Origin of the sequence: Pseudaquabacterium terrae, from assembly GCF_013266755.1 — a bacterium.
Classification (GTDB): Bacteria; Pseudomonadota; Gammaproteobacteria; order Burkholderiales; family Burkholderiaceae_C; genus Pseudaquabacterium; species Pseudaquabacterium terrae.
The window spans coordinates 561,155-618,557 of the sequence record NZ_JABRWJ010000001.1 but is presented as its reverse complement, the minus strand read 5'-3'; the positions used below and the strand labels follow the sequence as shown (position 1 = coordinate 618,557).

At 69.8% G+C, this 57,403-nt stretch carries 48 protein-coding genes (2 of these 48 cut by a window edge); 14 read left to right on the top strand and 34 right to left on the bottom strand.

The window, feature by feature from the left end; translation table 11 throughout:
• Positions 1–248, top strand: partial view of a translation initiation factor IF-1 gene (infA, locus tag HLB44_RS02800; protein WP_173120374.1) — the 3' portion only. The gene continues 19 nt to the left of window position 1, outside the view; only the last 248 of its 267 coding nucleotides appear in the window; its start codon lies off the left edge, out of view; it ends in the stop codon at positions 246–248.
• A gap of 86 nt (positions 249–334) precedes the next feature.
• Complete coding sequence (locus HLB44_RS02795) at positions 335–706, top strand: RNA-binding protein (protein ID WP_173120372.1); 372 nt, start codon at positions 335–337, stop codon at positions 704–706.
• Positions 707–1,265: 559 nt separating this feature from the next.
• Here the strand turns inward: HLB44_RS02795 and HLB44_RS02790 are convergent.
• The gene (locus HLB44_RS02790) at positions 1,266–1,634 is read right to left on the bottom strand and encodes a hypothetical protein (protein ID WP_173120370.1); all 369 of its coding nucleotides are present in this window, start codon (positions 1,632–1,634) and stop codon (positions 1,266–1,268) included.
• Between the two features lie 729 nt (positions 1,635–2,363).
• On the opposite strand from HLB44_RS02790, the gene HLB44_RS02785 reads away from it, so the two are divergent.
• Positions 2,364–3,593: an RtcB family protein gene (locus tag HLB44_RS02785; RefSeq protein ID WP_173120368.1), complete on the top strand. Its 1,230-nt coding sequence runs from the start codon at positions 2,364–2,366 to the stop codon at positions 3,591–3,593.
• Between the two features lie 130 nt (positions 3,594–3,723).
• Complete coding sequence (gene araD, locus HLB44_RS02780) at positions 3,724–5,445, top strand: L-arabinonate dehydratase (RefSeq protein ID WP_173120366.1); 1,722 nt, start codon at positions 3,724–3,726, stop codon at positions 5,443–5,445.
• Between the two features lie 4 nt (positions 5,446–5,449).
• Here the strand turns inward: araD and HLB44_RS02775 are convergent, their stop codons facing one another.
• The 5 genes from HLB44_RS02775 to HLB44_RS02755 form a co-directional block, all read right to left on the bottom strand.
• Positions 5,450–5,893 carry a DUF2846 domain-containing protein gene (locus tag HLB44_RS02775; RefSeq protein ID WP_173120364.1) on the bottom strand — a complete coding sequence of 148 codons (444 nt, stop codon included), beginning with the start codon at positions 5,891–5,893 and terminating at the stop codon, positions 5,450–5,452.
• A complete protein-coding gene (locus HLB44_RS02770) occupies positions 5,890–6,333 on the bottom strand; it encodes a hypothetical protein (protein ID WP_246312013.1) in 444 nt (147 codons plus the stop codon). Before HLB44_RS02770 ends, HLB44_RS02775 begins: the two co-directional genes overlap by 4 nt.
• A 64-nt stretch (positions 6,334–6,397) precedes the next feature.
• A complete protein-coding gene (locus tag HLB44_RS02765; protein WP_173120362.1) occupies positions 6,398–7,555 on the bottom strand; it encodes an aminotransferase class V-fold PLP-dependent enzyme in 1,158 nt (385 codons plus the stop codon).
• Between the two features lie 53 nt (positions 7,556–7,608).
• Positions 7,609–8,175 (bottom strand): PEP-CTERM sorting domain-containing protein, encoded by a 567-nt coding sequence (locus tag HLB44_RS02760; RefSeq protein WP_173120360.1) that lies wholly within the window; start codon positions 8,173–8,175, stop codon positions 7,609–7,611.
• Between the two features lie 25 nt (positions 8,176–8,200).
• Positions 8,201–9,742 (bottom strand): PhoX family protein, encoded by a 1,542-nt coding sequence (locus HLB44_RS02755; RefSeq protein ID WP_173120358.1) that lies wholly within the window; start codon positions 9,740–9,742, stop codon positions 8,201–8,203.
• A gap of 157 nt (positions 9,743–9,899) precedes the next feature.
• Between HLB44_RS02755 and HLB44_RS02750 the strand changes: the two genes are divergently transcribed.
• Positions 9,900–10,496, top strand: a complete 597-nt coding sequence (locus HLB44_RS02750) for an ATP-dependent Clp protease proteolytic subunit (protein WP_173120356.1) — start codon at positions 9,900–9,902, stop codon at positions 10,494–10,496.
• Positions 10,497–10,527: 31 nt separating this feature from the next.
• Here the strand turns inward: HLB44_RS02750 and HLB44_RS02745 are convergent, their stop codons facing one another.
• Positions 10,528–11,376 carry a hypothetical protein gene (locus HLB44_RS02745; RefSeq protein WP_173120354.1) on the bottom strand — a complete coding sequence of 283 codons (849 nt, stop codon included), beginning with the start codon at positions 11,374–11,376 and terminating at the stop codon, positions 10,528–10,530.
• Positions 11,377–11,509: 133 nt separating this feature from the next.
• Positions 11,510–12,394, bottom strand: a complete 885-nt coding sequence (locus HLB44_RS02740) for a peptidylprolyl isomerase (protein ID WP_173120352.1) — start codon at positions 12,392–12,394, stop codon at positions 11,510–11,512.
• A 236-nt stretch (positions 12,395–12,630) separates the two neighbouring features.
• Between HLB44_RS02740 and HLB44_RS02735 the strand changes: the two genes are divergently transcribed.
• Positions 12,631–14,796, top strand: a complete 2,166-nt coding sequence (locus tag HLB44_RS02735; RefSeq protein ID WP_217283506.1) for an alpha-amylase family glycosyl hydrolase — start codon at positions 12,631–12,633, stop codon at positions 14,794–14,796.
• Positions 14,797–14,858: 62 nt separating this feature from the next.
• Here the strand turns inward: HLB44_RS02735 and HLB44_RS02730 are convergent, their stop codons facing one another.
• The 5 genes from HLB44_RS02730 to HLB44_RS02710 form a co-directional block, all read right to left on the bottom strand.
• A complete protein-coding gene (locus HLB44_RS02730; RefSeq protein WP_173120350.1) occupies positions 14,859–18,077 on the bottom strand; it encodes an efflux RND transporter permease subunit in 3,219 nt (1,072 codons plus the stop codon).
• A gap of 1 nt (position 18,078) precedes the next feature.
• Positions 18,079–19,308, bottom strand: coding sequence for an efflux RND transporter periplasmic adaptor subunit (locus HLB44_RS02725; RefSeq protein WP_173120348.1), 1,230 nt, complete (start codon positions 19,306–19,308; stop codon positions 18,079–18,081).
• A 209-nt stretch (positions 19,309–19,517) separates the two neighbouring features.
• Positions 19,518–19,919: a GFA family protein gene (locus HLB44_RS02720; protein ID WP_173120346.1), complete on the bottom strand. Its 402-nt coding sequence runs from the start codon at positions 19,917–19,919 to the stop codon at positions 19,518–19,520.
• A gap of 32 nt (positions 19,920–19,951) precedes the next feature.
• A complete protein-coding gene (locus tag HLB44_RS02715) occupies positions 19,952–20,938 on the bottom strand; it encodes a helix-turn-helix transcriptional regulator (protein WP_173120344.1) in 987 nt (328 codons plus the stop codon).
• Positions 20,939–20,950: 12 nt separating this feature from the next.
• On the bottom strand, positions 20,951–21,382 hold the full coding sequence (locus HLB44_RS02710; RefSeq protein ID WP_173120341.1) for a hypothetical protein: 432 nt from the start codon (positions 21,380–21,382) through the stop codon (positions 20,951–20,953).
• A 106-nt stretch (positions 21,383–21,488) separates the two neighbouring features.
• Here HLB44_RS02710 and HLB44_RS02705 point away from each other — a divergent pair, with 106 nt between their 5' ends.
• Together HLB44_RS02705 and gshA are read left to right on the top strand one after the other, a co-directional pair.
• Entirely contained in the window at positions 21,489–21,701 is a 213-nt protein-coding gene (locus tag HLB44_RS02705) for an oxidoreductase-like domain-containing protein (protein ID WP_173120339.1), read from the top strand.
• Positions 21,702–21,836: 135 nt separating this feature from the next.
• Entirely contained in the window at positions 21,837–23,366 is a 1,530-nt protein-coding gene (gene gshA / locus HLB44_RS02700) for a glutamate--cysteine ligase (RefSeq protein ID WP_173120337.1), read from the top strand.
• A gap of 796 nt (positions 23,367–24,162) precedes the next feature.
• Here the strand turns inward: gshA and HLB44_RS02695 are convergent.
• From HLB44_RS02695 to HLB44_RS02680, 4 genes are read right to left on the bottom strand one after another with little or no spacing between them, the layout of a single operon-like run.
• Complete coding sequence (locus HLB44_RS02695; RefSeq protein ID WP_173120335.1) at positions 24,163–25,641, bottom strand: aldehyde dehydrogenase family protein; 1,479 nt, start codon at positions 25,639–25,641, stop codon at positions 24,163–24,165.
• A gap of 12 nt (positions 25,642–25,653) precedes the next feature.
• On the bottom strand, positions 25,654–26,958 hold the full coding sequence (locus HLB44_RS02690) for an enoyl-CoA hydratase-related protein (RefSeq protein WP_173120333.1): 1,305 nt from the start codon (positions 26,956–26,958) through the stop codon (positions 25,654–25,656).
• A 12-nt stretch (positions 26,959–26,970) separates the two neighbouring features.
• Positions 26,971–27,804, bottom strand: coding sequence for an SDR family NAD(P)-dependent oxidoreductase (locus tag HLB44_RS02685; protein ID WP_173120331.1), 834 nt, complete (start codon positions 27,802–27,804; stop codon positions 26,971–26,973).
• Positions 27,805–27,826: 22 nt separating this feature from the next.
• Complete coding sequence (locus HLB44_RS02680) at positions 27,827–28,714, bottom strand: MaoC/PaaZ C-terminal domain-containing protein (RefSeq protein ID WP_173120329.1); 888 nt, start codon at positions 28,712–28,714, stop codon at positions 27,827–27,829.
• 91 nt (positions 28,715–28,805) lie between these two features.
• Between HLB44_RS02680 and HLB44_RS02675 the strand changes: the two genes are divergently transcribed.
• The 4 genes from HLB44_RS02675 to HLB44_RS02660 all read left to right on the top strand — a co-directional run bounded on the left by HLB44_RS02675 (position 28,806) and on the right by HLB44_RS02660 (position 31,578).
• Complete coding sequence (locus HLB44_RS02675) at positions 28,806–29,990, top strand: thiolase C-terminal domain-containing protein (RefSeq protein ID WP_173120327.1); 1,185 nt, start codon at positions 28,806–28,808, stop codon at positions 29,988–29,990.
• 81 nt (positions 29,991–30,071) lie between these two features.
• Positions 30,072–30,836: a FadR/GntR family transcriptional regulator gene (locus HLB44_RS02670; RefSeq protein ID WP_217283505.1), complete on the top strand. Its 765-nt coding sequence runs from the start codon at positions 30,072–30,074 to the stop codon at positions 30,834–30,836.
• 56 nt (positions 30,837–30,892) lie between these two features.
• Positions 30,893–31,225, top strand: coding sequence for a toxin-antitoxin system TumE family protein (locus HLB44_RS02665; protein WP_246312012.1), 333 nt, complete (start codon positions 30,893–30,895; stop codon positions 31,223–31,225).
• Positions 31,222–31,578 carry an HVO_A0114 family putative DNA-binding protein gene (locus HLB44_RS02660; RefSeq protein WP_173120324.1) on the top strand — a complete coding sequence of 119 codons (357 nt, stop codon included), beginning with the start codon at positions 31,222–31,224 and terminating at the stop codon, positions 31,576–31,578. The genes HLB44_RS02665 and HLB44_RS02660 overlap by 4 nt, the downstream gene beginning before the upstream one ends.
• Before the next feature lie 18 nt (positions 31,579–31,596).
• Here the strand turns inward: HLB44_RS02660 and HLB44_RS02655 are convergent, their stop codons facing one another.
• From HLB44_RS02655 to HLB44_RS02580, 16 genes are all read right to left on the bottom strand, one after another.
• Positions 31,597–32,589, bottom strand: a complete 993-nt coding sequence (locus HLB44_RS02655; RefSeq protein ID WP_173120322.1) for a flavin reductase family protein — start codon at positions 32,587–32,589, stop codon at positions 31,597–31,599.
• Positions 32,586–33,827 (bottom strand): acyl-CoA dehydrogenase family protein, encoded by a 1,242-nt coding sequence (locus HLB44_RS02650; protein WP_173120320.1) that lies wholly within the window; start codon positions 33,825–33,827, stop codon positions 32,586–32,588. Before HLB44_RS02650 ends, HLB44_RS02655 begins: the two co-directional genes overlap by 4 nt.
• Entirely contained in the window at positions 33,824–34,966 is a 1,143-nt protein-coding gene (locus tag HLB44_RS02645; RefSeq protein WP_173120318.1) for an acyl-CoA dehydrogenase family protein, read from the bottom strand. The genes HLB44_RS02650 and HLB44_RS02645 overlap by 4 nt, the downstream gene beginning before the upstream one ends.
• An 18-nt stretch (positions 34,967–34,984) precedes the next feature.
• Positions 34,985–35,971 (bottom strand): phytanoyl-CoA dioxygenase family protein, encoded by a 987-nt coding sequence (locus HLB44_RS02640; protein WP_173120316.1) that lies wholly within the window; start codon positions 35,969–35,971, stop codon positions 34,985–34,987.
• 32 nt (positions 35,972–36,003) lie between these two features.
• The gene (locus HLB44_RS02635; RefSeq protein ID WP_173120314.1) at positions 36,004–37,092 is read right to left on the bottom strand and encodes an amidohydrolase family protein; all 1,089 of its coding nucleotides are present in this window, start codon (positions 37,090–37,092) and stop codon (positions 36,004–36,006) included.
• Between the two features lie 112 nt (positions 37,093–37,204).
• Positions 37,205–38,332: an acyl-CoA dehydrogenase family protein gene (locus tag HLB44_RS02630; protein WP_173120312.1), complete on the bottom strand. Its 1,128-nt coding sequence runs from the start codon at positions 38,330–38,332 to the stop codon at positions 37,205–37,207.
• Positions 38,333–39,042: 710 nt separating this feature from the next.
• The gene (locus HLB44_RS02625) at positions 39,043–40,377 is read right to left on the bottom strand and encodes an NAD(P)/FAD-dependent oxidoreductase (RefSeq protein WP_173120310.1); all 1,335 of its coding nucleotides are present in this window, start codon (positions 40,375–40,377) and stop codon (positions 39,043–39,045) included.
• 34 nt (positions 40,378–40,411) lie between these two features.
• Positions 40,412–41,755 carry a dicarboxylate/amino acid:cation symporter gene (locus HLB44_RS02620; RefSeq protein ID WP_173120308.1) on the bottom strand — a complete coding sequence of 448 codons (1,344 nt, stop codon included), beginning with the start codon at positions 41,753–41,755 and terminating at the stop codon, positions 40,412–40,414.
• A gap of 38 nt (positions 41,756–41,793) precedes the next feature.
• Positions 41,794–42,732 (bottom strand): lipoyl synthase, encoded by a 939-nt coding sequence (lipA, locus tag HLB44_RS02615; protein WP_173120306.1) that lies wholly within the window; start codon positions 42,730–42,732, stop codon positions 41,794–41,796.
• 7 nt (positions 42,733–42,739) lie between these two features.
• Entirely contained in the window at positions 42,740–45,037 is a 2,298-nt protein-coding gene (locus HLB44_RS02610) for an NADP-dependent malic enzyme (protein WP_173120304.1), read from the bottom strand.
• 36 nt (positions 45,038–45,073) lie between these two features.
• Positions 45,074–45,886 carry an alpha/beta fold hydrolase gene (locus tag HLB44_RS02605; protein WP_173120302.1) on the bottom strand — a complete coding sequence of 271 codons (813 nt, stop codon included), beginning with the start codon at positions 45,884–45,886 and terminating at the stop codon, positions 45,074–45,076.
• An 11-nt stretch (positions 45,887–45,897) separates the two neighbouring features.
• A complete protein-coding gene (gene lpdA / locus HLB44_RS02600; RefSeq protein ID WP_173120300.1) occupies positions 45,898–47,658 on the bottom strand; it encodes a dihydrolipoyl dehydrogenase in 1,761 nt (586 codons plus the stop codon).
• Positions 47,659–47,676: 18 nt separating this feature from the next.
• On the bottom strand, positions 47,677–49,269 hold the full coding sequence (gene aceF / locus HLB44_RS02595; protein ID WP_173120298.1) for a dihydrolipoyllysine-residue acetyltransferase: 1,593 nt from the start codon (positions 49,267–49,269) through the stop codon (positions 47,677–47,679).
• Between the two features lie 7 nt (positions 49,270–49,276).
• Entirely contained in the window at positions 49,277–51,940 is a 2,664-nt protein-coding gene (gene aceE / locus HLB44_RS02590; RefSeq protein WP_173120296.1) for a pyruvate dehydrogenase (acetyl-transferring), homodimeric type, read from the bottom strand.
• A gap of 247 nt (positions 51,941–52,187) precedes the next feature.
• Entirely contained in the window at positions 52,188–52,424 is a 237-nt protein-coding gene (locus HLB44_RS02585) for a hypothetical protein (RefSeq protein WP_173120294.1), read from the bottom strand.
• Between the two features lie 118 nt (positions 52,425–52,542).
• Entirely contained in the window at positions 52,543–53,334 is a 792-nt protein-coding gene (locus HLB44_RS02580; protein ID WP_246312011.1) for a YdcF family protein, read from the bottom strand.
• Between the two features lie 90 nt (positions 53,335–53,424).
• Between HLB44_RS02580 and HLB44_RS02575 the strand changes: the two genes are divergently transcribed.
• Positions 53,425–54,684, top strand: a complete 1,260-nt coding sequence (locus HLB44_RS02575; RefSeq protein WP_173120290.1) for an MFS transporter — start codon at positions 53,425–53,427, stop codon at positions 54,682–54,684.
• A 39-nt stretch (positions 54,685–54,723) separates the two neighbouring features.
• Here the strand turns inward: HLB44_RS02575 and HLB44_RS02570 are convergent, their stop codons facing one another.
• Positions 54,724–55,659 carry an NYN domain-containing protein gene (locus HLB44_RS02570; RefSeq protein WP_343051207.1) on the bottom strand — a complete coding sequence of 312 codons (936 nt, stop codon included), beginning with the start codon at positions 55,657–55,659 and terminating at the stop codon, positions 54,724–54,726.
• An 18-nt stretch (positions 55,660–55,677) separates the two neighbouring features.
• Between HLB44_RS02570 and HLB44_RS02565 the strand changes: the two genes are divergently transcribed.
• Positions 55,678–57,403, top strand: the 5' portion of a protein-coding gene (locus HLB44_RS02565; RefSeq protein WP_173120288.1) for a serine/threonine-protein kinase. It continues 74 nt past the right edge of the window; 1,726 of the gene's 1,800 nt are visible here — the first part of the coding sequence; it begins with the start codon at positions 55,678–55,680; the stop codon falls past the right edge of the window.

The following is a 57,403-nucleotide window of genomic DNA, read 5'->3' as shown; positions in this document are numbered from 1 at the left end:
TCGAAATGCGCGGCAAGGTCGAGGAAGTGCTACCCGACTCGCGTTACCGTGTCACGCTGGATAACGGGCATAGCCTCGTCGCCTACACCTCCGGCAAGATGCGCAAGCACCACATTCGGATCCTGGCCGGCGACAACGTGTCGTTGGAGCTGTCGCCCTACGATCTGACCAAGGGCCGCATCACGTTCCGGCATATCGAAACGCGGCCCAGTTCCGCGCCTCGTCCGGCACAGCGCAGCTTCCGCTGAGCCGGGCCGGTCAGCGATACTGTTTCACCCCCGCGTCGTCGACAACCTCTTCGCATCGACGATGCTTCTCTGAAAGGCACCCCACCGTGGGCAACAAACTCTACGTCGGCAACCTCGCGTACTCGGTTCGCGACGACAACCTTCAACAACAGTTCGCCGCGTTCGGCACCGTCGCTTCGGCGAAGGTCATGATGGACCGCGATACCGGCCGCTCGAAAGGCTTCGGCTTCGTCGAGATGGGCTCCGATGCGGAAGCCCAGGCCGCGATCCGCGGCATGAACGGCAAGTCGGTCGACGGCCGCGCCCTCGTTGTCAACGAGGCGCGTCCCAAGGAAGACCGGCCGGGCGGCGGTGGCGGCTTCGGCGGTGGCGGCGGTGGTGGCCGTCGTGGCGGCGGCGGCGGTGGCGGCTACGGCGGCGGCGGTGGTGGTGGCTACGGCGGCGGTCGCGGCTACTGATCCTCGCTGACCGGCGGGCTGCGTCCGCCGGCAACAAGAAAAAAGGGGCGCCCGCAGGCGCCCCAACCGGACAGCTTCAGGCGACGCGCAAACGCCGCGCCCTGAGGCGCCGGACCTCGCATGCGGTGCGCCCGTCGCACCTTGCGTCCGGACTGGCGGCTATCGCGGCTTGACCAGTCCGTTGAGCACGCTGTCGAGCCCACCGAAGACCGAGATCTTGTCGATGCGCTCGGCGATGCGTTCCAGCGACTCCAGCGCCTTGTCCCGGATCCTTGCGGAATCCGGGCCCTCGAGATGAATCGAGTGGAGCGGGTGCGCGTCTATGCGCTTCCCTTGCCCGGAATCGAACAGTCCTCGTCAGCACCAAGCCAACGCACGAACGCACGGCGGCCCTGCAAGGGCAGCGAGCAGAGCGACGGAATGGCCTTGAGCTGTCACGCTGAATGCTTCGAATGGATGCTGTGTGAATGCGCATCTGCAGCCGGGGGCTGCAGCGAGGTGGCGGACTGTAAGACTCTTCCTCGGCGTCAAGCGCGGAATCGCACGTCGGCGCGCCGACTCAATGGCTGGCGATTTCCTTCAGCAGCAACTTCATGCGCTTGCGCCCATCGGCATTCGTCGCCCGCCAGGCTTTCGACGCGAGCGCCAGGAATTGCAGCTCGGCGGCCGTCGGGCCGGAGACCTCGCGCGCTTCGTCGAGCCAACCGGCGGCGTAACCGCACGCCGCCTCGATCTGCCGCGCCAGCTTGTCGCCGATCGACCGGCTGCTCTTGATCTGGCTCCACATGCTGGGGCTGATCTGCAACTTGCGGGCGAAGGCTTGCTCCAGGCCCTTGGGCGGCACGCCGGCGCGCATCTGTTCTTCGGCGTAGTGCTGAAAGAGATTCAGGACGTTCTGTCGGCGATGGGCGGGATTCGGGTCCGGCACGGGGCGTGGGGCGCGTACTGCAATAGGGGGACGAAAGATTCTCGCATCCGCTTGACGACCAGGTGAAGACTATTTACAGTGCGCCACTTCGCTGCGGCCAAGACTGCAGCACCGAACAGCCACTGAACCTCCAAGGAGTCTCGAACGTGTTGAACCCAGGCCTCGCCACCATCTGCTTGCTGCCCGCATCGGGCGCAGGCATGGGCGCGCGTGCCGAAGGTTCCGGCGATCGCTTGCCTCCGGGCGAAGGAAGCGCATAGGCGCGCTGCCTTCCACTCGATTCACGTCGAGGCCCGGAATCCGAAAGGATCCGGGCCTCGTCGCTTTCTGGTCTGCAATCTGATCCGTAATCTCATGGCGGGTGTGCTTCGGCACAACGGCCGAATTTCACCCCAGCAGCGTCGGGGTGGCCCGGATGTGCGCCGCGGGGACGCCCGCGTCGTGCAGCGAGACAGCGCTGAGCGGACCTTCCGCCCTCGCGCTGGAGCACAACCGCGATGAGATTTCACCGAAGCCTCTGTCGAGCTCACGCTTGACAACGCCCCCAGGCGGCGTCGCCGCCGCCCCCCGAGGGGGATGAGCAAAGGGGCAAGGCCACATTTTGCTCAGGCGGAAATCGGCCGCAACGATAGGGCGGCTCCGGAACCCGTCACCGGAACCTTCACTCACCGCGCAGCCGCTCGAAGTGCAGTAGAAGCAACTCGATCCGCGCGGCATCGAGGAACGAAGATGACCACCCCCACCAAGACCCACTACAACGAAGAACTGATCCCCGGCGGCGTGCCGGTGAAGATGTGGACGCAGGGCGTGCCGGTCGAGGACGAGGCGAAGCGCCAGCTGGCCAATGCCGCGCGCCTGCCGATCGTCTTCAAGCACATCGCCGCGATGCCGGACGTGCACCTGGGCATTGGCGCGACCGTCGGCTCGGTGATCCCGACGCTGAAGGCGATCATCCCGGCGGCGGTCGGCGTCGACATCGGCTGCGGGATGATGGCCTGCAAGACCACGCTGACGGCCGAGGACCTGCCCGACAACCTGGGCCCGCTGCGCACGGCGATCGAGCGCGCGGTGCCGCATGGCCGCGCGCCCGGCGCGCGCGACCCCGGCGCGTGGAACAAGGTGCCCGGCGCGGTGGATACCGCGTGGTCGCAGCTCGAGCCCGACTTCGCCGAGCTGTGCCGCGACTATCCCAAGCTGGCCAAGACCAACAACCGCAACCACCTCGGCACGCTCGGCACCGGCAACCACTTCATCGAGGTCTGCCTCGACGAGCAGGGCTTCGTGTGGTTCATGCTGCACTCGGGTTCACGCGGCGTCGGCAACGCGATCGGCACGATGTTCATCGAGCTGGCGAAGCAGGACGCGATCCGCAACAACGTGAACCTGCCGGACCGCGACCTGGCCTACTTCGAGGAAGGTGCCATGTACTTTGGCGACTATGTGCGCGCGGTCGGCTGGGCGCAGAAGTTCGCGCGCCTCAATCGCGAGGTGATGATGCGCCGCGTGATCGAGGCCGCGAAGACCGTGATCCACAAGACCTTCCAAAGCCACATCGAGGCGGTGAATTGCCACCACAACTACGTGCAGCAGGAGCGCCACTTCGGCGAGGACGTCTACGTCACGCGCAAGGGCGCGGTGAGCGCGAAGCGCGGCGAGCTCGGCATCATCCCGGGCAGCATGGGCGCGCGCAGCTACATCGTGCGCGGCAAGGGCAACCCCGAGTCGTTCGAGAGCTGCAGCCACGGCGCCGGCCGCGCGATGAGCCGCGGCGAGGCCAAGCGCCGCTTCACGCTGGCCGATCACCGCGCGGCGACCGAAGGTGTCGAGTGCCGCAAGGACAAGGACGTGATCGACGAGATCCCGATGGCCTACAAGGACATCGATGCGGTGATGGAGGCGCAGCGCGACCTGGTCGAGGTGGTGCACACGCTGAAGCAGGTGGTGTGCGTGAAGGGCTGAACACGGGAGGCTCAGGGAGAACAGTGGCGTAGATCCCGCTGGCGAGCTGACGCGGTCGAAGCCGGCCCCGCCGGCGCCTCGATCCGGCCTAAGCTCGGCGGCTCGCTCGTTGCCACTGCCGGAGCCCGCCATGCCGCTGAAGCCCGAGGACCTGCGCAGCCACCGCTGGTTCGGTCGCGAGGCCATGCGCACCTACAACCATCGCTCGCGCATGGCGCAGCTGGGCTACGAGCGCAGCGACTACGCCGGCAAGCCGGTGATCGCGATCCTCAACACCTGGAGCGACATCAATCCCTGCCACTCTCACTTCAAACAGCGGGTCGAGGAGATCAAGCGCGGCGTGATCCGCGCCGGCGGTTTTCCGCTCGAGCTGCCGGCGATGTCCATCGCCGAGCCCTTCGTCAAGCCGAGTCCGCTGCTGTACCGCAATCTGCTGGCGATGGAAGCCGAGGAGCTGCTGCGCTGCCATCCGATCGACGGCGCCGTGCTGATGGGCGGCTGCGACAAGACGACGCCGGGTCTGATCATGGGCGCGACCTCGATGGGCCTGCCTTTCGCCTTCATGCCGGCCGGCCCGATGCTGCGCGGCAGCTTCGAAGGCCAGACGCTGGGCTCGGGCTCGGACATGTTCAAGCACTGGGCCGAAGTGCGCGCCGGCACCTTGTCGACCGAGCAGTGGGAGGGCGTGCTGTCGGGCATCGCACGCTCGCCGGGCCACTGCATGACGATGGGCACCGCATCGACGATGACCAGCGCCGCCGAGGCGCTGGGGCTGACCTTGCCCGGTGCTGCCAGCATCCCGGCGCCCGACTCGCGCCACGCGCTGATGGCGGTGGCGACGGGCCGCCGCATCGTCGAGATGGTCTGGGACGACCTGCGGCCGGCGCGCATCCTCGGCGCCGAGGCCTTCGACAACGCGGTGACCACGGTGCTCGCGCTCGGCGGCTCGACGAACGCGCTGGTGCACCTGATCGCGATGGCGCGCCGCGCCGGCGTCATGCTCGACCTCGACCGCTTCGACATGCTGGCCCGCCGCACGCCGCTGATTGCCAACCTGCGCCCGGCCGGCAAGTACCTGATGGAGGACTTCTTCTACGCCGGCGGCCTGCCCGCGCTGCTGCAGCGGCTGCGCGGCCTGCTGCACACCGGCGCGCCGACGATCAACGGCCGCACGCTCGGCGACAACATCGCCGAGGCGCGGGTGTTCGACGACGACGTGATCCTGCCGCTGGACCGGCCGCTGGTCGCCGAGGGCAGCCTGGCGGTGCTGCGCGGCAACCTGGCACCCAATGGCGCGGTGATCAAGCCGGCGGCGGCCGAGCCGCGCTTCATGCGGCACCGCGGCCGCGCGGTCGTCTTCAAGGACTACGCCGACCTGCAAGCCCGCATCGATGCGCCGGACCTCGAGGTCGATGCCGACAGCGTGCTGGTGCTGCAGAACGCCGGCCCGCTCGGTGGCCCCGGCATGCCGGAGTGGGGTCAGCTGCCGATCCCGAAGAAGCTGCTCGCGCAAGGCGTGCGCGACATGCTGCGCATCAGCGATTGCCGCATGAGCGGCACCAGCTTCGGCGCCTGCGTGCTGCACGTCGCGCCCGAAGCCTTCGTCGGCGGGCCGCTCGCTTTGGTGCACAGCGGCGACTGGATCGAGATCGACGTCGCCGCGCGGCGCCTGCACCTGGACGTCGGTGACGAGGAGCTCGCGCGCCGGCGCGAGTACTGGCGCCCGCCCGAGCCGCGCTACGTGCGCGGCTTCGGCGCCCTTTACGCGCAGCAGGTGACGCAGGCCGACGAGGGCTGCGACTTCACGCTGCTGGCGCGCGCCGGCGAGGTGCCGGAGCCGGACATCTACTAGTGGCTCACTTCTTCGTCAGGGTGGTCAGGCTCAGGCCTTCGATCTCCGCCTTGGCCTTGGCCGGCTCTTCGATCTCGATGACGATGCGGCCGACCAGGACGCCGAAGCTCGGCGAGGTGCGCAGGTACTTGGTCTCGCCGGCGTCGAGCTGGAAGCTGGCGGTCTTCTCGGTTTCGGTCGACGCCGAGGCCACGTGCTTGCCGGCCGGGCGGTCGACGTAGAAGAAGCCACCGGGCTGCGAGCTGCCGACGACCTGGTCATTGAGCTTGATCTCGGGCTGGATCGCGGCGCCGAACATCGAGCTCGAGCGGAAGAAGTAGATGCGGCCTTCGCCGGCCTTCAGCGTCGGGATCGACTTGGCGACCTCCGCGTACTTCGGTCCGCTCGCACAACCGGCGAACAGGGCGGCGGCGGCCAGCGTGGCGGCGAGGGCAAGGCGTCTTTTCATCGGGATCCTCCTGAGGACAGTGGGATGGGAGCGCCGAGGGGCGAGTAGGCCGACTCCCCCGGCAGGTAGAAGCCGACCAGCGAGCGGTCGGCGATGACGAGGTAGGCCTCGTGCACCTGGCGCCCTTCGATGCTGAAAACGGCATCGATCGGACGGAAGACGCGACCCTGCGCGACATCGCCGACATGGCGCCAGCGGCTGCCGCTCGCGAGCGTGCGGGTGTAGCCGGTGGGCAGGCGGATCTCGACGGCGCGGTCGAGGGTCAGCTCGGGGGCCGATGCGCCTGGGGCGGGCCGGAAGCTCACCGGCGTGGTGTCGATGGACGTCGCGCACGCGCTCAACAACGCGAGCGCAAACGTGATCAGCGCCGCGCACGCGGCGTTCGAATTCGGCATTGGAAGCTCCCTCGGTGGACTCTTGTCGGTCAGCGCGAGCAGCATATCCGCCGTCGGCCGCGCGACGGCCGGGCCGTCGGCGGTCTTACAACATCGGTTCGTGGGGGGCTCAGGCGGCGGCGCGCTGCGCCGCGGCCGGGCCGAGGATAGCAGTCAGCGCCGCGTCGAGGCGGGCGACGGTGCGGTCCGGATGCTGCAGCTTCTCGATGCCGAACAGGCCGAGGCGGAAGGTCTTGAAGTCGGCCGGCTCGTCGCATTGCAGCGGCACGCCGGCGGCGCTTTGCAGGCCCTGGGCCGCGAAGGCCTTGCCGGTGTGCAGCCCGTCGTCCTCGGTGTAGCTGACGACGACGCCCGGCGCTTCGAAGCCCTCGGCGGCCACGCTGGGCAGCCCGCGCGCGGCGAGCAGCGCCCGCACGCGCCGGCCGAGCGCCCATTGTTCGGCGCGCAGCTTCTCGAAGCCGCAGGCGCGCGTCTGCAGCATCGCGTCGCGCGTGCGCAGCAGCGCGTCGGTGGGCATCGTCGCGTGGTAGGCGAAGGCGCCGCCTTCGTAGGCCTCGATGATCTGCAGCCACTTCTTCAGGTCGGCTGCGAAGCTGGTGCTGGTGGTGTCGTCGATCGCCGTGCGCGCGCGTTCGCTCAGCATCACGAAGGCGCAGCAGGGCGAGCCGCTCCAGCCCTTCTGCGGCGCGCTGACCAGCACGTCGACGCCGGTGGCCCGCATGTCGACCCACAGGGCGCCGGAGGCGATGCAGTCGAGCACGAACAGGCCGCCGACCTCGTGCACCGCATCGGCCACTGCGCGCAGGTAGGCGTCGGGCAGCACGATGCCCGACGCTGTCTCGACGTGCGGCGCGAAGACGACGCCCGGTCGCTGCGCGCGGACCGCCGCGATCACTTCGTCGAGCGGCGCCGGCGCGAAGGGCTGCTGGCGGCCCGGCGCCACCGGCCGAGCCTTCAGCACCTGCTGCTCGCCGGCGATGCGGCCCATCTCGAGGATCTGCGTCCAGCGGAAGCTGAACCAGCCGTTGCGCAGCACCAGCACCGGCTGGTCCGTCGCGAACTGGCGCGCGACCGCCTCCATGCCGAAGGTGCCGCTGCCCGGCACGATGATCGCCGAGCGCGCGTGGTAGGCCTCCTTCAGCACGCCGCCGATGTCGCGCAGGGCCTGCTGGAACTTGCGCGACATGTGGTTCAGCGCGCGGTCGGTGTAGACCACCGAATATTCGAGCAGGCCGTCGGGATCGACGTCGGGCAGCAGGCCGGGCATGGCGGGGTCTCCGGGGAGGGGCAGTGGGCCGTCGAGCCTACCACCCACCCGCTTCAGCGGTGCCGGCGGCGCGCGGTCCAGCCGAGTGCCAGCAGTGCCGCCAGCAGCAGCGCGCGGCTGTCGGGTTCCGGAATGCCGATCGTGATGCTCAGCACGTCGCCGGCGTTCAGCGCGCCGGTGTCGATGCGCCAGTCGGTCGCGCCGGCGCTGCCCAGCGGGTCGCCGATGAAGACGTCGAGGAACTCGGGGCTGTCGAACTGCAGGTAGGCGGTCGAGCCATTCAGCTCGACCAGCGTGCTGCCGCCGAAAGTGCGCGTCACCGTGCCGATCGCATCGAAGTCCGCGATGCCGAGCGAGATGAACAGGCGCGACAGGCCGCTGCCGATGAAGTTGCGCACGATCGCGTCGAAGTCGATCGTCGCGCCGACGTCGGCGGCGGAGAGCGCGAAGTCGAGCCGCACCGGGCCGCCGTTGGCCAGGTCGAGGTCGAACGAGACCAGGCCATCGGCGCTGTAGTCGGTGACCGTGTTGGGGCCGGGCGTTGCACCGACGAGCACGGCGGCGCTGGCCGGCAGGTGGGCGGCCAGCACGAGTGCGGCCGTGGCAAGAAGCTGTTTCATGGTGGGGTGTGCCAGAGGGGGTTGATCAGAGGGTGCCGCGGGCCCACGGGCCGGTGATGGCCAGCGTGAGGCCGGGGCCCTGCAGGTTGGCGAACAGCACGCGGCCGTCGGGGCTGAAGCAGGCGCCGCACCATTCGCTGTTCTTGTGGTTGCCGGCCGACGCGGCGGATTTGCCGACCGCCGCCAGCTGCGCCGACGTGAAGTTGAAGTTGTTGCGCGCGAAGATGGTCGAACCGCCGTTCGGCAGCACCACCATCAGCCGCTGCTGCGTGACCGGCGCGCCGGTGTTCGGGCCGCCGCTGCCGCCGTCTTCGCAGAACAGCACGCCGCCGCGCGGGCTGATGCAGACGTTGTCCGGCGAGTTGCCGACCGTGATGTCGTTGCTGACGAAGATCGCCTTCAGGATGTTCGACTGCAGGTCCAGCGCCCAGATGCGGCCGGCGCGCGCGGGGTTCGTCGTCACCTGCTTGTCGGTGAAGAAGACGACGCCATTGGCGACCCAGCAGCCTTCGTTGGCGCCGAAGATCGCGGCGCCGCCGGCGTAGGCCTGCAGGTACGGGCCGCTCGCGGAGACGTTGCCGAGCGCGCTGGCGAGGGTGCCCGCGTCGAGGTCCGGGTTGGCGATGTCGACCCACTCGATCTCGAACTCCTGGCACAGCGTCGGCATGCGCAGGTCGGCGTTCATCACGCCCTTGACCTTCAGGCCCTGCAGCTGGCCGCCGGCGTGCAGCGAGTGCAGGCCGCCTTGCAGGTTGTCCGGACGGAAGCGGTACAGCGTGTTGGCGTTGCCCTGGTCCTCGGTCAGATACCAGTCGCCGGTGGCCGGGTCGATCGCGCAGGCTTCGTGCGCCATGCGGCCCATGCCGATGATCGGGTTCGGATTGGCGGCGTTCAGGCTGGTGTCGGCGGGCACCTCGAAGATGTAGCCGTGGCGCTTGCCGGTGTCGCTGACGGTGTTCGAGCGCACTTCTTCATTGGTCAGCCACGAGCCCCAGGTGGAGACGCCGCCGGCGCAATTGCGGTAGGTGCCGCCGAAGGACGCGAAGCTCTGCGTCCACTGGCCGTCGCGGAACACCAGGTTGGTCGTGCCGCCGTGCTGGTAGCCGGTGATGCCCGAGGCGGTGCGGCCGGTGTCGTACTTGGCGACCGACGCGCGGCCGGCGCCGAGGATGTCCGCCGCATTGCTGCCATTGGAGCGCTCGTGGTTGCGCACCAGCACGATCTCGTTGCTGCGGCCGACCTTGCGTGCCAGCGCGACGCCCATGCCGTCGTGGTTCGGCGGCGTCGGCAGCCCGTCGGTCATCAGGTCACCGCGCCAGCCGGTGGACTTGTAGCTGAAACCGGGCGGCAGCTCGATCAGCGGCAGGCCGGTCGTCAGGTCGTTGACGGGCGCCGGCGCGCCGTAGGGGCTGTCGAGCAGCACCGAGGCCGTGGCGCCCGCGCAGGCGGCTTCGGCCACGCGGCTGGCCATCGCGGCGATCGGGCCGCCGAATGCGGCGGCGATGGCGGCCGAGCCACCTTTCAGGAGTTGCCGTCGTGGCGGCGAGTGCAGTGCATCGGTAGTCATCGGGTCCCTCTTCTCGGCTGTGGTGGATGCCGACCTTCCGGCGCGGCGGCGGAAGGTTGAAGGACCCGCGTGACGCGGGCATGTCGAAGGCGTGTCAGTGCGGCCGCGCTGCGCTGCGCAACAATGCGCGGCAACACCTTATTCCCAGGGGACTGCCATGCCGAACCGACTCGCCGACGACAAGCCCGTCGCCACCCCCGCCGCGGCCACCGACCGCATCGAAGACCAGCTCTCGTTCCGCTCGCGCTTCGTGCTGGTCTTCGGCGAGGTCGACGACAAGCTCGCCCACGCCACCTGCCGCCGGCTGCTCGCGCTGTCGGAGCAATCCGATGCGCCGATCACGATGCTGGTGTCCTCGCCCGGCGGTCACGTCGAATCGGGCGATGCGATCCACGACATGATCAACTTCGTGCGCGCGCCGGTGACGACCGTGGGCACCGGCTGGGTCGCCAGCGCCGGCGCGCACATCTTCCTCGCGCCGCCGAAGGAGCGGCGCCTGTGCCTGCCGAACACGCGCTTCATGATCCACCAGCCGGCCGGCGGTGCCGGCGGCCAGGCCAGCGACATCGCCATCCAGGCCAAGGAGATCCTGCGCACGCGCGAGCGCATCGCCCGCGTGATCGCGCGCCAGACCGGCCGCGCCTTCGAGTCGGTGCTGGCCGACATGGAGCGCGATTTCTGGATGAGCGCCGACGAGGCGATCGCCTACGGCATCGTCTCGCGCATCGTCGAACGCCAGAAAGAGCTCGGCTGAGCGTGTTGTAGCCGGCCGCCCGGCGGGCGGCTCAAGCGCCGGTGGTGTCGTCCGGCGCGCGCCAGCGGCCGGCCATGCTGGCCAGGCCGCCCTGGATCGCGGTGTCGCCTTCTTGGGTCTCGGCTGCGCGGCGCGCGCCGTAGGTGACCGACAGTGTCGCGCGGCGCAGCGCCAGCGGGTAGCCCTGATCCTCGGCACCGGTGAAGAACACCACCGTGCCGTCGGCGCGCAGGCGCTGCAGCGTCTCGGCATTCAGCGCGAGGACCAATTCGAAGACACCGGCGTGGTATTCGCGTCGCACCAGCCGACGCGTCTGGTAGGTCTCGTAGCGCAGGCTGCCGGCGCCGGAATCGATCGATTCGTTGCGGTCGATCACGATGCCCTGGGTCTGCAGCGACGCCAGGCGCGGCGCCATGCCGCCGGCGCGCTGGCCGCCGACCGCCAGCGACGCGCTGTGCGGCTTGCCGGTCAGGCAATCGATCTCGTCGCGCTGATAGACGACGCCGGTGTGCTCGCCATCGCCGGTCGGGCCGCTGGTCAGGCGCTTGTAGTCGCTGACCTGGCGGCTGGTGGCCAGCGGCATGCCGCCTTGCCAATCCTCGAACGACACCTTCAGCACCGCGCCGACGATGTCCTCGCGGCGCCAGCCCTGCGGCGGCTCGACCAGCGTGCAGCGGCCGGTCAGCAGGCCGGTGGCTTCCGGCTGCGGCCAGCCGCCTTCGATCTGCCCCGGCGTGTCGACGGTCACCGGCAGCGGCTGCGGCCGCGACGCCAGCGACGGCAATGCATCGGGCAGCGCGCGTTCGAGGGCCTGGCGCGCCGGCGACAGCGGCGGCGGCAACGTGTCGGTGCTCGGGTCGGGGCGGACGGCAGCTGGCATGGTCGGACCTCCTTCGTGACGACTAAGCGCTACTGTCCAACTTCCGGGCCCGGCTGTCATCGGGTCAGGGCACTAGTTCACTGCACTGCGAAAAAGCGGCATTTGCCGCTTTCACCCGCGCCAGCCGGACTGTTCAGTAGCCGGCAGCCTGAGCGATGGCCAGCCAGTCGGCGACCGCGCCGAGCGACTGGATCTGGCTGCCGAGCGCCGGCACGAGGTAATACAGCTGACCGTCCTTGGTGCCGACATACGCGTTCGTGGCCGCGTAATATCGGTAATAGTAGCCCTCGGCCGACGCTGAAGGCGCGCTGGCCGGCGCGGCGTACTGCGGGTAGGCGGCTTCGAGGTAATTGAAGATGCGGTCGGAGGAGGCGAGGCTTGCCTTGTCGGGCATCTCGGCCGCCCAGGTGATCAGCACGACATGCTCGCGCGTCATCGGCTGCGGGTTGGCCCAGGGCTTGCGCACCGGCAGGGCACTGAAGACGCCGCCGGCGTTGACGACTTGCAGCCTGGCGATCGCATCGACCACCGCCATGCTCGGCACCGTGGCCTTGCCGAAGGCGGTGAAGCCGCCATTGTTCGTCGGCCCCAGCGTCGTCGTGTTGTCGATCAGGTTGAAGAACCACTGGTTCGTCGCGCTGTTCGGATTGCCGCCGAGCTTGGCCATCGCGATCGTGCCGCGCACGTTGGGCCGCTGCGCGCTGTATTCGTTGACGATCGGCGGATTGCTCGGCACGTAGCCGGCCGAGTTGCCGACGGGAAAGTTGTAGCCGCCGCCTTGCAGCACGAAATTCGCGACGCTGCGATGGAGGAACGAATCGAAGTAGGCGCCGGAGCGCACGTAGCCCAGGAAATTGGCGACGGTGATCGGCGCGGCCTGGTCGTACAGCTCCACGTCGATCGGCCCGTAGGCGGTGTGCAGGCGCACCATGCTGGCCTGGGCCGGGGTCAGCAGCGCCGCTGCGGCGGCGACGAAACCGGCGGCGACCAGCCGCGAAACGGACTTGAACAGGGACACGGAGCTCTCCAACGCTGGGGTGCCGCTTTGGTGGCGAGCGGCTGGGCGTCGATTCTGCCGGAGCGGGTGCTGCTGCTGCAAAGTAGTCAAAGTACAACGTAACCGAGCGCAAACAGGGAATCACCCTGCTTGCGAATTGCTCATCTGAAGTAGTACAACTACTTCACCGCGGTGCACGTCTCGACTGTTCCAACAACTCGACCCGGCCATCGGCCCGGGTCCCAGAGGAGCTACCGATGATCCGAAGCATGCAGGCTGCGAGCCAACGCAGCCGGCCCGCCGCCGCATGGTGTCGCGGCCTGGCCCTGAGCGTCTGGCTGGCGCTCGCCAGCGCCGCCGGTCCGGCGCTGGCCATGCCCGACACCCATGTGTCGAACAAGCAGGGTTACAACACCGACGTCATCTACCAGGTCGTCACCGACCGCTTCGTCGACGGCAACGCGGCGAACAACCCCACCGGCGCCGCCTTCAGCGCCGGCTGCACGCAGCTGAAGCTGTATTGCGGCGGCGACTGGCGCGGGCTGCAGAACAAGATCGAGGACGGTTACCTCGGCGGCATGGGCATCACCGCGATCTGGATCTCGCAACCGGTGGAGAACATCACCGCGGTGATCGACTACTCCGGCACCAACAGCACCGCCTATCACGGCTACTGGGCGCGCGACTTCAAGCGCAGCAACGCCGCCTTCGGCAACCTGACCGACTTCAGCAACATGATCGCCGCGGCGCACGCCGCGAACATGAAGGTGATCATCGACTTCGCGCCGAACCACAGCTCGCCGGCCGACGCGGCCAACGCGAGCTTCGCCGAGAACGGGCGGCTCTACGACAACGGCGCGCTGGTCGCCGGCTACGGCAGCGACCCGAGCAACTACTTCCACCACCACGGCGGCTCGACCTTCGCGAACCTCGAGGACGGCATCTACCGCAACCTGTTCGACCTGGCCGACCTCGACCACAACAAGGCGCCGATCGACAGCTACTTCAAGGACGCGATCAAGCTGTGGCTCGATCTGGGCGTCGACGGCATCCGCATGGACGCCGTCAAGCACATGCCCTTCGGCTGGCAGCAGAGCCTGATGTCGTGGATCCACGGCTACAAGCCCGTGTTCACGTTCGGCGAGTGGTTCCTGAGCGCCAACGAGGTCGACCCGGCGAACCACTACTTCGCGAACAAGAGCGGCATGAGCCTGCTCGACTTCCAGTTCGCGCAGAAGGTGCGGCAGGTCTTCAAGGACGGCACGCCCGACATGGTGAGCCTGAACCAGATGATCACCGACACCGCGGCCCAGTACGCGCAGGTGCACGACCAGGTGACCTTCATCGACAACCACGACATGCCGCGCTTCCATGTCAGCGGCGCGAACCAGCGCAGGCTCGAGCAGGCACTGGCCTTCACGCTGACCTCGCGCGGCGTGCCGGCGATCTACTACGGCAGCGAGCACTACATGACCGGCACCGGCGACCCGGCGAACCGCGCCAGGATCACCTCGCTCGGCACCGGCACCACCGCCTACCAGGTGATCGGCAAGCTCGCGCCGCTGCGCAAGTCGAACCCGGCGATCGCCTACGGCTCGACGCAGCAGCGCTGGCTCAACGGCAACGTCTACATCTACGAGCGCAACTTCGGCAGCAACGTCGCGCTGGTGGCGATCAACCGCGACCTGTCGAACGCGGCGAACATCAGCGGCCTGGTCACCGCGCTGCCGGCTGGCAGCTACACCGGCACGCTGAACGGCAACAACCTCACCGTCGGCGCGGGTGGCGCGGTGCCGACCTTCTCGCTCGCCGCCGGCGCGGTGGCGGTGTGGACCGCGACGCCGGCGATCAGCACGCCGATCGTCGCCCACGTCGGCCCGGTGCTCGGCAAGGCCGGCAACACGGTGACGATCGACGGCCGCGCGTTCGGCGCCACCAAGGGCACGGTGTACTTCGGCACCACCGCGGTCACCGGCACCAACATCACGTCGTGGGAAGCGACGCAGATCAAGGTCAAGGTGCCGGCGGTGACGCCCGGTACCCACGGCGTCAGCATCAAGACCTCGGGCAACGTCACCAGCAACACCTACAACGCGATGCAGGTGCTGTCGGGCCCGCAGGTGACCGTGCGCTTCGTCGTCAGCAACGCGTTCACCACCTCGGGCGAGAACATCTACCTCACCGGCGACAAGTTCGAGCTGACGAACTGGAGCGCATCGGCGCCGCTGGGCGCGCTGTTCAACCAGGTGGTGCACGCCTATCCGAGCTGGTACACCGATGTCAGCCTGCCGGCTTCGACCGCGATCCAGTTCAAGTTCCTGAAGAAGGGCCCCGGCGGCACCGTGTGGGAAGGCGGCGGCAACCACACCTACACGACGCCGGCGAGCGGCACGGGGACGGTGTTCGTGAACTGGCAGAACTGATCGACGCTGAATGAAAACGAGCCCCGACATGTCGGGGCCTGTTCTTCATCCAGGGGTCAGCGTCAAGCCGGCTGCACCGGCCGCCGCCCGGCGGTGCGCTGCCACAGCCAGCGCGCCGTGCCGACCACCACCCGGTAGACGAAGCGGATGAGCGTCAGGAACAGCAGCACCTCGACGAAGGTGACCACGAAGGCGACGAAGGGATTCCAGCGCGCCGAGCGGGCGTGGAACTTGTTGACCAGGCTGTCGCGCTTGATCTCGATCGAGTCGTAGAAGCTCGGGATCACCAGCAGGGTCAGCAGCGTCGACGTGATCGTGCCGCCGATGATGGCCACGGCCATCGGGCGATAGAACTCGCCGCCTTCGCCGACGCCGATGGCCACCGGCAGCATGCCGGCGATCAGCGCGAAGGTGGTCATCAGGATCGGCCGCAGCCGGCGCTGCCCCGCGGCGACCAGCGCCGCCTCGCGGTCCATGCCTTCCTTCTCGCGCACGCGCGCCGCGTCGAGCAGCAGGATCGCGTTCTTCGCCACCAGGCCGACCAGCATGATGATGCCGATGAAGCTCATCAGGTTCAGCGTGTTCTTGGTCAGCAGCAGCGCCAGCACGACGCCGATCGGCGTGAACAGCAGCGAGATCATCACCGGCAGGGGCGCGGTGAACGAGCCGAACTGCACGACCAGGATCATGTACATCAGCACGATGCCGCTGAGCAGCGCGATGCCCATCTCGCGGAACACCTCCTGCTGGTCCTTCGACGCGCCGGCCAGCTCCAGCCCGTAGCCGGGCGGGAACTCCATCGCCTTGGCCAGCTTCAGCGCATCGGCCGTCACGTTGCCGGCCGAGCGGCCCTGCGCGTTGGCCGAGACGGCAATCATTCGCTTGCCGTCGGCGTGCTGGATCTGCGACGGCCCCTTGCCCATCGTCACGGTGGCGATCTGCTCCAGCGGCACCATCATCCCGTTGCTGCCCGACACGGCGATCGGCAGCCGCTCGATGTTGCTGGCATCGACGCGGTCGGCCGGGTGCAGCCGCACCGCGACATCACGCGTCTCGCCGGCCGGGTCGACCCAGTCACCGACCTCGACGCCGGCGAAGGCCACGCGCAGCGCCTGCGCGGCATCGTTGACCGAGATGCCCATGTTGTTGGCCAGCCCGCGGTCGAGCTCGATCTTCAGCTCGTTCTGCGGCTCCAGCTCCGACAGGCCGACGTCGACCGCGCCCGGCACCTTGCGCAGCTGCTCCATGAAGTCGCTGGTGATCGCCAGCAGCCGGCGCGAATCGGTGCCCGAGAAGCGGATCTGCACCGGCTTCTGCGCGCCGTTGTTCAGGTCGTCGAGCACCACGTACTCGGCGCCGACCAGGCGCTTGACCTTCTCGCGCAGCTCCTGCGCCACGGCGATGGCCGTGCGCTTGCGCTGCGTGCTCTTGCCGATGTCCACGTAGATGCGGCCGCCGCCGACGCCGACCACGCTGTTGGTCGCGCGCGTCTCGGGAATCGTGCGCGCCAGCGCCGCGGCGCTCTCCATCTTCAGCCGCACGTATTCGAGGCTGCCGGAGGACGGCGTGCGCACCTCGACCGCGATGGTGCCGAAGTCCGACGACGGCAGGAAGCTCGATTCGCCGTACTTGGCCTGCAGCCCGAACGCGCCGACCAGGCTGGCGATGGCGAAGAAGAACATCCACGCCCGGTGGTGCAGCGCCCACTCGATGACCCGGCCGTAGCGCTCGGCCTGGTGGTCGAACCAGTGGTTGAAGCGCTGCAGCAAGCGGCTGATGCCGGCCTTCTGCGTCTCGTGGTGCCCGGGCGGGTCACCCCAGTTGGCCGACAGCATCGGGTCGAGCGTGAAGCTGATGAACAGGCTGACCATCACCGAGGCGACCACCGTCAGCCCGAAGGGCCGGAACCACTCGCCGGAGACGCCGGGCATGAAGGCCACCGGCACGAACACCGCGACGATCGAGAAGGTCGTCGCCGCCACCGCCAGGCCGATCTCGGCGGTGCCGTTCAGCGCGGCGGTGCGCCGGTCCTCGCCCATCTCCATGTGCCGCACGATGTTCTCGCGCACGACGATCGCATCGTCGATCAGCACGCCGATCGCCAGCGACAGCCCGAGCAGGCTCATGAAGTTCAACGAGAACCCGCACAGCCAGACCGCGATGAAGGCCGCGATCACCGAGGTCGGCAGGCTCAAGGCGGTGATCAGCGTCGAGCGCCACGAGTTCAGGAACACGTAGACGACGAAGATCGTCAGCCCGGCGCCGAAGAGCAGCGCGTGCACCACGTTGTTCAGGCTGTTCTGCGCGCTCTCGCCGCCGTCCTGCGTCACCTCGAGCTTGGTGCCCTTGGGCAGCGTCTTGTTGATGTCGGCGACCTCCTTGCGGATCTGATCGGCGACGCCGACGGTGCTGGCGTCCCGCGTGCGCGTGACCGACAGGCCGACGTTCGGATGGCCGTTGCGCACCGAGAAGCCGGAAAGCTCGGCGAAGCCGTCGCGCACCTGCGCGACCTGCCCCAGGCGCACGATCTCGTCGCCGCGGCGGCGGATCACGATCTGCTCGAACTGCGCCGGCGATTCGATGCGCCCGACCAGCCGGATGCTCTGGTCTTCCAGCGTGCCGCGCACTTTGCCGACCGGCGCGGTGGCGTTCTGCGTGCGCACCGCATTGACGACCTCGCTGACGGAGACGCCGAATTCACGCAGCTTCTCGGCGCGCAGCAGCACCGACAGCTCGCGCCGCAGCGCCCCGTTGACGTTGACCACCGCGACGCCGGCGATCGCGCGGAAGCGGTCGGCCAGGTGGTCCTCCGCCAGGCGCGAGATCTCGGCATGCGACAGCGCTTGCGACGACAGCGCCAGCTGCATGATCGGCTGCGCGGCCGGGTCCAGCCGCTGCAGCACCGGCTCGCGCATCTCGACCGGCAGCTTGTGGCGCACGGTGCCGATCGCGTTGCGCACCTCGTCGGCCGCCTCGATCATGTTCTTGCCGAACTTGAAGATCAGCACGACGCGCGCGTTGCCCTCGGCGGCGGTCGAGCGCACGTCGTCCATGCCCGAGATGCTCTGCAGCGACTTCTCGACGCGGTTGACGATCTCGCGCTCGACCGTGTCCGGCGACGCGCCGGGGTAGGCGATGTTGACGACGAGCACCGGCTGCTCGACGTCGGGAATCTGGTTGACGCGCAGCTTGCTCAGGGCGATCAGGCCCAGGCACATCAGCGCGATGATGATCATGACCGTGGCAATCGGTCGCTTGATGCTGAAGTCCGACAGGAACATGTCAGCTCCTCGGAGCGGAAGACGAGACTTGGGCGGCGGAGGCGGCGGGGGCCGATACCGCAGGGGCTGCGCTGGCTGCGGGCGCCTTCGCCGCCGCGGCGGCGAACTCGACGCGCTGCCCGTCGCTGACCGTGCTGCCCGGATTGCGCAGCACGCGGTCGCCGGCGGCCAGGCCGTCGAGCACCGGGTACTCGCCGCGGCGCGCATCGCGCTCGCCGAGCTTGACGGCGACCTTCTTCAGCGCGTTGCCCTGCACGCGCCAGACGTGCGTCGCATCGCCCGCACGCACGACAGAGGCCTCGGGCAGCATCAGCGCGGTCGTCGTGCCGGCTTCGATTCGGCCTTCGGCATACAGCCCGGCGACGCGCGGCGGCTGCTGCTCGCCGAAGGCCACCAGCACCTCGACCTGGCGCGTCGTCGCATTCGCCGACGCGTCGATGCGCTTGATGCGACCGACGAACTCGGTCTGCGGAAAACCGTTGACGCGGAAGTTGACCGGCTGGCCGAGCTTGATCTCGTGCATGCGGTCGGCCGACACCAGGCCCTCGAAACGCATGCTGGCCGGGTCGATCACCTTGACCAGCTCCTTGCCGACCTGCGCCGTGTCGCCGGCCGAAACCTTGCGGTCGCTGACCACGCCGTCGAACGGCGCGCGCACCTCCGTGCGCTGCAGCTGCTGGCGCGCGGTGGCCACGCGGGACTTCGCGGCGACCTGGTCGCTCTGCACGTTGTTGCGCCGCATCTCGGCGTCTTCCATCGCCTGGATCGAGCTCATGCCCTGGGCCTGCAGCGTCTTCAGGCGCTGGTATTGGCGCTCCGACTGCTCCAGCCCCTGGCTCGATGCGCGCAAGGCTTCCTCAGCCGAGGCCAGGCTGTCGCGGATCGCGGTGTCGTCCAGGCGCACCAGCAGGTCGCCGCGCTTGACCGGCTCGCCGTTGTCCTTCAGCACCTGCGTGACGATTGCCGAGACCTCGGCGCGCAGGTCGGCGCGGCGCTCGGGCTGGATCGAGCCGGTGATCACCGGCCCTTGCGAGAGCGTGCCTTCGCCGACGCTGCGCAGGTCCTCGGCGGCCAGCAGCAGCGGTGGCAGCGCGGCGCTCGCTGCGGCGGCCTTGGCCGCGGCGGCGTCGCCGCCGGGTTTGCCGCAGGCGCCGAGCAGCCACACGCTGGCAGCGAGGGCGGCGGCGAGCGCAAGGGCGCGTGGAATGGCGGGCAGACGACGGCGCGACATCGGACGGATCTCCTGATTCTTGTGGGATGAAGCTCTTGGCTTCGTCACGACGGCGGCCGCTGTGGGTTTGGCCGCCAGGGGCCCCGAGGGCGCCGCTTGCGCGGACCCGGGGCCGCAAGCTTAATCTCGAAGCCGGCCTGTTCTGCCCGATCGTCGCGCGTTTGATCCCATCGAATCGGCGTTTCGTCGCCGCCGTCCGGACCGACCCGTCACATGTGCTGCGTGAACTTCGGCTTTTCCATCCAGTTGTCGTTGCGGCCGTCGCAGTACTGGATCGGCGCCGCGGCCAGTTCCTCGTCGCTGGCGTCGAGCGTTCCGATGTTGATCGACACGAACTCGCCGCCGGCCCACTCGCCGCTGCCGTGGCCGAACGGGCGCACGCCGCAATGGCGGCAGAACTCGTGGCGCAGGCTCTTCGAGGCGAAGCTGTAGGCGGCGATCGCGTCGGCGCCCCCGAGCAGCGTGAACGCCTCCGGCTTGACCGAGGTGCCCCAGTAGCGCGTCCTGCGGCAGAGCGAGCAGTTGCAGCGCGTGGTGCCGGCAGACAGGTCGATCAGCGCCTGGAAGCGCACCGCGCCGCAATGGCAGCTGCCCTGGTAGGTCTTCTGCATGTCGAATAGCTCCTGAAAGGGAAGGGCGCAGCCTAGCGGCTCTTGCGGACAGATCCTGTCCGCGGTGAACGGGCCGCCGCATCGCGCAGGCGGGTCGCCAGCCGCGCCAGGTGCCTGGCCAGCGCGGGCGGCGATTCGACCGTGAAGGGCAGCGCGGTGCAGGCCAGCCAGACGGCCAGCGCGTCGAGCGACTGCGTGCCGGTGCGCACGCGCGTGCGGCCTTCGGCCAGCGGCTCGACCACTGCGTGCATCCATTCGAGGCTCGGCTGCAGGCGTTCGGGCGGGGCGTCGAACAGCACCACGGCCGCGTGTCGGTACGCGGCGGTCGCGACGCCTTGCGCGACATAACTGCCGATGTCCTCGGCCGGTGGCCGCCGCGCGGCAAAGGGCGGCCCGGCTTCGAGCGTGCCGATGCGGTCGATGCGAAACGTGCGCCAGTCGGCGCGCTCGAGGTCCCAGGCGACGAGGTACCAGCGGCCGTCGCCGAAGACCAGCCGCTGCGGTTCGACACGGCGCCGGGTCGTTCGGCCCGCATGGTCGGCGTAGGCGAGGGTCAGCGTGTGGCGCTCGGCGCAGGCATCGGCCAGCGCGGCCAGGCGCTCGGGCGTCACCGCGGTCGCGACATCGCTGGCCTGCACGACCAACGCGCGCCGCACGTGCGCCAGGCGCTGGCGCAGCGGCGCCGGCAGCACCTGCTCGATCTTGGCCAGCGCGCGCGTGCCGGCGTCGCCCAGGTCGGCGACCGCGCTGCCGGCCAGGCTCGACAGGCCGAGCGCGATGGCCAGCGCTTCGTCCTCCTCGATCGCCAGCGGCGGCAGCTTCGCGCCGGGCGCGAGCCGGTAGCCGCCGGCCGTGCCGGCCGAGGCCTCGACCGCGTAGCCCAGGCTGCGCAGCTTGTCGACATCGCGCCGCAGCGTGCGGTCGGTGATCGCCAGCCGCTGCGCGAGCTCGGGGCCCGGCCAGCTCGGCTGCGCCTGCAGCAGCGCCAGCAGGCGCAGCAAGCGGGCTGGCGGCAGCATGCGGAGCAGGCCTCAGCGGCCGAGCGCTGCCTGCAGGCGCTGCCAACCTTCCGGATCGCTCGCGCGCACCAGCGCCAGCTCGTCGGCCAGGCGCTCGATGCGGTCGCCGGCGGCCGCGCGCTTGATCTCCTCGACCTGCTGGGCGAGCTCGCGAAAGTCGCGCACGCGCTCGTCGCCGGCCAGCTTCGGCGCGGCATCGAGCAGCGCGCCCACGGCATCCATCACCCGGCCGAGCTGGCGGCCGTAGCTGTGCCGGCTCACCACGCTTTGCTCGACCGACGGCGCCGACGAGTTCTGCGCGTTGACGACCACGCCGGCCAGCGTCCAGCCGGGATTGATCGCCTGCGACACCTGATCGGGCGCGAGCTTGGCCGCACCGGGCCAGGCCCAGGGCACGGGCGCGCCGAAGGCCCAGGCCAGCGGGTTCAGCGGGTTGCTGATCATCGTTCGGTGTCTCCCTGTCAGCGCGGCGGCCGGCGGCCCCCTTGCGCGCCCGAGTGTCGCCCAGCGCCGCCGCGCCGCCGCGGCGGGGCGCTATGCTGCCTGCCCGATGACCCTGGCCCCCGATCCCGATCCGCCGCCGCTCGAGCCCGCGCGCCCCGACGACTACGAATGCTGCGGCAACGGCTGCGAGCCCTGCATCTTCGATCTGCATGCCCAGGCACACCAGCGCTGGCAGCGCGAGATGCGGGCCTGGCGCGACCGCCGGCAAGCGGGCGCCGGCGACCTTGGCTTGACGCCCCCCGCGCCGCCGCCGGCGTAGCCGAAATCCCGATCGCCGGCAGGGGTTCCGGGCGAGTACCCCGCGCCATTGGGGGCTTGCCGGCACGCTCAAGGCGGTCATGATGGGCGTGCTACCGTTCGCCCCCTTCCAAGCCGAATCCGAGGAGAACAGGCCATGAGCAGACTGCAGGAACGCCTGCGCGGCTTGTCGATGGAACGGCTGCGCGGCATGCGTCGCGGCATCGAAAAGGAGAGCCTGCGCGCCGATGCGAACGGCCAGCTGGCGGCCACGCCGCATCCGATCCTGCTCGGCTCGGCGCTGACGCATCCGCACATCACCACTGACTTCAGCGAATCGCAGCTCGAATTCATCACCGGCGTGCACGCCGGCGTCGAAAGCTGCATCGCCGAGCTGACCGAGATCCACCAGTTCAGCTACCGCGCGATCGGCGACGAGCTGCTGTGGGTGGCCAGCATGCCCTGCGGGCTGCCGACCGACGAGACGATTCCGATCGGCCGCTACGGCACCTCGAACGTCGGCCGGGCGAAGAGCATCTACCGCATGGGCCTCGGCCACCGCTACGGCCGGCGCATGCAGACGATCTCCGGCATCCACTACAACTGGTCGCTGCCGGAGGTTTCCAGCGAACAGTATTTCGCGCTGATCCGCAACTTCCGCCGCCATTCGTTCCTGCTGCTGTACCTGTTCGGCGCCTCGCCGGCGGTGTGTTCGAGTTTCGTCGACGGCCGAGCACATCCGTTGCAGCCGCTGGCCAACCACACGCTGTACCGGCCGCATGCCACCTCGCTGCGCATGGGGCGGCTGGGCTACCAGAGCGATGCGCAGGCCTCGCTCTCGGTCAGCTACAACAGCCTGGACAGTTACGCCGCGTCGCTGCACGACGCGATGACGCGGCCCTATCCGGCCTACGAGGCGCTCGGCGTGCGCAACCCCGGCGGCGAATACAACCAGCTCGCCACCAGCCTGCTGCAGATCGAGAACGAGTTCTACGGCACCATCCGGCCGAAGCGCGTGATCGACACCGGCGAGCGCCCGCTGCACGCGCTGCGCGATCGCGGCGTCGAGTACGTCGAGGTGCGCTGCATGGACCTCGATCCCTTCGAGCCGGTGGGCATCGGCGCGCCGACCGCGCGCTTCCTCGACATCTTCCTGCTGCACTGCCTGCTGTCGGACAGCCCGCCGGACAGCCCGGACGAGATCGCCGCGCTGGGGCGCAACCAGCACCGCACCGCCGAGAGCGGCCGCCAACCGGGCATAACACTCGAACGCAACGGCCACGACGTGAGCCTGGCCGAATGGGGCCGGCAGCTGCTCGACGAGTGCGTGCCGATCGCCGCCGCGCTCGATGCAGCCGGCGGCGGCAGTGCGCACCGCGATGCGCTGGCCGTGGCGATGGAGCGGCTCGACGCCCCCGACAGCACGCCCTCGGCCCGCGTGCTCGCCGCGATGCGCGACGCGCACGGCGGCTCGCACACCGGCTTCACCGTCGCCCGCTCGCGCGCCACGCGCGAGCAGATCCTCGCGCTGCCGTACAGCCCGGCGCTCGACGAGCGCTTCCAGCGCCTGGCCGCGGAATCGATCGACACGCAGAAGCAGCACGAAGCCGCCGACACGCTGCCGTTCGAGGAATTCCGGCAGCAGTACCTGTCACCGGAGCAGCTGGGGGTCGCGGTCGCGGCTTGACGCGCCCTTGCCGTAGTGCGACTGCCCGCTTTTCAAAGGCGACCTCACGCGACCGGCCCGTTGCGGTCGTTCGGTGCGCGTGTTCGTCGTTGGCTTGCGGCGTGTGGAGCGACAAAGGCACGGGCGGGCAGGCCGCAGCGCGCGAATCCGGCGGTCGGCCCTGGGGGGCCGACTTCCCGGGCTTGAGCGCCTCGGGGACGCGCCGTCCATTTAGCTTCGTTCGCTGCGCTCACTGCGCACAGCGCCGGCGAGTCAGCCTACGAAGCTCGCTTCGCTCGCCGCCCCCGAAGCGCCCAAGCCCGGCGCCTCCCACGCGCGCTGCGGCCTGCCCGCCCGCGCCTTTGCGAGTCACCGAGGACTTCAGAAGGACGCACGCCACCGCAGTCGCTGATGGGCAAGTCGGAGTGCAGGCACGGTGGGCCGCGGAAAGCGTCTAGGAATTCGAAGGACCGCACGCCACCGCAATTGCAGGAGAGCGGCTCGGGGTGCGGGCATGGCGGGCCGTGGGAGGCGGTGAGGACCGGAAGCCCGGGGGCGGCGAGCGCAGCGAGCTTCGTAGACTGACTCGCCGGCGCTGTGCGCAGTGAGCGCAGCGAACGAAGCTAAATGGACGGCGCGCCCCCGGGCTGAGGACCGGAACGCAGTCGGCCCCCCAGGGCCGACCGCCGGATTCGGCCCGCCGTGCCCGCACCCCGAGCCGCTCGGGCGCTCAACACGAAACAAGTCCCAAACGACCACCCACACCAACGACCGCAACGGGCCGTGAGCCGCCGCGCCGGCACGCTCCGAACGTGAGTTATCCCAACGCCACCGCCACGCCCTTGTGCCGCACGAACTCCTCAATGCCGGCGCGCCCACCCTCCTTGCCGAAACCCGACAATCCGACGCCGCCGAAGGGCGCGGCCGGGTGCACGTTCATCGCGCCGTTGATGTAGACGTTGCCGCAGACCAGCCGAGCAGCCACGCGGTGAGCGCGGCCGAGGTCGCGCGTCTGCACGTAGCCGGCCAGGCCCCAGGGCGTGCCGTTGGCGATGGCGACAGCCTCGTCCTCGTCCTCGAAGCGGATGATCGACAGCACCGGGCCGAACAGCTCGGTCTGCGCCAGCGCGCTGGCCGGGTCGACGTCGGCGAACACCGTCGGCTCGACGAACCAGCCCGGCGCCTCGAGGCGGCCGCCGCCGCACAGCAGGCGGCCGGCGCGATCGTCCTTCGCGCGGGCGATGTCGGCCAGGATGCGGCCCATCGCGGCCTCGTTGACCACCGGGCCCATGAAGGTGTCCTCGGCGAGCGGGTCGCCGACCAACAGGTGAGCAATGGTCTGGCGCACGCCTTCGACGACGGCGTCGTAGATCGGCGCGTGCACCAGCAACCGCGTCGGCAGCTGGCAGCCCTGGCCGGCGTTGTTCATCGGGAATGCGGCGCAGTAGGGAATCGCCTGCTTCAGATCCGCGTCGTCGAACAGGATGTTGGCCGACTTGCCGCCCAGCTCGAACAGCGCGGGCTTCAGCGTCTCGGCGCAGGCGGCCATCACGCGCCGCGCGGCCAGCGGCCCGCCGGTGAACGAGACCTTGGCGACATCGGGATGGCGCACCAGCGCCTCGCCGGCCTCGGCCGCGCCGGGCAGCACTTGGAGCACACCTTCGGGCAGGCCGGCCTCGAGCGCCAGCTGCGCGAAGTGCGCGCTGGTGAAGGGCGTGAACTCGGCCGGCTTGACGATCACGCAATTGCCCGCGGCCAGCGCCGCGGGCAGCTTCATCGCCAGCGAGATCACCGGCGCGTTCCACGGGATGATGGCCGCCACGACGCCCAGCGGTTCGGGCAGCGTGTACTCCAGGTTCTCGGCCGGCCAGGCCGCCGTGACGTGGCCTTCGAGCTTGTCGGCCATGCCGGCGTAGTAGCGCAGCCAGGCCTGCACGATGCCGAGCTGGCGCCCGGTGAACTGCCGCGACGGCATGCCGTTCTCCAGCGACGACAGCAGCGCGAGCCGGTCCTTGTCGCGGGCGACCAGGTCGCACAGGCGCGTCAGGATCTCGGCGCGGCGCGACGGCTTGGTCAGGCGCCAGCCGGTGAACGCGGCGCGGGCCACCTTCACCGCGCGGTCGACGTCGGCGGCGCCGGCCAGGCGCATCTCGTGCTGGACCTGGCCCGTGGCCGGATTGATGTGGTTGAACGCGGCGCCGCTGCCATGGCGCAAGCGTTCGCCGCCGATCAGCAGCGTCTCTGCCGGCAACTGGCGGGCCGCTTCGGCGTGGCGGTGGAGGTCGACGATGTTCATGGTGTGGGTTCCTTAGTCGGTGCAGCTGATGACGCCGCCAGTCCACGGCGGGCAGAGGCCGCCGAGCACCGACGCCAAGTCGGCATCGGCGGGTGAAGCGATCGCGCCTTCGGCCAGCGCGCGCCGCCCCTCGGCGGCCAGCGCCTGCAGGCTGCCGCGGTGCTCGAGCAGGCGCGCGACGAACGAGGGACGGCCCGGTGGCAGCACCACCGGTGTCACGCCGCGCGCGGCGGCCTGTGATAACGCGATATCGACGCGGCTCGGAGGTGCGTCGGCGGCCACGGCGATCTCGGCCAGGCGCGCCTGCGCGGCGTCGGGCCATAGCCACAGGCAGGCGCTGCCGCGCGGGGGCGGTGCGGCCGCGCCGTCGTATTCGGGCAGCACCACCGCGGACTCCCCCAGGCGCGCCGCCGCCTGGCGGGCGCGCTTGTCGGCCTCGCCGCGGTAGACGAAGCCGGTGCGCATCAAATTGCGCGCGACCACGCCGGCCAGCAGCGGCGCGAAGCAGGTGGATTCGACCCGCAGGCCGTCGTCGAGCGGCAGCGGCAAGCCGTCGAACACCGCGCGCAGCAGTGCATGCGGAGCGGGGTAGTGACGTCCGAATTGAGCGTCCACGAGTTGCTGCCAATGTTCACGCGACGCCTCGAGCTGCGCCGCATCGGGCGCTGCGCGCTCATCCCACGGCTGCCGCGGTGGATGCCCTTCGAGCACCCACGCCCGCGCGACCGCGAGCAGCCGCTCTGCCGGCACCACGGCATCGACCAAGCCGGCGGCCAGCGCCTCGGGCGGCGCGAGCCGGCGCGCATCGAGCATCAGCCGCAGCGCCGCATCGATGCCGATCAGCCTCGGCAGGCGCTGGCTGCCGCCGCCCGCCGGCAGCAGGCCGAGGCCGACCTCGACCAGGCCGACGACGGCTCGCGGATCGTCGACCAGCACGCGGTGCTGGCACAGCAGCGCCAGCTCGAAGCCGCCGCCCAGCGCCGCGCCGTTGATCGCCGCCGCGAAGGGCTTGCCGCAGCGCTCGATGCGGCGCAACTCGCGGTTCCAGCGGTGGCTGATCTCGAAGGCCTCCGCCTCGCTCATGCCGCGTTCCCAGGCCCCGACGAAGTCCAAGATGTCACCACCGGCGACGAAGCGGCCCGGCTTGCCCGAAGCGATCACCGCGCCGCGGATCGTTGGCTCCGTGGCGACGCGGTCGACCGCGGCCAGCAGCTCGGCCGTCAGCTCGGGCGTGGTGACGTTGGCCGGCCGCGCCGGGTCGTCCAGCGTGATCAGCGCGACGCCGTCGGCGTCCACCGTGGTCGTGACGATCGCCATCGGGCGGCGCTGTCAGCTGTTGAAGTCGAGCGGCGTGTCGGGCAGGAACAGGCGGTCGGCGGCGGCCGCGATGTCCTGCGCGCTGAAGCCGGCGTGGTTGGGCAGCGGCGTGCCGGACACCATCTTCACCTCCATCACCTTGCTGCCGGACGCGAACAGCGTGCGGTTCGTGCGGTCGCCCGACAGGCCGCTCACCATGTACAGCAGCACCGGCGCCACGCGCTCGGGTGACCACTGCGCGCGCATCTCGGGCGTCATCAGGCCTTCGGTCATCGGCGTCGCGGCGGCCGGGCACAGCGTCCAGACGCGGATGCCGTACTTGAGGCCTTCCAGCGCGAGGCAGTTCGAGAAGCCCCAGAGACCCGCCTTGGCCGCGCCGTAGTTGGTCTGGCCGAAGCTGCCGCCGAGCCCGGACGACGACGCGGTGTTGACGATCACGCCGCCGCGGCCGTTCTCCTTCATCCAGCGGAACACCGGCTGCGTGACGCAGAAGGCGCCCTTCAGGTGAACCTGGATCACCGCGTCCCACTGCGCTTCACTCAGGTTCGCGAAGCTCTTGTCGCGCAGGATGCCGGCGTTGTTGACGAGGATGGTCACCGCGCCGAACGCGTCCAGCGCGGACTGCAGGATCGCCGCGCCGGCGCTGGGGCTTGCGACGTCGCCGATGCTCGCCACTGCGCGCCCGCCGGCTGCCGTGATCTCGGCGACGACGCCGTGCGCCGCGTCGGCATTCATGTCGTTGACGACGATTGCCGCGCCCTCGCGCGCCAGCAGCAGGCTGTAGGCGCGGCCGAGGCCGCCGCCGGCGCCGGTGATGATGGCCACCTGGCCGTCGAGCAAGCCCATGCAGATCTCCCAGGAGTGATGTTCAGGTCGCGAACTCGGCCACGCCGTGGTCGAGCACGATGCGGCGCTTCGGATCGTCGCGGGCCGGCACGCGCATCCGCAGCGCGGCGCGGCCGGGGCCGGTGAGCCAGATCTCGGTCAGCAGCGTCTCGCCCGGGAACACCGGGTTCGCGAAACGCAGGTCCAGCCGCTTCAGGCGCGTCGCGTCATGGCCGCACACCGTCGACGCCAGCGCCAGGCCCGCGATGCCGTAGCTGCACAGGCCGTGCAGGATCGGCTGTGCGAACCCTGCGGCGCGCGCGACGGCCGGGTCGGCATGCAGCGGGTTCAGGTCGCCGCTCAGGCGGTACAGCAGGGCCTGCTCGGGGCGGATGTCGTGCGCGACCTCGTGGTCCGGCGGGCGGTCGGTGGGCACCGGCTGCGGCCATGGCGCGCCCTCGCCGCTGCCACCGAAGCCACCATTGCCGCGCAGGAACGCGGTGCTGCCGACGGTGGCCAGCAGCTCGCCGCTGCCCTGGTCGTAGAGCCGCCGGCTCAGCAGCATCAGCGCGCCCTTGTCTGCCCCCTTGTCGAAGATCGCGTCGACGCGGTGCTCGCCGACCACCGTGGCCGCGGCCGGCAGCGGCCGGTGGATCTGCAGCCGCTGCTCGGCGTGCAGCACACGCTGCCAGTCGATGCCGGTGGCGGGGTCCTGCATCCAGAACGGGCCGGTGGCGAGCACCGAGGCCATCGTCGGCAGCGCAACCAAGCCGCCGTCGCCGGCTTCGTAGACATGGCGCAGCGCCGCAGCCGGCGCGGGGTTCGTGCGCACGAGGCCGAGGCCCAGCGCGTACAGCGCGCTGTCACGCTCGGTGTAGGTCTGCGTCACCGGCGGCAGCGGCCAGCGCAGCAGGCGTTCGGGATCGATCATGCGGGTCGGCGTCCTGTTCCTGAGATGCTTTACCTAGTCAACTTAGTTAACTATACTGAACACCTCTTTCAGCCACACCCCCGGGAAATCCATGAAGGACAAAGCGCGCATCGCCGGTGTCGGCATGCTGCCGTTCACGAAGGCCGGCCGCAGCGCGCCCTACGACGCGATGGCCGCCGACGCCGCGCGTCAGGCGCTGGCCGATGCCGGCCTCGACTACGGTGCGGTGCAGCAGGCCTACGTCGGCTTCGTGATCGGCGACACCACCTCGGGCCAGCAGGCGCTGTACCCGCTGGGGCTGTCGGGCATCCCGATCGTCAACGTCAACAACGCCTGTGCCACCGGCTCGACCGCGCTGTTTCTGGCGCACCAGGCGGTGGCCTCGGGTCTCGTCGACGTGGCGCTGGCGGTCGGCTTCGAGCAGATGCTGTCCGGCCCGCTGGCCTCGCCGTTCAACGACCGGCCCGCGGTCAACGGCAGGCTGAACGCGATGGTCGAGCGCGTGCAGGGCTGGGATGCGAAGGCGCCGATCGCGGCGCAGTACTTCGGCGGCGCGCAGCGTGAATACCAGCGCCGCCACGGCATGCCGGACGAGGTCTTCGCGATGATCTCGGTCAAGTCGCGGCGACATGCGGCGCGCAACCCGCTGGCGGTGTTCCGCGAGCCGGTGACAGTCGAAGAGGTGCTGGCCTCGACGCCGATCTTCGGCGGCCTGACAAAGCTGCAATGCTGCCCGCCGACCTGCGGCGCCGCGGCGGCAGTGATCGTCTCGCACGACTATGCGCGCCGCCACGGGCTGCTGGCACGCAGCGTGATGATCGCCGGCCAGGCGCTGACGACCGACGGCGCGGCCAGCTTCGACGGCCTCAACATGATCGACGGTGTCGGGGCCGACATGACGCGCCGCGCCGCCCGCGCAGCCTGCGCGCAGGCCGGCATCGCGCCCGACGAGCTCGACGTCGTCGAGTTGCACGACTGCTTCACGCCCAACGAGGTGATCAGCTACGAGGCGCTCGGCCTGTGCCCCGAGGGTGGCGCCGAGAAATTCATCCGCGACGGCGACAACACCTACGGCGGGCGGATCGTCACCAACCCGTCGGGCGGTTTACTGTCCAAGGGCCACCCGCTGGGCGCCACCGGGCTGGCGCAGACGGCCGAGATCGTCTGGCAGCTGCGCGGCGAGGCCGGCGAGCGCCAGGTGCCCGGCGCGCGGCTGGGGCTGCAGCACAACGTCGGCATCGGCGGTGCGTGCGTCGTGACGGTGCTGGCGCAATAATGCGTCATATTGTCTATCCAAGTTAACGATATGACCCAAGACTTGGCAGGAGCCGCGGGGGCCGCAGGCCGATCGCTCGAGATGCGCGACGACGGCGACCAGCCGTTCCGCGTGCCCAAGACCGCCGAACTGGTGGCGCGCGACCTGCGCGGCAAGATCGTGCGCGGCGAGCTGAAGGAAGGCGACACGCTGCCGGCCGAGGGCGAGCTGGTCGAGCGTTATTCGGTCTCGCGACCGACGCTGCGCGAGGCGCTGCGCATCCTCGAGTCCGAGGCGCTGCTCACCGTCACGCGCGGCTCGCGCGGCGGCCCGCGCGTTCACCCGCCCGACCCGCGCCTGGCGGCACGCCACTTCGGCCTGGTGCTGCAGAACCGCGGCACCACGCTGGCCGACATCTTCGGCGCGCGGGTGCTGATCGAGCCCTCGTGCGTGCACCTGGTCGCCAGCACCGCGCGCAAGGCCGCGGTGCCGGTGTTGAACCAGCACATCGAGCAGCAGCGCGCCGCGATCGCCGCGAAGGACGACGGCCAGCATTCACGCGCATCGGCGCGCTTTCACCGCGCGCTGATCGAGCTCACCGGCAACATGCCGCTGATCCTGCTGATGAACATGCTGACCCACATCTACGAGAGCCACATCGCCACCGCGGCGCTGGCGGCCAACGTGCAGCGCTTCGACACCGGCGCACGCCAGCGCGGCCTGAAGGCCCACGAGAAGCTGGTGGCCCTGATCGAGGCCGGCGATGCCGACGGCGCAGAAGCCTACTGGCGCAAGCACCTGGAGTCGATCGACAAGCTGATCCGCGAGAGCTTCGCGGTGGATCGGGCGATCGACGTGCTGGAGTAGCGCCACAGCATTCCGGGCACGTTCCGCCCCGCGATTCAAGAGTACGCTGAGACTCGTTGTCGCGTTTGACAACACACCGCCATGTTGGCACACTCGCCAACATGAAGGCTGAGCTCATCACCCGCTTCAAGGACGTCACATCCGAAGGCGGCGTGATCGAGCTGGTCGTGTGGCGCGTTCCGCAGCCGGTGCCGCCGTGTACTCACCACTTCAAGTACCGCGCGGCATTCGCCATGAAGGGCGTGCGCATCGTCGGGTTCGACAACGAGCGCGGCAAGGGCGACCATTGCCACGTCGACGGCCGCGAGCGCGACTACGCGTTCGTGTCCGTCGAGCAGTTGGTGGAAGACTTCATCGCGGCGGTCGACGCCGCACGGAGAGGCCAATGAGCAAACGGACACTGACGATCACGCTGCAGCCGGACTGGAAAGCCGCGCTACGCGACGCTGGCCGGCGCGCCAACGCGCGCTCGTACCAGGGCGAGGTGTTGAATTTCGAGAGCCCGGGGGCGTTTTTCGGGCGCATGACCGAGCGCCGATGGGCGCTTGTTCGCGCCCTGCAGGGGCAGGGAGAGATCTCGCTGCGCGAGTTGGCGCGCCGCGTCGAGCGAGATGTGAAGCGCGTTCACGAGGACATGCAGGTGCTGCTCGAGCTCGGCCTCGTCGAACGGGGCGAAGATGGCGGCGTGATGTGCCCCTTCGCGACCGTTCACATCGACATGGAGCTGCGCGCGGCCGCCTGAACGGTCACGCGGGCCTCCTCACCCAGCCACGGGCCACAGCGCCGGCTGCTCGCCGCGCCAGGTATTGCGGATCACACGCCGCAGCAGGTGCTTCAGCAGGTGGGCCTCGGAATAGTCGATCTGCTGCAGCGCGTCTTCCTCGGTGGCTTTGGAGATCGCCGCCATTTCGAGCATCGCGCGCGTGCCCGCCTCGGCAAGCTGCCAGCCGCCGGCCAGCGCGGCGGCCGGGCGCACCAGCGCGCGCTGCGCCATCGCGGCCAGCTGCTGCAGGGTGACGCGGCGTCCGGCCAGGCCCATCAGCGCGTCGAGCTGCTCGACGGTGCGCGGCAGGCCGACGCTCAGGATGTTCAGCACGAAATAGTCGTCGTCCGACAGCCCGCGCGCGGCCAGCGCCGGGCGCATCGCGGCCAGCAGCATCGCGTGCGCGCTGCCGAGCAGGTAGACCAGTGCGTCGCGGCTGATGCTGGCCTCGGGCGACTCGTTCGGCAGCGGCGCAGCGGCCGTGGGCGGCGGCTGGCGCTTCTTCACCGCCACCGCGTAGCCGCCCTTGTGAAAGACCAAGGGCGCGCGCTCGAAGGCCTCGAAGCCGAGCACCTCGCCGACGAAGATCTCGTGGTCGCCGCCTTCGTGACGGAACGCGGTGCGGCAGCGAAATCGCGCCGCGCAGCCGGGCAGCAGCGGCACGCCGCCCTCACCGCGCGCGAGCTCGATGCCGGCGAACTTGTCGGCGCCGCGCTGCGCGAAGCGGTTCGACATCGGCTCCTGGTCCGCCGCCAGGATGTGCACCGCGAAGTGCTCGGCCTCGACGAAGGCCGGCAGGCTGCCGGAGCTGCGCGCCAGGCTCCACAGCACCAGCGGCGGCTCGAGCGACACCGAATTGAAGCTATTGACCGTCAGACCGACGTCGCGGCCTGCGGCATCGCACGTGGTGACCACGGTGACACCGGTCGTGAAGGCGCCGAGCGCATTGCGAAAGGCGCGTTTGTCGATGGATGCTGCCGCTGTATTCATGCGTTAGGCGCCATGGGGATGTCGCGGAACGGTCCCTTGTCCGCACGCGGTTCCGGCGGCAGGCCGAGCGCACGCTCGGCCAGGATGTTGCGCAGCACCTCATCGGTGCCGCCTTCGATGCGGTGGATCGCGCCGAAGCAGAACATCTCGTGGAACTGGCTGACTTCGTCGTCGCCGGCGGCGGCGCGGCCGCGGGCACCGAGCAGGTCCAGGCCGAAGGCGGCGATGTCCTGCGTCGTGCGCGCACCCACCAGCTTGCCGACAGCCACCTCCGGGCCGGGGCGCTCGCCGCGCTCCAGCGTGGCCAGGATGCGGTAGACGCCGTAGCGCAACCCGGTGACCTTGGCGTACCACTCGGCAATGCGCTCGCGCACGCCGCGCTCGTCGATCGGCGCCGCGCCGTCGGCGCCGGGCTTGCGCGCCAGCTCGAACAGCTCGTCGAAGCCCACCGGCGTGCTCGCGCCCAGCGTCATGCGCTCGTTCGACAGCGTCGTCAGCGCCACCTGCCAGCCGCCGCCGACCTCGCCCAGGCGCTGGTCGTCGGGCACGAACACGTCGTCGAAGAAGACCTCGTTGAAATGGCTGATGCCCGAGAGCTGGCGGATCGGCCGCACCGTGATGCCGGGGCTCTTCATGTCGACGAAGAACATCGTCAGGCCGCGGTGCTTGGGCGCATCGGGGTCGCTGCGCGTCAACACGATGCCGTGGCTGCTGTGGTGCGCGCCCGAGGTCCAGACCTTCTGGCCGTTGAGGCGCCAGCCGCCCTCGCAGGGCGTGGCGCGCAGGCGCACGCCCGCCAGGTCCGAGCCGGCGCCGGGTTCGCTGAACAGCTGGCACCAGATCGATGCACCGCTGGCCAGCGGCGGCAGGAAGCGGCGCTTGTGCGCTTCGCTGGCATAGGCCATCAGCGTCGGCGCGACGAAGCCCTGGCCGATCATGAACGGGCCGAACAGCTCGGCGAACGGCCCTTCCTCTTCCTGGAAGATCACGTTCTCGGTGGCGCTCAAGCCGCGGCCGCCGTAGGCGACCGGCCAGACCAGGCAGGCCCAGCCGGCTTCGAACTTGGCCGCCTGCCACTGCCGCGCGACCTCCAGCCATCGATGCTCGGTCTCGAAGGGCTGGCCGGCGAAGCGCATGCGGCGGATGCGGGCGAGCTCGTCCCAGGGGGCGTGGCGCCGGATCCACGCGCGCGCTTCGAGGCGGAACGCGGCGTGACGGGGCAGATCGGTCAGGTTCATCCGTTGATCGCAGTCGGTTCCGGCGCGGTGAGCACGGGCGCCAACGCGGCGCGTTGCTGCAGCAGCTGCACGAGCCGGTCCTTCCAGCGCCATTGCGCGCCGGGGCTGCCGGCCAGCGCCTGCGCGCGGCGGTAGAAGAGATGGCAGTCGGCCTCCCAGGTGACGCCTAACGCACCATGCACCTGGGTACTGCCGGCGGCAGCGATGCGGAACGCCTCGGTGGCCGAGATGCGGGCTACTGCAGCCGCCTCGCCGAGCGCGTCGTCGCCGGCGGCCAGTGCCGCCAGGCCGAACAGGCAGTTCGAACGCGCCAGATCGATGGCTACCAGCATGTCGGCCATCAAGTGCTTGAGCGCCTGGAACGAGCCGACCGGCCGCCCGAAGGCGTAGCGCTGCAGGCTGTAGCGGCGCGCAGCATCGAGCGCCGCATCGGCGCCGCCGAGCTGCTCGAAGGCGACGAAGAGCGCCTGCGCATCGACGGCGCGGCTCCACAGCGCCTGCGCGGCGCGCCCACGGGCGAGCAACTGCACGGCGGCGCCGGCCAGATCGATGTCGCAGCAGGGGTGCAGCAGGTCGAGCGGCTGCGCCGCCGGCTCAGGCTGGTTGGCCGGCGCCAGCGTGGCCAGCACCAGTGCCGCAGCGTCGCCGCTGCCGGCCAGCAGGAGCGCGTGGGTAGCCGACGGGCCATCGGGCACGAACTGCGCACGGCCGGCAACGCGGATTTCGCCGTTCGCCTGGACGCTTATTTCAGGCGTCATGATCCAGCCGTCGTCGGCGAGCAGCACGCCGCGCGCGCTGCCCGCCGCCAGACCCTGCCACAACGCCGCCGGCACCACCTCCGCCACCGCACGCAGCGCGTGCACGAATGCGCAGGCCGACGCCACCAGCGGCACGGCCGCGAGCGCGCGCCCGGCCTCCTCGGCCAGCACGCACAGCGCGGCGCCGTCGAGGCCGCTGCCGCCGTGGGCTTCGGGCACGGCAGTGCCGAGCCAGCCGCTGTCGGTCAACGCCTGCCACAGCGCGGCGTCGGCCGGCTCGGCCGCGCCGGCGCCCGGCGGCAGGTGATGTTCGGCGCGTGCGAGCAGCTTGCGCAGCTCGCTGCGCAGCGACTCGTGTTCCGCAGTGAAGCCCAGGTTCATTTTTGTGGATCGATGTGATCAGCGCGCCTGCAGGCCCATCGCCTTGGCTTCGTCGTCGGCGCCCTTGCGGTCGCCCATGCCGTCCAGCGCCACCGGCCGCGCCGCGCTGCCCTGCCGCAGCTCGGGCACGTACGGCGTCTTGCGGTTGGTGTTCTGGACACCCGCGGGGCTGTTGCACTCGATGCGCCCGCTCGGCTCGGCCTTGAAGCCCAGCAGTTGCAGCTCGGCTTCGCTCAAAGCCTCGTACACGCCGCGCTGCAGGTTCAGCGCGATGTTGTCCATCGGCTTGACCCAGTGCTGCTGCCACAGCGTGGTCAGCGAGTAGCGGGTCTTGTCGGAGGTCGAGATGCCCGACTGGTGCCAGGTGCGGCTCTCGAAGAAGATCACCGAGCCGGCCGGCGCCTCGACGGCGACGGTGTCGATCGGCTCCGGGTTGTAGGCGCCGCGCTCGGCGCTGTAGGCCTGCGGCGGGTAGCCGCCGAGGTGGCTCTTCGGCACCACGCGGGTGGCACCCATCACCTCCTCGAAGTCCGTCAGGCAGAGCATGCAGTTCAGGTAGGCCGGCACCTCCGTGCGCGGCATGAACTGCTGGTCGACGTGCACCACCATCGGCTCGGCGCCGCGGCGCACGATCAGCCCGGTCATCGCCGACAGGTGCCAGGACGCACCGCGGAAGAGGTGCGCGTTGTACTCGGCGAACAGCGGGTGCTTCAGGTAGTCGATGAAGACGCGGCCCTTGTTGTAGAGGCCGGCGATGCCCTGCCAGCCGGGCATTGCGCCGGGCTCCGGATGGCCGTACCAGGTCTTGCCGCCGCGGCTCTGGCCGGACAGCAGCGCCACGCCGTATTCGCACTCCAGGTCGGCCTGTTCGACCAGGCGCTCGCGGATCAACTTCAGCTGTTCGCCTTCGACGAAGCCCTCGTGCACGCACAGGCCGAATTCGTCGAGGTCACGCTTGCCTTGCGCCGGATCGCGCGTCGCTGCGGGCAGTTTCAACTTGCTCATCGCTTGTCTCCTTGGGTCTCTCGGCGCCGGGCTCAAGCCCCGAGCTTGGCCGCCAGCGGCCGTGGCTCGAGCCCGTACAGCCGGGCCGCGGTGCCGCCCAGGATATCGGCCTGCACCTCGGGCGCGAGCCCGGCGCCGCCGAACACCTCGTCGATGACCTGGCGCGAGCGCGGGAAGGTGCCTTCCATGTGCGGATAGTCCGAGGCCCAGAGCAGGCATTGGTGGCCGGTCATCGGGATCGTGCTGAGGCACGCGCGGTCGAACTGGAACGTCGCCTTGACCTGGGCATAGAGGATCTCGCTGGGCTTGCGGCTCAGCTTCGGCTTCACGTAGTACTGGTGCGCCTCATGCACCTCGTCGAGCCGCTCGCCCAGCGCCACCATCCACGACGCGCCGGCTTCGATGACCACCATCGTCAGCCCCGGGTGGCGGTCGAGCGCGCCGCCGGCGACCATGTAGGTCACCAGCTCCTCGGTGGCGAAGCCCAGCCGCATGTAGTTGATGATCGCCGCGCCGGGCCCGCGCTCGGTGATCGGCGTCAGCCCCGAGGCGACGTGGAACGCGAGCGGAATGCCCTGCTCCTGCGCATAGGCCCATACCGGATCGAAGTCCTTGTTGTTGTAGCGCAGGCCGGCCGGCGGCAGCGTCGGCAGCATCACCGCGCGGTAGCCGAGCGCGACGACGCGCCGGAATTCGTCCAGCGTCTCGGCGACGTCGCGCATCGGCAGCACGGCGCAGGGCACCAGCGCATCGCGGTGGGCGCCGAACTGCTGCATCAGCCAGTCGTTGTAGACCTGCATGCAAGCCAGGCTCAACTCGGCGTCGTCGATGGCGTAACACATCATGCCGAGGTTCGGGAACAGCAGCTCGGCGTCGATGCCGTCCTTGAGCATGTCCTGGAAGCGCAACTCGGGGCTGGTGCCGCCGATGCGCGGGTTGTCGGAGTTGCCGTCGCCGACCTGCATGCGGTGCAGGTCGCGGCCGTCGGCCACCATCACGAGGTATCCGTCGCGCCGCTCGGCGCGCAGCGCGCGGTCGCGCAGGTGCGGCGGCAGCTTGTCCTGCCAGAGTTGTCGCGGCTCGACGACGTGCGAATCCATGCTGAAGACGTAGCGGCTCATCGAGGGGACTCCGTTTGTTCGCTTACGTAGTTAACTATGTTAGACAGCGTAGGGGATTTGGCCGAGGCTGTAAAGCTCAACACGCTCGGGGTTGACCCTGGGGCGACCGCGATCACTGGACGCCCGCCTGCAGCGCCTCGACCAGGCGTTCGCGCCACACCGCCGGCCCGCCGATCACGCCCTGCAGCACGCGGGCGCGGCGGTAGAACAGGTGCGGATCGGCCTCCCAGGTGGCGCCGATGCCGCCGTGGGTCTGGATCGTTTCCTTGGCGGCGAACTCGGCCGCCTCCGAGGCCGATATGCGGGCCGAGGCGGCCGCCAGTGGCAGCTCGGCCGAGCCGGCCGTCAGCGCCCAGGCGCCGCAGCAGGCATTGGCGCGCGCGAGCTGGTTGCGCACGTACATGTCGGCGAGCTTGTGCTTGATGCCCTGGAACGAGCCGATCGGCCGCCCGAACGCGTGGCGCAGCCGGGCGTAGTCCACGCTCATCGCAAGCGCCGCGTCGGCCGCGCCGACCTGCTCGAACGCGATCCACACCGCGGCCTCGTCGAGCACGCGCTGCAGCACCGCGTGGGCGTCTGGCGCTGGATCGGCATCACCGCCCAGACGCTGCGCTGGCGCGGCATCGAACACGATGCGCGCCACCGGCCGGGTGGGATCCAGGCTCTCGAGTGCCGTGCGCGTGACGCCGGGGCCGCCCAGGTCGACCCTGTACAGGCCCGGCACGCCGGCCTCGTCGTGCGCCGTCACCACGGCCCAATGCGCGAGCAGGCCATCGGGCACCGGCAGCTTGATGCCGCTCAAGCGCCCGCCGCGCACGCGCGCGGCATGGCGCGCGAGCTCGTCGACGCCGACCAGCCCCTCGGCCGCGGCCAGCGTCGCGATGTGCTCGCCGCTCGCCAGCTCCGGCAGCCATTCGCTGCGCTGCACCTCGCTGCCGGCATGCAGCACGCAGGGCGCGGCGAGGTAGATCGACGAGCTCACCGGCAGCGGCGCGAGCGCGCGGCCGAGCTCCTCGGCGATCACCGCCAGCGTGTCGCCACCGAGCCCGAGTCCGCCATAGGCCTCCGGGATCGCTGCCCCCAGCCAGCCGAGCTCGGCCACCTGCTGCCAAAGCGCCGGATCCCAGCCGCGGCTCTCGTCGAGCACGCGGCGCACGGCACGCAGATCGCAGCACTCGACCAGCATGCGCCGCGCCTGGTGCTGGATCTCCTTCTGTTCGGGCGAAAAATCGAAGTCCATCTCAGCGGCTTCCTCGTTCTGGACATGCGCCGCGTTGGATGCGGTGGTGGGGCGGCGCGAGCGACAGCTTGCGGCCCTGAGCGGTCGTTGGCTTGTCTTGAATGCAGTCTTGCGGAGGGCGGAGCGGCAAAGCCGACGGCGGGCACGCTGGCCGGGCGGAGACCGCGGTCGGCCCTGGGGGCCGACTGCCCTGCGCTGCTCGCGGACGCGGGATGGGCGGACAACTCGGCCCCGAGTACAGGGCCTCAGACACGTCCGCCCAGCTCCCTTCGGTCGCCGACCCGCATCCGCTGCGCTGCTCGGCGCGGCCCCCTGACTGCCCGGCCAGCGTGCCCGCCGCCGGCTTTGCAGAGGCTGTGATGGCCTGCGGACTGAACAGCCGCATGCCTCGGTCTTGAAGTCCTTCGCGCACCTCGGTGGTTGTGCAAAGCCGGGCGCGGGCTGCGCGGCCCGGGCATTCAGAGATGAGCGTCGAGCAGCGCAGCAGGCGCGGGTCGGCGACCGAAGGGAGCTGGGTCCACGTGTCTGAGGGCCGGTACTCCGGCCCGAGTTGTGGACCCATCCCGCGTCTGCGAGCAGCGCAGAGCAGTCGGCCCCCCAGGGCCGACCGCCATCTCGCCCGGGCCGTGCAGCCCGCGCCCGGCTTTGCCGCTCCGGCCGGCACCGCGAGCAGAGCGAGCGTTGTAGGTCGATTCATGCTGGCGCCCGCCTCAATGCAGCTTGACGTGCGGCTCGGTGCGCCGCGTGATGAGGCGCGCCAGCGTGTCGAGCGCCATCTTCGGGAAGCCGTGCAGCGCCAGCTCGTGCATCTTGTAGAGCGACACGTACATCAATCGCGCGAAGGCGCCTTCGATCATCAGGCTGCCGCCGATCAGCCCGCCCATCATGTTGCCGACGGTGCTGAATTCGCCCAGCGAGACGAGCGAGCCGAAGTCGCGGTAGCGGTAGGCCTTCATCGGCTTGTTGGCCAGACGACGCTTGATCTGAGCGGCCACATGCGAGGCCTGCTGGTGCGCCGCCTGCGCGCGTGGCGGCACGAAGCCGCCCTTGCCGCCGTTGGCCTCGGGCCAGGCGCAGGCCGCGCAGTCGCCGATGACGAAGATGTCGTCGTCGCGCGTGGTCTGCAGGCTCGGTTTGACGAGCAGCTGGTTGCTGCGGTTGGTCTCCAGGCCGGCGAGATCCTTCAGGAAGTCGGCCGCCTTGACGCCGGCCGCCCACACCACCAGCTCGGCCGGCAGCACGCGGCCATCGGCCAGCTGCACGCCGTCGGCCCGCACCGCGGCCACCTTCGCGCTGGTATGCACCAGCACGCCCAGCTTGCGCAGCAGGTCTTCGGTGGCCTGCGACATGCGAGGCGGCAGCGCCGGCAGCACGCGGTCGGCCGCCTCGATCAGGTTGACCTGGATGTCCTTGTCGGCATCGACGCGGTCGAGCCCGAAGGCGACGACCTCGCGCGTGGTGCGGTGCAGCTCGGCGGCGAGCTCGACGCCGGTGGCGCCGGCGCCGATGATGGCCACGTGCAACTGCTCGGGCCGCAAGGGCGTGCCCTGGGCATGCGCGCGGATGCAGGCATTAACCATGCGGGCATGGAAGCGCTGCGCATCGGCTTTCGACTCGAGCTTCAACGCGTGCTCGCCAACACCCGGCGTGCCGAAGTCGTTGCTCTGGCTGCCCAGCGCGAGCACCAGCGTGTCATAACCGAACACACGATCGGGCGTGACCTCGCGGCCCTCGGCATCCCGGTAGGGCGCGACGCGCACCTCGCGCCGCTGCCGGTCCAGCGCGATCATCTCGCCGATGCGGAAGCGGAAGTGATGCCAGTGCGCCTGCGCCAGGTAGTCCACCTCGTGCGCACTCAGGTCCATGCTGCCGGCGGCGATCTCGTGCAGCTTGGGCTTCCAGACATGGGTGCGGTTCTTGTCGATCAGCGTGATCTCGGCGCGGCCGCGCCGGCCCAGCGTGTCGCCCAGGCGCGTGGCCAGCTCGAGCCCGCCGGCACCGCCGCCGACGACGACGATGCGGTGCTTGGTGGCGGTGCTGTTCATGCGGCGGCTCCTGTCAGCGAAGGCGGCGTCGGCATCAGCGGGTGGCGCGGGCGGGCATCTGCACTTCGGTCGCGTCGAGCACCTGCTCGGGCTCCTCGGCGACCACGTCGGACTCCTGGTCCAGCAGCCGCTGCATGCGCACGCTGTCCAGGTCGTTGGTCCACTTCGCCACCACCACGGTGGCCACGCCGTTGCCGATCAGGTTGGTCAGCGCGCGAGCCTCCGACATGAAGCGGTCGATGCCGAGGATCAGCGCCAGGCCGGCCACCGGCACGTCGCCCACCGCCGACAGCGTGGCCGCCAGCACGATGAAGCCGCTGCCCGTCACGCCGGCCGCGCCCTTCGAGGTCAGCAGCAGCACCAGCAGCAGCGTGAGCTGCTGCGTGATCGACATCGGCGTGTTGGTGGCCTGGGCGATGAAGACAGCGGCCATCGTCAGGTAGATCGAGGTGCCATCGAGGTTGAACGAGTAACCCGTCGGGACCACCAGGCCGACCACCGACTTCTTGGCGCCCAGGTTCTCGAGCTTGGCCATCATGCGCGGCAGCACCGATTCGCTGGACGAGGTGCCGAGCACGATCAGCAGCTCTTCCTTGATGTACTTGATGAACTTCCAGATCGAGAAGCCGTGCGCGCGCGCAATGCCGCCGAGGATCACGAAGATGAACAGCAGGCAGGTGATGTAGAAGGTCGCCATCAGCTGGCCCAGCTGCAGCAGCGAGGCCACGCCGTACTTGCCGATCGTGAAGGCCATCGCGCCGAACGCGCCGATCGGGGCCACCTTCATGATGTAGCCGACGATCACGAACAGCACGTGCGAGAACTTCTCGATGAAGTCGAACACCAGCGTGCCGCGGCCGCCGAACTTGTGCAGCGCGAAGCCGAACATCACCGCGAACAGCAGCACCTGCAGGATCTCGCCCTTGGCGAAGGCATCGACCACGGTGCTCGGAATCACGTTGAGCAGGAAGTCGGTGGTGCTGGCCATCTTGCCCGGGCCGGTGTAGGCGGCGATGCCCTTGGTGTCGAGCGAGCTGGCATCGATGTTCATGCCGACGCCCGGCTTGACGATGTTGATGATCAGCAGGCCGACCACCAGCGCGACGGTGCTGACGATCTCGAAGTACAGCAGCGCCAGGCCACCGGTCTTGCCGACCTTCTTCATGTCCTCCATGCCGGCAATGCCGACCACCACGGTGCAGAAGATGATCGGCGCGATGATCATCTTGATCAGCTTGATGAAGCCATCGCCCAGCGGCTTCATCGCCGCGCCGGTCTGGGGCCAGAAATGGCCCAGCAGCACGCCGATCACGATCGCCGTGATGACCTGGAAATACAGGGACTGGTAAAAGGGCTTGGGTCGCGGATCGTGGTCCATCGCGGGTCTCCTTCCGATGTGGGCAGTGATGTCAGGGTTCAGACGCCGGCCGCGTGGGCCTGTTGGTCGGCGTGGTAGCTCGAGCGCACCAGCGGCCCGCAGGCCGCATGCGCAAATCCCATGGCCCGCGCTTGTGCAGCGAGGGCTTCGAACACCGGCGGCTCGACGTAGCGCTGCACGCTCAGGTTGCCCGGCCGTGGCTGCAGGTACTGGCCGACCGTCAGCATGTCGACGCCGTGCAGGCGCATGTCCTGCAGCACCTCGAACACCTCGGCGTCGGTTTCGCCCAGGCCCAGCATCAGCCCGGACTTGGTCGGCACCTGCGGGCAGCGCTGCTTGAAGGACTGCAGCAGCTGCAGCGAATGGCCGTACAGCGCACCGGGCCGCGCCTGCGCGTACAGCCGTGGCACGGTCTCGAGGTTGTGGTTCATCACGTCCGGCGGGTCGGCCGCCAGGATGTCCAGCGCGATCGTCGCGCGGCCGCGGAAATCCGGCGTCAGCACTTCGATGCGCGTGCCCGGCGACCGCTCGCGCACGGCGCGGATGCAGGCCGCGAAGTGCGCCGCGCCACCGTCGCGCAGGTCGTCGCGGTCGACGCTGGTGATGACGACGTACTTCAGGCCCAGCCGCGCCACCGTGTCGGCCAGGTGCTGGGGCTCCAGCGGGTCCGGTGGCTTCGGCCGGCCATGGGCCACGTCGCAGAACGGGCAGCGGCGCGTGCACAGGTCGCCCAGCACCATGAAGGTGGCCGTGCCCTTGCCGAAGCACTCTCCTATGTTCGGGCACGAGGCTTCTTCGCAGACGGTGTGCAGGCCGCCCTCGCGCAGCAGCTGCTTGACGGCGCGGAAGCGCTCGCCCTGCGGCAGCGGCACGCGGATCCACCCGGGCTTGGGCAAGGCGGGCGCCACCTCCACCTTGATGGGGATGCGCGCAGTCTTCAGCGCACCGCGCTGTGCGGTGGTGTTGAGATCGCTCATCGCTGCCTCAGTCGATGGCGTGCGAGGCCGCGCGCTGCGAGCTCGCGTCGACCACCGCCAGCGCGGTCATGTTGACGATGCGCCGCACCGTCGACGACGGCGTCATGATGTGCACCGGCCGCGCCGCGCCGAGCAGGATGCCGCCAACGGTGATGCCGTTGCCGGCCGCGATGCGCAGCAGGTTGTACGAGATGTTGGCCGCGTCGACGTTGGGCATCACCAGCACGTTGGCTTCGGTGCTCAAGCCCGAGTCGGGGAATTCGTGGTCGAGGATGGTCTTGGACAGCGCGGCGTCGCCGCGCATCTCGCCCTCGATCGCCAGCTTCGGATCGGCGGCCTTGACGAGACCCAGCGCCTGCCGCATCTTCAGCGCCGAGGGTGCGTCGGAGCCACCGAAGCTGGAGTGCGACAGCAGCGCCACGCTGGGCGTCACGCCGAAGCGGCGCACCTCTTCGGCCGCGAGCAGCGCGATCTCGGCGACCTGCTCGGCCGTCGGGTCGCGGTTGACGTGGGTGTCGCAGATGAAGAGCTGGCGCCCGGGCAGCATCAGCATCTGCATCGCGGCCAGCGTCTGCGTGCCCGGTCGCAACCCGATCACGTCGCGCACGTGGCGCAGGTGCTCGGCATAACTTCCAAAGGTACCGCACAGCATCGCGTCGGCGCGTCCCTGGCGCACGAGCATGGCCGCCAGCAGGCTGCAGCGGCTGCGCATCTCGACGCGCGCCACCGCGCGCGACACCCCTTCACGGCGCTTCAACTCGAAGTAGTCGTCCGCGGCGTCGCCGTAGACCTTCGGATCCTGCAGGTTGACGATCTCGCAGTCGACGCCTGGCTTCAGGCGCAGGCCGTATTCGGCCAGGCGGTGGCTGATCACGTCGGGCCGGCCCAGCAGCAGCGGCCGCGCCAGGCCTTCGTCGACCACCACCTGCGCGGCGCGCAGCACGCGTTCGTCCTCGCCTTCGGCATAGACCACGCGCTTGGGCGCCATCTTGGCCGCGGCGAACAGCGGCTGCATGCTGCTGCCGGACTGGTAGACGAACTGCGACAGGCGCTGGCGGTAGGCCGGCATGTCGGCGATCGGCCGCGTCGCGACACCGCTGTCCATCGCCGCCTGCGCCACCGCCGGCGCCACCACCTCGATCAGGCGCGGATCGAAGGGCTTCGGAATCAGGTAGTCGCGGCCGAAGCGCAGGCCGCTGGCGCCATAGGCCTGCGCCACCACTTCCGGAATCTCGGCATGCGCCAGCTCGGCAATGGCCCGCACGGCCGCCAGCTTCATCGCTTCGTTGATGGTGGTGGCGCCGGTGTCCAGCGCGCCGCGGAAGATGAACGGGAAGCACAGGACGTTGTTGACCTGGTTCGGATAGTCCGAGCGGCCGGTGCCGATCACCGCATCGGGCCGCGCGGCCAGCGCGTCCTCGGGCAGGATCTCCGGCGTCGGATTGGCCATCGCCAGGATGATCGGATCGCGCGCCATCTTCTTGACCATCTCGGGCTTGAGCACGCCGCCGGCCGACAGGCCGAGGAAGATGTCGGCGCCCGGGATCACGTCGGCCAGCGTGCGGGCGCTGGTGTCGCGGGCATAACGCGACTTGTTCGGGTCCATGCCTTCGGAACGGCCCATGTAGACCACGCCCTTGGCATCGCTGACGAAGATGTTCCCGGGCTTCAGGCCCAGGCTCACCGCGAGGTCCAGGCAGGCCAGCGCCGCGGCGCCGGCGCCGGAGGCCACCAGCTTCACCTCGCCGATGTTCTTGCCCACGTGCTTCAGCGCATTGAGGATCGCCGCCGCGGCCACGATGGCCGTGCCGTGCTGGTCGTCATGGAAGACCGGGATCTTCATGCGCTCGCGCAGCTTGGTCTCGATGTAGAAGCACTCGGGCGCCTTGATGTCCTCGAGGTTGATGCCGCCGAAGGTGGGCTCCATGCGGGCGATGGTCTCGATCAGCGCATCGGGGTTGTTCTCGGCCAGCTCGATGTCGAACACGTCGATGCCGGCGAACTTCTTGAACAGGCACCCCTTGCCTTCCATCACCGGCTTCGCGGCCAGCGGCCCGATGTCGCCGAGGCCCAGCACCGCCGTGCCGTTGGTGATCACCGCCACCAGGTTGCTGCGGGCGGTGAGGTTGCCGGCTTCGCGCGGGTCGTCGGCGATGGCCAGGCAGGCATCGGCCACGCCGGGCGAATAGGCCAGCGACAGGTCGCGCGCCGTGGCCATCGCCTTCGTTGGCGTGACCGAGATCTTGCCCGGCGTCGGATAGCGGTGGTAGTCGAGTGCGGCTTCGCGCAGGGTGTCGTCGCTCATGTCCGGTTCTCCTTGTCTTGTCTCGTCGTTCGGAATTCAGGTGATGCTGGCCGCCGGCGCGCGCCGGGCCGCTGCGGGTGACTTCAGGGCCTGCTTCACGCGCGCCAGGAAGGCCGCGGGCTGGTCCGCGTGCACCCAGTGGCCGGCGTCGGCGATGACCTCGACCTGCACCTGCGTAAACATCGGTGCGAAGCGCGAGCCGTCGGATGGCGCGACATAGTCGGAATGCGCGCCGGCGATCACCGTCAGCGGCCGCTCGAAACGCGCGCCCAGCAACTCGCCCGGAAAGCTGCACAGCTGCGGCATCGCCGCGCAGATGCCCACCAGGTTGATGCGCCAGTCGAAGTGGTTGTTGTGCCGCACCAGGTTCTGCATCAGGAAGGGCACGACGCCGGGGTCCGGAACGGCCTGCTGCAGCCGCCGCTGCACCTCGGCCAAGCTTGCTGTGGCCATCACGTCGGCGCCGCTCATCGCCAGCGCGAACGGCGTCAGCGTGTCGGCATACGAGACCGGCGCGATGTCGACGACCACCAGGCCGCCGACGCGCTGCGGCTGCCGCAGCGCCAGTGCCATCGCCACCTTGCCGCCCATGCTGTGGCCGAGCACCATCGGCGCTATCAGACCCAGGCGATCCATCAGCTGCAGCACGTCGTCGGCCATCTCGCCGTAGCCCATCGTGTCGGCCCAGGGCGACGAGCCGTGGTTGCGCAGGTCCACGCTGTGCACGGTGTGGGTCGCAGCCAGGTGGCGGGCGATGCTGCGCCAGTTGCTGCCGGAGCCGAACAGCCCATGCAGCACCAGCAGCGGCGGCCCGCTGCCGACCGTCTCGAAGGCCAGGTTGAGTGCCACGGTGCGCCGCCTTACTTCTTCTTCTGCGGCGGCAGGTCGGTGCAATGGCCCGCGAAGACCTCGGCGGCCATGCCGATCGATTCGCCCAGCGTCGGGTGCGGGTGGATGGTCTTGCCGATGTCGGCCGGCTCGCAGCCCATCTCGATCGCCAGGCACACCTCGCCGATCAGGTCGCCGGCGTGCGTGCCGACGATGCCGCCGCCGACGATGCGCTGCGTGGCCTCGTCGAACAGCAGCTTGGTGAAGCCTTCGTCGCGGCCATTGGCGATGGCGCGCCCCGACGCGGCCCAGGGGAACACCGCCTTGCCGACCTTCAGCCCCTCGGCCTTGCACTGCTCCTCGGTCTTGCCGGCCCAGGCCACCTCGGGGTCGGTGTAGGCCACCGACGGGATCTGCCGCGCGTCGAAGAAGGCCGCTTCGCCATGCGCCACCTCGGCCGCCACGTGCGCTTCGTGCACCGCCTTGTGCGCCAGCATCGGCTGGCCGACGATGTCGCCGATGGCGAAGATGTGCGGCACGTTGGTGCGCATCTGCCGGTCGACCTCGATGAAGCCGCGCTCGGTGACGATCACGCCGGCCTTGTCGGCGGCGATCTTCTTGCCGTTCGGGCTGCGGCCGACCGCCACCAGCACCAGGTCGTAGAACTGCGCTTCCTTCGGCGCCTTGTCCCCTTCGAAGCTGACCTCGATGCCGAACTTCGTCGCCTTCGCGCCGACGGTCTTGGTCTTCAGCATCACCTTGTCGAAGCGCGGCGCGTTGACCTTCTCCCACACCTTGACCAGGTCGCGGTCGGCGCCTTGCATCAGGCCATCGAGCATCTCGACCACGTCGACGCGCGTGCCCAGCGTCGAATAGACGGTGGCCATCTCCAGGCCGATGATGCCGCCGCCGACCACCAGCATGCGCTTCGGGATGCTCTTGAGCAGCAGCGCGCCGGTGGAGTCGACAACCCGTTCATCGTCGGGCATGAAGGGCAGCTTCACCGCCTGCGAACCGGCGGCGATGATGGCCCTCGCGAACTTCACGATGCGCTTGCTGCCGTCGCTCGCCAGCACCTCGAGGTGATGCGGGTCGACGAAGCTGCCGACGCCCGTGAGCACCTCCACCTTGCGCGCCTTGGCCATGCCGGCCAGGCCGCCGGTGAGCTTCTTCACGACGCCGTCCTTGAAGCCGCGCAGCCCGTCGATGTCGACTTCCGGCGCCGCGTACTTGATGCCGTGGTGGCCGAGGGACTTGACCTCGTCCATCACTGCCGCGGTGTGCAGCAGCGCCTTCGACGGGATGCAGCCGACGTTCAGGCAGACGCCACCGAGCGTGGCATAACGCTCGACCAGCACGGTCTTCATGCCGAGGTCGGCGCTGCGAAAGGCGGCCGAATAGCCGCCCGGGCCGGCGCCGAGCACCAGCACCTCGCACTCGACATCGGCCTTGCCGGTGTAGCTGCCGGCAGCCGGGGCGGGCAGGGCCGCAGCAGGTGCTGATGCGGCTGCGGCGGGGGCCGGCGCCGGGCTCGGCGCAGCCGCCGCGGCACCCGCCGCTTCGATCACCAGGATCACCGAGCCTTCGCTGACCTTGTCGCCTAGCTTGACCTTCAGCGCCTTCACGGTGCCGGCGTGCGTCGACGGAATCTCCATCGAGGCCTTGTCGGACTCGACCATGATCAGGCCGGTCTCGACGGCGATCACCTCGCCCGGCTTGACCATCAGCTCGATGATCGCGACATCCTTGAAGTCGCCGATGTCGGGGACCTTCACTTCGATCAATTGCGTCATGTCGTGCGACCTCGGGGTTCAGAACAGCACGCGCCGCAGATCGGCGAGCACGCTGGCGAAATGGACGTTGAAGCGAGCGGCCGCGGCACCGTCGATCACCCGGTGGTCCCAGGACAGCGACAGCGGCAGGATCAGGCGCGACTGGTACTGCTTGCCGTCGCTGGACACCTGCTTCCAGTAGCTCTTGCACACGCCCATGATCGAGACCTCGGGCGCATTGATGATCGGCGTGAAGTAGATGCCGCCGATGCCGCCCAGCGACGAGATCGTGAACGTGCCGCCCTGCATCTGGTCGGGCTTCAGCTTGCCGTCGCGCGCCAGCTTGGCCAGCTCGCCCATCTCCTTGGCGATGTCGGGCACGGTTTTCTTGTCGACATCGCGGATCACCGGCACCATCAGGCCGTTGGGCGTGTCGGCGGCGAAGCCGATGTGCCAGTAGTTCTTCAGCACCAGCGCGTCACCATCCAGGCTGGCGTTGAACTCGGGGAACTTCTTCAGCGCCGCCACCGCCGCCTTCATCATGAAGGGCAGCATGCTGATCTTGACGCCCGACTTCTCCAGCTCCTTGTTCATCTGCACGCGGAAGGCCTCGAGGTCGGTGATGTCGGCCTCGTCGTGCGTCGTGACATGCGGAATCACCACCCAGTTGCGGTGCAGGTTGGCGGCCGAGATCTTCTTGATGCGCGACAGCTCCTTGCGCTCGACCGGGCCGAACTTGGCGAAGTCGACCTTCGGCCACGGCAGCAGGTCGAGTCCGGCGCCGCCGGCCGGGGCGGAAGCCGGCTTGGCTGCCGCCGGGGCGGGCGCTGAAGCGCCGCCCTTGGCGAACGCCAGCACGTCTTCACGCACGATGCGGCCGTGCGCACCGCTGCCCTTGATCTGCCCGAGATTGACGCTCATTTCACGCGCCAGCTTGCGCACTGCGGGGCCGGCGTAGGCCAGTGCGAACGCAGCCTCGTCGACGCCGCTGCCCACATGGCCAATCGTTGCGGCAGCGGCAGGCGCAGCCGCGGCGGTGGGGGCCGCGGCAGGCGCAGCCGCCGTGGCCGCCGTGGCATCACCGGTGGCCAGCGTCAGGATCACCGAGCCTTCGCTGACCTTGTCGCCGACCTGGATCTGAATCGCCTTGACGACACCCGACAGCGGCGCCGGCACGTCCATCGTCGCTTTGTCGGACTCCAGCGAGACCAGCGGGTCCTCGGCCTTCACCGCATCGCCGACCTTGACGAAGATCTCGATCACCGGCACGTCCTTGAAGTCGCCGATGTCGGGCACGCGCACCTCGGCCAGGCCGGTCGGCGCGTTGACGGGCGAGGGCGGGGCGCTGACGCTGGGCTTGGCGGCCGCGGCAGGCGCTGCCGGGCCTGCCGCCACGCCGTTGTCGAAGGCCATGATCACCGTGCCCTGGCTGACCTTGTCGCCGACCTTCACCGCGATGGAACGCACGGTGCCGCCGCGCGGCGCCGGCACGTCCATCGTCGCCTTGTCGGACTCCAGCGAGACCAGCGGGTCCTCGGCCTTCACGACGTCGCCGACCTTGACGAAGATCTCGATCACCGGCACGTCGCTGAAGTCGCCGATGTCGGGCACTTGAATGTCGATGTTGCTCATGGGTGCCTCACACCGTCCAGGGGGCTGCGCGCTCGGTGTCGAGCCCATAACGCGTGATCGCCTCGGCCACGACGGCCGGCTTGATCACGCCGTCGTCGGCCAGCGCCTTCAGCGCCGCCACGGCCACGTGCCAGCGGTCGACCTCGAAGAAGCGGCGGAGCTTGCGCCGGTAGTCGCTGCGGCCGAAACCGTCCGTGCCCAGCACGGTGTAGCGGCGGCCGGCCGCCTGCACGTACTCGCGCACCTGGTCGGCGTAGTTGCGCATGTAGTCGGTGGCGGCGATCACCGGGCCGTCGTGGCCTTCCAGGCACGCCTGCACGTGACTCGGGCGCGGCGGCTCGGTCGGATGCAGCCGGTTCCAGCGCTCGGCGGCCATGCCGTCGCGGCGCAATTCGTTGTAGCTGGTGGCGCTCCACACGTCGGCCGCGATGCCGAAGTCGGCCTTCAGCAGTTCGGCCGCGGCCATCACCTCGCGCAGGATGGTGCCGCTGCCCATCAGCTGAACGCGGTGACCCTTCTTCGGCGTCTTGCCGCCGTCGCTGAGCTGGTAAAGCCCTTTCAGGATCCCCGCCTCGCTGCCCTCGGGCATGCCGGGGTGCGGGTAGTTCTCGTTCATCAGCGTGACGTAGTAGTACACGTCCTCCTGCTCGGCGTACATGCGCCGCATGCCATCGCGAATGATGGTGACCACCTCGTAGGCGAAGGTCGGGTCGTAGCTGATGCAGTTCGGAATCGTGCCGGCGAGGATGTGGCTGTGGCCGTCCTCGTGCTGCAGGCCTTCACCGTTCAGCGTCGTGCGGCCGGCGGTGCCGCCGAGCAGGAAGCCGCGGGCGCGGATGTCGCCGGCCAGCCAGGCCAGGTCGCCCACGCGCTGCAGCCCGAACATCGAGTAGTAGATGTAGAACGGGATCATCGGCACGTTGTTCGTGCTGTACGAGGTCGCCGCGACGATCCAGCTCGACATCGCGCCGCCTTCGTTGATGCCCTCCTGCAGCACCTGCCCGTCCTTGGACTCGCGGTAGTACATCAGCTGGTCGGCGTCCTGCGGCTTGTACAGCTGCCCCAGCGACGACCAGATGCCGAGCTGCCGGAACATGCCTTCCATGCCGAAGGTGCGCGACTCGTCCGGCACGATCGGCACCACGTGCTTGCCGATGGCCTTGTCCCGGACCAGCGTGCCGAGCATCTGCACGAAGGCCATGGTGGTGGAGATCTCACGCTCGCCGCTGCTGTCCAGCAGGCGCTGGAAGCTGGCCAGCGGCGGAATCTCCAGCGATGCGGATTTGCGCCGGCGCTGCGGCAGATAACCCCCCAAAGACGCGCGCCGCTCGCGCAAGTACTTCATCTCCGGGCTGTCTTCGGCCGGCTTGACGAAGGGCACGCTGGCCAGCTCGTCGTCGGACACGGGGATCTGGAAGCGGTCGCGGAAGCCGCGCAGCGCGTCCTGCGTCATCTTCTTGGCCTGGTGGGCAATCATCTGGCCTTCGCCCGATTCGCCCATGCCGTAACCCTTGACCGTCTTCGGCAGGATCAGCGTCGGCTGCCCGGTGTGCTTCACCGCGGCGGCATAGGCCGCGAACACCTTCACCGGGTCGTGCCCGCCGCGCGTCAGGCCCCAGATCTGGTCGTCGCTCATGTCGGCGACCAGGGCGCGGGTCTCGTCGTACTTGCCGAAGAAGTGCTCGCGCACGTAGGCGCCGCTCTTGCTCTTGAAATCCTGGTACTCGCCGTCGACGCACTCTTCCATGCGCTGCAGCAGCTTGCCGCTCTTGTCGCGCGCCAGCAGCTCGTCCCAGCCGCTGCCCCACAAGACCTTGATGACGTTCCAGCCGGCACCGCGGAACACGCTCTCGAGCTCCTGCACGATCTTGCCGTTGCCGCGCACGGGGCCATCCAGGCGCTGCAGGTTGCAGTTGATGACGAAGACCAGGTTGTCCAGGCTCTCGCGGCCGGCCAGCGAGATGGCGCCCAGCGATTCGGGCTCGTCCATCTCGCCGTCGCCCATGAAGGCCCAGACCTTGCGCTTGGCCGTGTCGGCCAGGCCGCGGCCGTGCAGGTACTTCAGGAAGCGCGCCTGGTAGATCGCCATCAGCGGACCGAGCCCCATCGAGACGGTCGGGAACTGCCAGAAGTCCGGCATCAGCCAGGGGTGCGGGTACGACGAGATGCCCTGGCCGTCGGTCTCCTGGCGGTAGTTCAGCAGCTGCGCTTCGCTGAGCCGGCCTTCGAGGAAGGCACGCGCATAGATGCCCGGCGCGCTGTGGCCCTGGATGAACAGCAGGTCGCCGCCGTGCGTGTCGGTGGGCGCGTGCCAGAAGTGGCCGAAGCCGATGTCGTAGAGCGTGGCCGCCGATTGGAAGCTGGCGATGTGGCCACCGAGCTCCGACGAGTCCTTGTTGGCGCGCAGGATGATCGCCATCGCGTTCCAGCGAATGATCGAGCGCAGGCGATGTTCGATCGCGCGGTCGCCGCTGCTCTTGTCCTCGCGCTCCGGCGGGATGGTGTTGCAGTAGGCGGTGGTCAGCGAGCGCGGCACGTACACGCCATCGCGCCGGCCCTGGTCGACCAGGCGGTTGATGAGGTAGTTGCTGCGTTCACCGCCGCGGTGCTGATGAACGGCGCTCAGTGCGTCGATCCATTCGCCCGTTTCGGTGGGGTCGAGGTCGCCCATGCATGTCTCCTGTGGTCGTCTTGTCGCGCATCTGGCGATGCGGCTGGCGGGGATGTTTCGCAACACCCGTGCCATGTGACATCAGGAACGGGATGGGCCCTAAGTCGTTGATTTCAAAGGGCCTGCCGTGAGCCCGGCAGGCTGGGTCGTCCGCAGATCCGGATTTCGGGACGATGTCCCGTCCGGCCGGCCGGGCCGGCTTCTACGAACAAACCCCGAGTCGCTGCACAGTGCCTTCGCCGACCGATCAGGCGGAGGTCTCGGCGGGTTCGACCTGCCGTGCAGGCGCGGCGCGCAGCGCGCGGCACGGCACGTCGAAATGCAGGAAGCGCAGCAGTCTGTCGTTGACGGGCGCCGGGTGCGTCAGCGGCGCCATGTGCGGCAGGCCGTCAAGCACCTCGTGCCGGCCGTGCGGCAACAGGCAGCGCAGCAGCGCGCTGACATGCAGCGCAGCGCGTGTCGTGCGCGTGCCGCGCAAGCTCAAGCCGGCGGGATGCTGACCGACTTGTGCGCGCGGTGCCGCCCGTGCTGGCGGACACCCGGTGCGCCGCCAGCGAGCTCGCCCACAGATCGGTATCTGTGTCCCCACGCCGGCCGGCACGTCACGCCCCGGCCAACCGGCCGAGCCACTCGTGCAGCACGATGGTCGTCATGCGCAGCCCTTCCCCGGACGGCAGGTAGTCGCCGAGCTCGCCGTCGCCGGGCCGCGTCACGCCCAGCGGCGCCGCGGTCAGGGTCAGCGCCACGCGTTCACGGGCCGCCGCACGGGCGAAGGCGGCCAGCGCGCGCTGCTGATGGAAATCGTGCGTCACCAGCACGACGTGGTGGATGCCGGCGGCGGCCAGCAGCGGCACGGTGCGCCGCGCGTTCTCGTTCGTGTCGCGCGACTGCGCCTCGGTCCAGCGCAGGCGCTGTCCGAAGTCGCGCTCGGCCACCCGCACGGCGATCTCGGCTTCCGATTCGCCGGCTGGGCTGGCATGGGCGATGCCGCCGCTGTAGGCCACCGGCAGGCCGGTTCGGTGTGACAGCCAGAGCCCGTAGCGCAGGCGTTCGAGCGTGAGCATCGAGACGTCGGGCGCGCCGTAGTCGAGCGAACGCAGCCGACGCCCGGCGCCCAGCACGACGATCGCTGCGCCGCGCGCCTGCGACAACCGACGCAGGTCTGCTTCGTGCAGCACCGGCGGCGGCTGCAGCAGCGCCTGCTTGAGCGCCGCGCCGACCACCGGGGTCGACAGCGCCCAGAGGCCGAGCGTGCCGGCCCCGATGAATGCCGTGCCCCAGCGCCGGCGTCGCGGCATCAGCACGACGCCCAGCAGGAGCAGCAGCAGCAGCGGCAGCGGCGGCAGAACAAGCATCGACACGGCCGGTTTCCAGCCCTCGATGCCGAGGGACATGAAGAGATCGTTCATCGCGCAGAGGGGGTCGACGGGCGGCTGCCGTCGGGGCGCCGATGGTGGCATGCGCCAAGCCCTAGACTGCCGCCGGTGAACCCGCATGCGCTGCCGGCCGACCCGAGCCTGATCGATTCCCGCGTGGCGGCCGTGCGGCTGCTCGCGACGCTGGCGGTCGCGACGCTCGGCAACGCGGCGATGTACGTGCTGCCCGTCGTGCTCACCGTCGTGCAGGGCGAGTTCCAGGTCTCGCGCTCGGACGCGTCGCTGCCGTACACCGCGACGATGATCGGCTTCGGCCTCGGCGGCGTGGTCTGCGGCCGCTGGGCGGACCGGCACGGCGTCGCCCGCGTCGTGCAGATCGGCGCAGCCGCGGTGATCGCCGGCTTCCTGCTGGCGAGTATCTCGACGCACATCGTGCTGTTCACGCTCGCGCATGCGCTGCTGCTGGGCTTCCTCGGCATTGCCTGCGCCTTCGTGCCGCTGATCGCGGACACCGGGCTGTGGTGGCACAAGCGTCGCGGCATCGCCGTCGCCGTCTGCGCCAGCGGCAACTACCTGGCCGGCGCGATCTGGCCGCCCTTGGTCCAGAGCGGCATCGAGACGTTCGGCTGGCGGCCGACCTACGTCGTCTTCGGCATCGCCACCGGTGTTGCGATGGCCCTGCTGAGCCTGCTGCTGCGGCAGCGGCCGCCGGCGATCCAGCCGCCACCCGCCGCGGCGGCCGCGGGCGAGCAGCGGCCGGATCGACCGTTCGGCCTGCAGCCCGGCCATGCGCAGGCGCTGCTGTTCATCGCCGGCATCGGCTGCTGCGTCGCCATGGCGATGCCGCAGGTCCACATCGTCGCGTACTGCACCGGCCTGGGCTACGGCCCGGCGCGCGGCGCGCAGATGCTGTCGTTGATGCTCGGCTTCGGCATCGTCAGCCGGCTGGCGTCGGGCTGGGTCGCCGACCGCATCGGCGGCGTGCGCACCCTGCTGCTCGGGTCGGCACTGCAGTGCATCGCGCTGCTGCTGTTCCTGCCCTTCGACGGCCTCGGATCGTTGTACGTCGTCTCGGCGCTGTTCGGGCTGTTCCAGGGCGGCATCGTGCCGTCCTACGCGATCATCGTGCGCGAGCACTTCGCGGTGCGCGAGGCCGGCGCACGCACCGGCAAGATCGTGCTGGGCACGCTGATCGGCATGGCACTCGGCGGCTGGCTGTCCGGCGTGATCTTCGACGCGACCGGTTCGTACACGATGGCCTTCGTGCACGGCATCGCGTGGAATCTGATCAACCTGTCGATCGTCGGCTGGTTGTTCCTGCGCTGGCGGCGCGGCGGGCGCGGCGTGAGCCGGATGCAGCCCGCCTGATGGCCTGGCTCAGGGCAGGCCGCGAAAGGCGTCGAGCCCTCAGCGAGCGCGCAGCAGGTGGTCGGTCTCGCCCTTCTTGATTTCGACGACGGTGTCCATGGCCTTGACCATCTCGGCGAAGTTGGCGTGGCCATGGTCCTTGGGGTCGAAGGTGGCATCGAGGCGCTTGACCATGTGCCAGACCGATCCCTTGTTGACCCAGGCCTCGCCCTGGGTCTCGGCGAGCAGGCGCACGGCGCGCTTGAGCAACTCGGCCGCGGGGTCGGCAGGCGGCGGGGGAGGCGCGTCCTTCGCTTCGCTGGGCATGGCCGCCTCTTCGGGGCGGGGTGCCTCGATCAGGGTGTCGTAGTACCTGAACTCGTGGCAGCTCTTGGCCCAGTGTTTGTTGGTGTTCTTGCGGTTGCCGATGCCGATCAGCGTGCGGCCCGCGGCCTTGATCTTCTGGGCGACGGGCATGAAGTCGCTGTCCCCGCCGATGATGATGACGGTGCCGATGTGGGCGAAGCGGCTGATGTCCTCGGTGGCATCGAGGCAGAGCTTGATGTCGGCGCCGTTCTTCGCGGATGCGCCGGGAGGGAAGAGCTGGATCAGTTCGACGGCGCTTTGCAGCAGGGCGTCGCGGTAGCGGCCGAAGTACTGCCAGTTGCAGTAGGCGCGGTTGATGGCGACGGGACCGAACGACGCACCCAGCTCGACGAGGGCCTGCACGTCGACGAGCGGTTCCTGGACCTTGAAGCGGTTGTCCTGCTTGGCGTAGACACCTTCGCCGTACTTGGCCTCCATGAGGCCGGCGTGCAGGTTCTCGAAGTCCCAATACAGGGCGACTGATCGGCTGTCGTCGTGGTCGTTCGGGTTCAAGGTCTTGTCCCTGCCGTTCTTGTCGAAGTCATCGTAAGGCCTTCGGGCGAGGCTGACCTTTATCGCAAGCGAAGGTAAGTCCGGGCGGGTCCGCCCACTACATCGGCTAACAGGCACGACTGCGTGCGCGCTAGCGTGCTGCGTCGCTTCGCTCGCAGCCGCCCGATGAACGCTCCCGATCCCCTGCCTCCAGCCGCCGATGGCGCAGCCCCGCCGGGCCATCGCCTGGGCCACTTCGAACTGCGCGGCGTCGTCGCGACCGGCGAGAACGATGTGGTGTACCGCGCGTGGGATCTGGAGCTCGGCATCCCGGTGGCGATCAAGGAGTACCTGCCGCGGCGCCTGATCCGGCGCAACGCCACGCTGGGCGTGGAAGCGCTGGATGTGGGCGCCGGGGTCGCCTTCGAAGGCGGCCGCGAGGCTTTCCACGATGAGGCGCGGCAGCTGGCGCGTTGCGACCATGCCTCGCTGCTGCGTGTGCGCCACCTGGTGCGCGCGCACGGCACGGTGTACCGCGTGATGCCGTGGTACGGCGGCTGGCCGTTGCACGATCTGCGTCGCGAGATGGCGGCCCCGCCGGACGAGTCGGCCCTGCGCCGGCTGCTGCTGGAGCTGCTGGGCGCGCTGGAATCATGGCATCGCGTCGCGGGAGCACACGGCGGCGTGAACCCGGCCCGCATCCTGCTGCTCGATGACGATCGGGCGCTGCTGCTGGGTCCGCGCGCGGTTCGGCAGGGGGTGGCAGACGAGCCCGCCGATTCGCCCGCCGCCGCGCTGGCCGACGGCTTCATGGCGCCGGAGATGCGGGAACCTTCGGCCGACGCGCCAACCGGCCCGTGGTCCGACTTCTTTGCGCTGGCCCAGGTCGCCCGGTTCTGCATCACCGGCATGCTGCCGCCGGCGCCCGGCGCATCGGTGGTCGAACCGCTGGCGCAGACGGTTCAACAGCTGTACTTCGATGCGCCTGATGTTCGCTACGCCGAGAACCTGTTGAATGCGCTCGATGCGGCGGCGTCACCCCACATCGGGCTGCGGCCCCGGACGGCGGCCGAATTCAGGGCTTGGCTCGACCACGGACCGCGACCCGCGGATGCCGCCAGCGTGCCCGTCGTGCCGCCCGCCGCGACCGCACCGCAAGCGCTCGAGCCGCACCCGGCGATCGATGAGATCCTGCTGTCTCCGGGGCCCGTGGCCAGCGCCGCTGCGCCCGCCCCCGCGGCCTCCGCGGTCGCGCCGTCCGAGGGAAAGGAGCAGACGCCGGATGCCGCCACGGTCGATCTCATCCGTCGGGTGATCGAAGTCGTCCCCGAGCGCGAAGCGGCGCCATTGCCCCCATCGGAGCTGCCGCCCGACGCGCCTGCGGACCGGCCGTTTCAGGCCGACATCCGGCCGGCGCTTGCGCCCACCGTCTGGCCCCGCCGACCCTCCGCGGGCCGGTGGTGGCTGGTCGGCGCGCTGCTGCTGGCGGCCATCGGCTACGGTGCGACGCAAACGCGCTGGCTGCTCGATCGGCGCGGCGAGGGGAGGGGCGCAGCGCAGCCTGCCCCATCGAGCGGTGCCACGCCAGAGGCCTCGGTCGTGGCGATGTCGGCCGCGATCCCTGCTCCCCCTGCCACGGCAGTGCAGCCAGCGGCACGGACCGATGCACCGGTCGAGGTGGCCGAGAGCGCGATGCCGGCCGATGCGGGCGCATCGTCTGCGGCGGCCCCCGAATCGCCTGCCGGCCCGACCCAGCCATCGCAGGCCGCCGACACGGCGGCCGACCCCGTGCCGGCCCGGCCGTTGCCGCGCGCCGCCCCGGACAACCCGCGGCAGGCCTGCGGCGAACGCACGCAGTTCTCCCTCTACCGCTGCATGCAGC

What these genes read in the sequence shown, in the direction of transcription:
- lipA (WP_173120306.1), bottom strand. Translation starts at nt 42,732, where the DNA reads ATGAGCGATCTCAACACCACCGCACAGCGCGGTGCGCTGAAGACTGCG.
- HLB44_RS02755 (WP_173120358.1), bottom strand. Translation starts at nt 9,742, where the DNA reads ATGACTACCGATGCACTGCACTCGCCGCCACGACGGCAACTCCTGAAA.
- lpdA (WP_173120300.1), bottom strand. Translation starts at nt 47,658, where the DNA reads ATGACGCAATTGATCGAAGTGAAGGTCCCCGACATCGGCGACTTCAAG.
- HLB44_RS02645 (WP_173120318.1), bottom strand. Translation starts at nt 34,966, where the DNA reads ATGAACCTGGGCTTCACTGCGGAACACGAGTCGCTGCGCAGCGAGCTG.
- aceF (WP_173120298.1), bottom strand. Translation starts at nt 49,269, where the DNA reads ATGAGCAACATCGACATTCAAGTGCCCGACATCGGCGACTTCAGCGAC.
- HLB44_RS02580 (WP_246312011.1), bottom strand. Translation starts at nt 53,334, where the DNA reads ATGTCCCTCGGCATCGAGGGCTGGAAACCGGCCGTGTCGATGCTTGTT.
- HLB44_RS02715 (WP_173120344.1), bottom strand. Translation starts at nt 20,938, where the DNA reads ATGCTGCCGCCAGCCCGCTTGCTGCGCCTGCTGGCGCTGCTGCAGGCG.
- HLB44_RS02735 (WP_217283506.1), top strand. Translation starts at nt 12,631, where the DNA reads ATGATCCGAAGCATGCAGGCTGCGAGCCAACGCAGCCGGCCCGCCGCC.
- HLB44_RS02750 (WP_173120356.1), top strand. Translation starts at nt 9,900, where the DNA reads ATGCCGAACCGACTCGCCGACGACAAGCCCGTCGCCACCCCCGCCGCG.
- HLB44_RS02745 (WP_173120354.1), bottom strand. Translation starts at nt 11,376, where the DNA reads ATGCCAGCTGCCGTCCGCCCCGACCCGAGCACCGACACGTTGCCGCCG.
- HLB44_RS02670 (WP_217283505.1), top strand. Translation starts at nt 30,072, where the DNA reads ATGCGCGACGACGGCGACCAGCCGTTCCGCGTGCCCAAGACCGCCGAA.
- HLB44_RS02785 (WP_173120368.1), top strand. Translation starts at nt 2,364, where the DNA reads ATGACCACCCCCACCAAGACCCACTACAACGAAGAACTGATCCCCGGC.
- HLB44_RS02610 (WP_173120304.1), bottom strand. Translation starts at nt 45,037, where the DNA reads ATGAGCGACGACACCCTGCGCGAAGCCGCACTCGACTACCACCGCTAT.
- HLB44_RS02685 (WP_173120331.1), bottom strand. Translation starts at nt 27,804, where the DNA reads ATGGGCTTGCTCGACGGCCAGGTGGCCATCATCACCGGCGCCGGCGGC.
- HLB44_RS02720 (WP_173120346.1), bottom strand. Translation starts at nt 19,919, where the DNA reads ATGCAGAAGACCTACCAGGGCAGCTGCCATTGCGGCGCGGTGCGCTTC.
- HLB44_RS02760 (WP_173120360.1), bottom strand. Translation starts at nt 8,175, where the DNA reads ATGAAACAGCTTCTTGCCACGGCCGCACTCGTGCTGGCCGCCCACCTG.
- HLB44_RS02635 (WP_173120314.1), bottom strand. Translation starts at nt 37,092, where the DNA reads ATGAGCCGCTACGTCTTCAGCATGGATTCGCACGTCGTCGAGCCGCGA.
- HLB44_RS02705 (WP_173120339.1), top strand. Translation starts at nt 21,489, where the DNA reads ATGACCCTGGCCCCCGATCCCGATCCGCCGCCGCTCGAGCCCGCGCGC.
- araD (WP_173120366.1), top strand. Translation starts at nt 3,724, where the DNA reads ATGCCGCTGAAGCCCGAGGACCTGCGCAGCCACCGCTGGTTCGGTCGC.
- HLB44_RS02655 (WP_173120322.1), bottom strand. Translation starts at nt 32,589, where the DNA reads ATGAATACAGCGGCAGCATCCATCGACAAACGCGCCTTTCGCAATGCG.
- HLB44_RS02625 (WP_173120310.1), bottom strand. Translation starts at nt 40,377, where the DNA reads ATGAACAGCACCGCCACCAAGCACCGCATCGTCGTCGTCGGCGGCGGT.
- HLB44_RS02620 (WP_173120308.1), bottom strand. Translation starts at nt 41,755, where the DNA reads ATGGACCACGATCCGCGACCCAAGCCCTTTTACCAGTCCCTGTATTTC.
- HLB44_RS02770 (WP_246312013.1), bottom strand. Translation starts at nt 6,333, where the DNA reads ATGCTGCTCGCGCTGACCGACAAGAGTCCACCGAGGGAGCTTCCAATG.
- HLB44_RS02710 (WP_173120341.1), bottom strand. Translation starts at nt 21,382, where the DNA reads ATGATCAGCAACCCGCTGAACCCGCTGGCCTGGGCCTTCGGCGCGCCC.
- HLB44_RS02695 (WP_173120335.1), bottom strand. Translation starts at nt 25,641, where the DNA reads ATGAACATCGTCGACCTCCACCGCCACGCCGAAGCGGCCCGCCAGTTG.
- aceE (WP_173120296.1), bottom strand. Translation starts at nt 51,940, where the DNA reads ATGGGCGACCTCGACCCCACCGAAACGGGCGAATGGATCGACGCACTG.
- HLB44_RS02660 (WP_173120324.1), top strand. Translation starts at nt 31,222, where the DNA reads ATGAGCAAACGGACACTGACGATCACGCTGCAGCCGGACTGGAAAGCC.
- HLB44_RS02630 (WP_173120312.1), bottom strand. Translation starts at nt 38,332, where the DNA reads ATGGACTTCGATTTTTCGCCCGAACAGAAGGAGATCCAGCACCAGGCG.
- HLB44_RS02640 (WP_173120316.1), bottom strand. Translation starts at nt 35,971, where the DNA reads ATGAGCAAGTTGAAACTGCCCGCAGCGACGCGCGATCCGGCGCAAGGC.
- gshA (WP_173120337.1), top strand. Translation starts at nt 21,837, where the DNA reads ATGAGCAGACTGCAGGAACGCCTGCGCGGCTTGTCGATGGAACGGCTG.
- HLB44_RS02765 (WP_173120362.1), bottom strand. Translation starts at nt 7,555, where the DNA reads ATGCCCGGCCTGCTGCCCGACGTCGATCCCGACGGCCTGCTCGAATAT.
- HLB44_RS02730 (WP_173120350.1), bottom strand. Translation starts at nt 18,077, where the DNA reads ATGTTCCTGTCGGACTTCAGCATCAAGCGACCGATTGCCACGGTCATG.
- HLB44_RS02680 (WP_173120329.1), bottom strand. Translation starts at nt 28,714, where the DNA reads ATGATCGATCCCGAACGCCTGCTGCGCTGGCCGCTGCCGCCGGTGACG.
- HLB44_RS02675 (WP_173120327.1), top strand. Translation starts at nt 28,806, where the DNA reads ATGAAGGACAAAGCGCGCATCGCCGGTGTCGGCATGCTGCCGTTCACG.
- HLB44_RS02690 (WP_173120333.1), bottom strand. Translation starts at nt 26,958, where the DNA reads ATGGCGATCGTCACGACCACGGTGGACGCCGACGGCGTCGCGCTGATC.
- HLB44_RS02775 (WP_173120364.1), bottom strand. Translation starts at nt 5,893, where the DNA reads ATGAAAAGACGCCTTGCCCTCGCCGCCACGCTGGCCGCCGCCGCCCTG.
- HLB44_RS02725 (WP_173120348.1), bottom strand. Translation starts at nt 19,308, where the DNA reads ATGTCGCGCCGTCGTCTGCCCGCCATTCCACGCGCCCTTGCGCTCGCC.
- HLB44_RS02650 (WP_173120320.1), bottom strand. Translation starts at nt 33,827, where the DNA reads ATGAACCTGACCGATCTGCCCCGTCACGCCGCGTTCCGCCTCGAAGCG.